Origin of the sequence: Pseudolabrys sp. FHR47 (genome assembly GCF_005153485.1) — a bacterium.
In the GTDB taxonomy this organism is placed as follows: domain Bacteria; phylum Pseudomonadota; class Alphaproteobacteria; order Rhizobiales; family Xanthobacteraceae; genus Pseudolabrys.
Genome location: NZ_CP039740.1, coordinates 1730075 through 1783857, shown reverse-complemented (window position 1 = coordinate 1783857; position 53783 = coordinate 1730075). Strand labels below are relative to the sequence as shown.

At 62.9% G+C, this 53783-nt stretch carries 58 protein-coding genes (2 of these 58 running past the window's edge); 27 read left to right on the top strand and 31 right to left on the bottom strand.

All coding sequences use genetic code 11. The features are described 5' to 3' along the window. Positions 1 to 562, top strand: partial view of a P1 family peptidase gene (locus E8Q40_RS08760; protein ID WP_137044019.1) — the 3' portion only. It extends 440 nt beyond the left edge of the window; only the last 562 of its 1002 coding nucleotides appear in the window; its start codon lies beyond the left edge, outside the window; it ends in the stop codon at positions 560 to 562. Between the two features lie 38 nt (positions 563 to 600). Beyond that, entirely contained in the window at positions 601 to 807 is a 207-nt protein-coding gene (locus E8Q40_RS08755; protein WP_137046645.1) for a KTSC domain-containing protein, read from the top strand. On the opposite strand, the gene E8Q40_RS08750 is transcribed toward E8Q40_RS08755, so the two are convergent. Further along, positions 804 to 2048: an FAD-binding oxidoreductase gene (locus E8Q40_RS08750; protein ID WP_137044018.1), complete on the bottom strand. Its 1245-nt coding sequence runs from the start codon at positions 2046 to 2048 to the stop codon at positions 804 to 806. The genes E8Q40_RS08755 and E8Q40_RS08750 overlap by 4 nt on opposite strands. 145 nt (positions 2049 to 2193) lie before the next feature. Here E8Q40_RS08750 and E8Q40_RS08745 point away from each other — a divergent pair, with 145 nt between their 5' ends. The 3 genes from E8Q40_RS08745 (at position 2194) to purB (ending at position 5363) form a co-directional block, all read left to right on the top strand. Continuing rightward, positions 2194 to 3147 carry a Na+-dependent transporter gene (locus E8Q40_RS08745; protein WP_137044017.1) on the top strand — a complete coding sequence of 318 codons (954 nt, stop codon included), beginning with the start codon at positions 2194 to 2196 and terminating at the stop codon, positions 3145 to 3147. 79 nt (positions 3148 to 3226) lie between these two features. After that, a complete protein-coding gene (gene rpe / locus E8Q40_RS08740; protein ID WP_137044016.1) occupies positions 3227 to 3904 on the top strand; it encodes a ribulose-phosphate 3-epimerase in 678 nt (225 codons plus the stop codon). A 148-nt stretch (positions 3905 to 4052) separates the two neighbouring features. Beyond that, on the top strand, positions 4053 to 5363 hold the full coding sequence (gene purB, locus E8Q40_RS08735) for an adenylosuccinate lyase (protein WP_137044015.1): 1311 nt from the start codon (positions 4053 to 4055) through the stop codon (positions 5361 to 5363). Between the two features lie 33 nt (positions 5364 to 5396). Here purB and E8Q40_RS08730 read toward each other — a convergent pair whose 3' ends face one another. Beyond that, positions 5397 to 5783, bottom strand: coding sequence for an SH3 domain-containing protein (locus tag E8Q40_RS08730; RefSeq protein WP_137044014.1), 387 nt, complete (start codon positions 5781 to 5783; stop codon positions 5397 to 5399). Positions 5784 to 5905: 122 nt separating this feature from the next. Here E8Q40_RS08730 and murI point away from each other — a divergent pair, with 122 nt between their 5' ends. Beyond that, positions 5906 to 6712: a glutamate racemase gene (murI, locus tag E8Q40_RS08725; protein ID WP_137044013.1), complete on the top strand. Its 807-nt coding sequence runs from the start codon at positions 5906 to 5908 to the stop codon at positions 6710 to 6712. Here murI and E8Q40_RS08720 read toward each other — a convergent pair. Together E8Q40_RS08720 and E8Q40_RS08715 are read right to left on the bottom strand one after the other, a co-directional pair. Then, positions 6705 to 7313, bottom strand: a complete 609-nt coding sequence (locus E8Q40_RS08720) for a TerC family protein (RefSeq protein ID WP_137046644.1) — start codon at positions 7311 to 7313, stop codon at positions 6705 to 6707. The two genes, murI and E8Q40_RS08720, sit on opposite strands and share 8 nt — an antisense overlap. A gap of 52 nt (positions 7314 to 7365) precedes the next feature. After that, positions 7366 to 7719, bottom strand: coding sequence for a hypothetical protein (locus E8Q40_RS08715; RefSeq protein ID WP_137044012.1), 354 nt, complete (start codon positions 7717 to 7719; stop codon positions 7366 to 7368). Between the two features lie 354 nt (positions 7720 to 8073). On the opposite strand from E8Q40_RS08715, the gene rpsD reads away from it, so the two are divergent. Continuing rightward, on the top strand, positions 8074 to 8691 hold the full coding sequence (gene rpsD, locus E8Q40_RS08710; RefSeq protein WP_137044011.1) for a 30S ribosomal protein S4: 618 nt from the start codon (positions 8074 to 8076) through the stop codon (positions 8689 to 8691). Between the two features lie 95 nt (positions 8692 to 8786). Beyond that, positions 8787 to 9701 (top strand): MBL fold metallo-hydrolase, encoded by a 915-nt coding sequence (locus E8Q40_RS08705; protein ID WP_246663044.1) that lies wholly within the window; start codon positions 8787 to 8789, stop codon positions 9699 to 9701. 62 nt (positions 9702 to 9763) lie between these two features. On the opposite strand, the gene grxD is transcribed toward E8Q40_RS08705, so the two are convergent. Continuing rightward, positions 9764 to 10096, bottom strand: a complete 333-nt coding sequence (gene grxD / locus E8Q40_RS08700; protein ID WP_137044009.1) for a Grx4 family monothiol glutaredoxin — start codon at positions 10094 to 10096, stop codon at positions 9764 to 9766. A 187-nt stretch (positions 10097 to 10283) separates the two neighbouring features. Beyond that, complete coding sequence (locus tag E8Q40_RS08695; protein ID WP_137044008.1) at positions 10284 to 10514, bottom strand: BolA family protein; 231 nt, start codon at positions 10512 to 10514, stop codon at positions 10284 to 10286. A 147-nt stretch (positions 10515 to 10661) separates the two neighbouring features. Here E8Q40_RS08695 and E8Q40_RS08690 point away from each other — a divergent pair, with 147 nt between their 5' ends. Further along, positions 10662 to 11561: a hypothetical protein gene (locus tag E8Q40_RS08690; RefSeq protein ID WP_137044007.1), complete on the top strand. Its 900-nt coding sequence runs from the start codon at positions 10662 to 10664 to the stop codon at positions 11559 to 11561. Between the two features lie 15 nt (positions 11562 to 11576). Here E8Q40_RS08690 and E8Q40_RS08685 read toward each other — a convergent pair whose 3' ends face one another. From E8Q40_RS08685 to purC, 5 genes are all read right to left on the bottom strand, one after another. Further along, positions 11577 to 13079 carry a methyl-accepting chemotaxis protein gene (locus tag E8Q40_RS08685; RefSeq protein ID WP_137044006.1) on the bottom strand — a complete coding sequence of 501 codons (1503 nt, stop codon included), beginning with the start codon at positions 13077 to 13079 and terminating at the stop codon, positions 11577 to 11579. Between the two features lie 211 nt (positions 13080 to 13290). Beyond that, positions 13291 to 15501, bottom strand: coding sequence for a phosphoribosylformylglycinamidine synthase subunit PurL (purL, locus tag E8Q40_RS08680; RefSeq protein ID WP_137044005.1), 2211 nt, complete (start codon positions 15499 to 15501; stop codon positions 13291 to 13293). 153 nt (positions 15502 to 15654) lie between these two features. After that, positions 15655 to 16356: a phosphoribosylformylglycinamidine synthase subunit PurQ gene (gene purQ, locus E8Q40_RS08675; RefSeq protein WP_137044004.1), complete on the bottom strand. Its 702-nt coding sequence runs from the start codon at positions 16354 to 16356 to the stop codon at positions 15655 to 15657. 15 nt (positions 16357 to 16371) lie between these two features. Continuing rightward, a complete protein-coding gene (gene purS / locus E8Q40_RS08670; RefSeq protein WP_137044003.1) occupies positions 16372 to 16614 on the bottom strand; it encodes a phosphoribosylformylglycinamidine synthase subunit PurS in 243 nt (80 codons plus the stop codon). Between the two features lie 98 nt (positions 16615 to 16712). Continuing rightward, on the bottom strand, positions 16713 to 17510 hold the full coding sequence (purC, locus tag E8Q40_RS08665; protein WP_137044002.1) for a phosphoribosylaminoimidazolesuccinocarboxamide synthase: 798 nt from the start codon (positions 17508 to 17510) through the stop codon (positions 16713 to 16715). A gap of 258 nt (positions 17511 to 17768) precedes the next feature. Between purC and E8Q40_RS08660 the strand changes: the two genes are divergently transcribed. Both E8Q40_RS08660 and E8Q40_RS08655 read left to right on the top strand, forming a co-directional pair. Beyond that, positions 17769 to 18083 (top strand): DUF1476 domain-containing protein, encoded by a 315-nt coding sequence (locus E8Q40_RS08660; protein ID WP_137044001.1) that lies wholly within the window; start codon positions 17769 to 17771, stop codon positions 18081 to 18083. Between the two features lie 16 nt (positions 18084 to 18099). Next, a complete protein-coding gene (locus E8Q40_RS08655) occupies positions 18100 to 18897 on the top strand; it encodes an HpcH/HpaI aldolase/citrate lyase family protein (RefSeq protein ID WP_137044000.1) in 798 nt (265 codons plus the stop codon). A gap of 162 nt (positions 18898 to 19059) precedes the next feature. Here E8Q40_RS08655 and E8Q40_RS08650 read toward each other — a convergent pair whose 3' ends face one another. Beyond that, complete coding sequence (locus E8Q40_RS08650) at positions 19060 to 20265, bottom strand: TrmJ/YjtD family RNA methyltransferase (protein ID WP_137043999.1); 1206 nt, start codon at positions 20263 to 20265, stop codon at positions 19060 to 19062. Between the two features lie 136 nt (positions 20266 to 20401). Here E8Q40_RS08650 and E8Q40_RS08645 point away from each other — a divergent pair, with 136 nt between their 5' ends. Then, positions 20402 to 22624 (top strand): NADP-dependent isocitrate dehydrogenase, encoded by a 2223-nt coding sequence (locus E8Q40_RS08645; RefSeq protein ID WP_137043998.1) that lies wholly within the window; start codon positions 20402 to 20404, stop codon positions 22622 to 22624. Between the two features lie 12 nt (positions 22625 to 22636). On the opposite strand, the gene E8Q40_RS08640 is transcribed toward E8Q40_RS08645, so the two are convergent. After that, complete coding sequence (locus E8Q40_RS08640) at positions 22637 to 23263, bottom strand: ferric reductase-like transmembrane domain-containing protein (protein WP_137043997.1); 627 nt, start codon at positions 23261 to 23263, stop codon at positions 22637 to 22639. A gap of 16 nt (positions 23264 to 23279) precedes the next feature. Continuing rightward, on the bottom strand, positions 23280 to 23768 hold the full coding sequence (locus E8Q40_RS08635; protein ID WP_137043996.1) for a Twin-arginine translocation pathway signal: 489 nt from the start codon (positions 23766 to 23768) through the stop codon (positions 23280 to 23282). Positions 23769 to 23991: 223 nt separating this feature from the next. Here E8Q40_RS08635 and E8Q40_RS08630 point away from each other — a divergent pair, with 223 nt between their 5' ends. Next, on the top strand, positions 23992 to 25206 hold the full coding sequence (locus tag E8Q40_RS08630; protein ID WP_137043995.1) for an NADP-dependent isocitrate dehydrogenase: 1215 nt from the start codon (positions 23992 to 23994) through the stop codon (positions 25204 to 25206). Between the two features lie 43 nt (positions 25207 to 25249). Here the strand turns inward: E8Q40_RS08630 and E8Q40_RS08625 are convergent, their stop codons facing one another. The 6 genes from E8Q40_RS08625 to recA form a co-directional block, all read right to left on the bottom strand. Beyond that, positions 25250 to 26971: a monovalent cation:proton antiporter-2 (CPA2) family protein gene (locus E8Q40_RS08625; RefSeq protein ID WP_137043994.1), complete on the bottom strand. Its 1722-nt coding sequence runs from the start codon at positions 26969 to 26971 to the stop codon at positions 25250 to 25252. 145 nt (positions 26972 to 27116) lie between these two features. Beyond that, the gene (locus tag E8Q40_RS08620) at positions 27117 to 27740 is read right to left on the bottom strand and encodes a LysE family translocator (protein WP_137043993.1); all 624 of its coding nucleotides are present in this window, start codon (positions 27738 to 27740) and stop codon (positions 27117 to 27119) included. A 2-nt stretch (positions 27741 to 27742) separates the two neighbouring features. Beyond that, a complete protein-coding gene (alaS, locus tag E8Q40_RS08615; RefSeq protein ID WP_137043992.1) occupies positions 27743 to 30400 on the bottom strand; it encodes an alanine--tRNA ligase in 2658 nt (885 codons plus the stop codon). Positions 30401 to 30632: 232 nt separating this feature from the next. Next, entirely contained in the window at positions 30633 to 31616 is a 984-nt protein-coding gene (gene htpX, locus E8Q40_RS08610) for a zinc metalloprotease HtpX (protein WP_137043991.1), read from the bottom strand. A gap of 329 nt (positions 31617 to 31945) precedes the next feature. Next, positions 31946 to 32323: a hypothetical protein gene (locus tag E8Q40_RS08605; RefSeq protein WP_137043990.1), complete on the bottom strand. Its 378-nt coding sequence runs from the start codon at positions 32321 to 32323 to the stop codon at positions 31946 to 31948. A gap of 183 nt (positions 32324 to 32506) precedes the next feature. Then, complete coding sequence (recA, locus tag E8Q40_RS08600) at positions 32507 to 33589, bottom strand: recombinase RecA (protein ID WP_137043989.1); 1083 nt, start codon at positions 33587 to 33589, stop codon at positions 32507 to 32509. Between the two features lie 226 nt (positions 33590 to 33815). Between recA and E8Q40_RS08595 the strand changes: the two genes are divergently transcribed. After that, a complete protein-coding gene (locus E8Q40_RS08595) occupies positions 33816 to 35324 on the top strand; it encodes a hypothetical protein (protein WP_137043988.1) in 1509 nt (502 codons plus the stop codon). 45 nt (positions 35325 to 35369) lie between these two features. On the opposite strand, the gene E8Q40_RS08590 is transcribed toward E8Q40_RS08595, so the two are convergent. After that, entirely contained in the window at positions 35370 to 36251 is an 882-nt protein-coding gene (locus E8Q40_RS08590; protein ID WP_137043987.1) for an IS1595 family transposase, read from the bottom strand. 260 nt (positions 36252 to 36511) lie between these two features. On the opposite strand from E8Q40_RS08590, the gene E8Q40_RS21940 reads away from it, so the two are divergent. The 6 genes from E8Q40_RS21940 to E8Q40_RS08565 all read left to right on the top strand — a co-directional run bounded on the left by E8Q40_RS21940 (position 36512) and on the right by E8Q40_RS08565 (position 39621). After that, on the top strand, positions 36512 to 36652 hold the full coding sequence (locus E8Q40_RS21940; RefSeq protein WP_168197778.1) for a hypothetical protein: 141 nt from the start codon (positions 36512 to 36514) through the stop codon (positions 36650 to 36652). Between the two features lie 278 nt (positions 36653 to 36930). Then, on the top strand, positions 36931 to 37254 hold the full coding sequence (locus E8Q40_RS08585; RefSeq protein WP_137043986.1) for a hypothetical protein: 324 nt from the start codon (positions 36931 to 36933) through the stop codon (positions 37252 to 37254). A 166-nt stretch (positions 37255 to 37420) separates the two neighbouring features. Beyond that, the gene (locus E8Q40_RS08580) at positions 37421 to 37660 is read left to right on the top strand and encodes a DUF2798 domain-containing protein (RefSeq protein ID WP_137043985.1); all 240 of its coding nucleotides are present in this window, start codon (positions 37421 to 37423) and stop codon (positions 37658 to 37660) included. Positions 37661 to 37905: 245 nt separating this feature from the next. After that, complete coding sequence (locus E8Q40_RS08575; RefSeq protein ID WP_246663043.1) at positions 37906 to 38589, top strand: outer membrane protein; 684 nt, start codon at positions 37906 to 37908, stop codon at positions 38587 to 38589. Between the two features lie 157 nt (positions 38590 to 38746). Then, positions 38747 to 39175, top strand: coding sequence for a PaaI family thioesterase (locus E8Q40_RS08570; RefSeq protein ID WP_137043984.1), 429 nt, complete (start codon positions 38747 to 38749; stop codon positions 39173 to 39175). Between the two features lie 257 nt (positions 39176 to 39432). After that, positions 39433 to 39621 (top strand): hypothetical protein, encoded by a 189-nt coding sequence (locus E8Q40_RS08565; protein WP_137043983.1) that lies wholly within the window; start codon positions 39433 to 39435, stop codon positions 39619 to 39621. A 22-nt stretch (positions 39622 to 39643) separates the two neighbouring features. Here the strand turns inward: E8Q40_RS08565 and E8Q40_RS08560 are convergent, their stop codons facing one another. The 4 genes from E8Q40_RS08560 to E8Q40_RS08545 form a co-directional block, all read right to left on the bottom strand. Continuing rightward, the gene (locus E8Q40_RS08560; RefSeq protein WP_137043982.1) at positions 39644 to 40693 is read right to left on the bottom strand and encodes an HlyD family secretion protein; all 1050 of its coding nucleotides are present in this window, start codon (positions 40691 to 40693) and stop codon (positions 39644 to 39646) included. A gap of 47 nt (positions 40694 to 40740) precedes the next feature. After that, positions 40741 to 41895 carry a non-hydrolyzing UDP-N-acetylglucosamine 2-epimerase gene (gene wecB / locus E8Q40_RS08555; RefSeq protein ID WP_137043981.1) on the bottom strand — a complete coding sequence of 385 codons (1155 nt, stop codon included), beginning with the start codon at positions 41893 to 41895 and terminating at the stop codon, positions 40741 to 40743. 17 nt (positions 41896 to 41912) lie between these two features. Then, positions 41913 to 43265 (bottom strand): glycosyl transferase family protein, encoded by a 1353-nt coding sequence (locus tag E8Q40_RS08550; RefSeq protein ID WP_246663042.1) that lies wholly within the window; start codon positions 43263 to 43265, stop codon positions 41913 to 41915. A 304-nt stretch (positions 43266 to 43569) separates the two neighbouring features. Next, positions 43570 to 43836 (bottom strand): SemiSWEET transporter, encoded by a 267-nt coding sequence (locus E8Q40_RS08545; RefSeq protein ID WP_137043980.1) that lies wholly within the window; start codon positions 43834 to 43836, stop codon positions 43570 to 43572. 262 nt (positions 43837 to 44098) lie between these two features. Between E8Q40_RS08545 and E8Q40_RS21935 the strand changes: the two genes are divergently transcribed. From E8Q40_RS21935 to E8Q40_RS08540, 3 genes are all read left to right on the top strand, one after another. Beyond that, entirely contained in the window at positions 44099 to 44242 is a 144-nt protein-coding gene (locus E8Q40_RS21935; protein ID WP_168197777.1) for a hypothetical protein, read from the top strand. A 173-nt stretch (positions 44243 to 44415) separates the two neighbouring features. Continuing rightward, a complete protein-coding gene (locus tag E8Q40_RS22345) occupies positions 44416 to 44538 on the top strand; it encodes a hypothetical protein (RefSeq protein WP_255473885.1) in 123 nt (40 codons plus the stop codon). A gap of 134 nt (positions 44539 to 44672) precedes the next feature. After that, positions 44673 to 45008 (top strand): ribbon-helix-helix domain-containing protein, encoded by a 336-nt coding sequence (locus E8Q40_RS08540; RefSeq protein WP_137043979.1) that lies wholly within the window; start codon positions 44673 to 44675, stop codon positions 45006 to 45008. 62 nt (positions 45009 to 45070) lie between these two features. Here the strand turns inward: E8Q40_RS08540 and E8Q40_RS08535 are convergent, their stop codons facing one another. Next, positions 45071 to 45448 carry a hypothetical protein gene (locus E8Q40_RS08535; RefSeq protein ID WP_137043978.1) on the bottom strand — a complete coding sequence of 126 codons (378 nt, stop codon included), beginning with the start codon at positions 45446 to 45448 and terminating at the stop codon, positions 45071 to 45073. A gap of 327 nt (positions 45449 to 45775) precedes the next feature. After that, positions 45776 to 47419 (bottom strand): fumarate hydratase, encoded by a 1644-nt coding sequence (locus E8Q40_RS08530; protein ID WP_137043977.1) that lies wholly within the window; start codon positions 47417 to 47419, stop codon positions 45776 to 45778. A gap of 136 nt (positions 47420 to 47555) precedes the next feature. Here E8Q40_RS08530 and E8Q40_RS08525 point away from each other — a divergent pair, with 136 nt between their 5' ends. After that, a complete protein-coding gene (locus E8Q40_RS08525; RefSeq protein ID WP_137043976.1) occupies positions 47556 to 48596 on the top strand; it encodes a hypothetical protein in 1041 nt (346 codons plus the stop codon). Between the two features lie 7 nt (positions 48597 to 48603). On the opposite strand, the gene E8Q40_RS08520 is transcribed toward E8Q40_RS08525, so the two are convergent. Both E8Q40_RS08520 and E8Q40_RS08515 read right to left on the bottom strand, forming a co-directional pair. Further along, positions 48604 to 49182, bottom strand: coding sequence for a hypothetical protein (locus tag E8Q40_RS08520; RefSeq protein ID WP_137043975.1), 579 nt, complete (start codon positions 49180 to 49182; stop codon positions 48604 to 48606). 195 nt (positions 49183 to 49377) lie between these two features. Further along, positions 49378 to 50502 (bottom strand): hypothetical protein, encoded by a 1125-nt coding sequence (locus E8Q40_RS08515; RefSeq protein WP_137043974.1) that lies wholly within the window; start codon positions 50500 to 50502, stop codon positions 49378 to 49380. A gap of 901 nt (positions 50503 to 51403) precedes the next feature. Between E8Q40_RS08515 and E8Q40_RS08510 the strand changes: the two genes are divergently transcribed. The 3 genes from E8Q40_RS08510 to E8Q40_RS08500 are packed head-to-tail and all read left to right on the top strand — an operon-like array spanning position 51404 to position 52895. Then, positions 51404 to 51928, top strand: a complete 525-nt coding sequence (locus E8Q40_RS08510) for an SET domain-containing protein (RefSeq protein ID WP_168197776.1) — start codon at positions 51404 to 51406, stop codon at positions 51926 to 51928. Between the two features lie 5 nt (positions 51929 to 51933). Beyond that, on the top strand, positions 51934 to 52401 hold the full coding sequence (locus E8Q40_RS08505) for an SET domain-containing protein (protein ID WP_137043972.1): 468 nt from the start codon (positions 51934 to 51936) through the stop codon (positions 52399 to 52401). Between the two features lie 14 nt (positions 52402 to 52415). Then, positions 52416 to 52895 carry a cupin domain-containing protein gene (locus tag E8Q40_RS08500; RefSeq protein WP_137043971.1) on the top strand — a complete coding sequence of 160 codons (480 nt, stop codon included), beginning with the start codon at positions 52416 to 52418 and terminating at the stop codon, positions 52893 to 52895. Between the two features lie 3 nt (positions 52896 to 52898). Here the strand turns inward: E8Q40_RS08500 and E8Q40_RS08495 are convergent, their stop codons facing one another. Further along, a complete protein-coding gene (locus tag E8Q40_RS08495) occupies positions 52899 to 53615 on the bottom strand; it encodes a glutathione S-transferase (RefSeq protein ID WP_137043970.1) in 717 nt (238 codons plus the stop codon). 57 nt (positions 53616 to 53672) lie between these two features. Continuing rightward, positions 53673 to 53783, bottom strand: partial view of a diguanylate cyclase gene (locus E8Q40_RS08490; RefSeq protein WP_137043969.1) — the 3' portion only. The gene runs 1149 nt beyond the window's last position; 111 of the gene's 1260 nt are visible here — the last part of the coding sequence; the start codon falls outside the window, past its right edge — the gene reads right to left on this strand; it ends in the stop codon at positions 53673 to 53675.

The window sequence follows — 53783 nt, the reverse complement described above, 5'->3', positions numbered from 1 at the left end:
GCTCGGCGCCACCACCGTCAACTTCAAGGGCGGCGTCGGCTCCGCGTCGGCGAAGACGCCCGGCGGGGTCACCGTCGGCGCCATCGTCGTCATCAATGCCGTGGGCACCGCGGTGGTCGGCGACGGACCGCATTTCTGGGCCGCGCCCTTCGAGCAGGATGCCGAGTTCGGCGGCCGCGGCATGCCGGCGCGCTTTTCGAAGAGCGACCTTGCCATCCGCGCCAAAGGCGGCCCGCAGAAAAGCGGGCCAAACCAGAACACCACGATCGCGATGATCGCGACCGATGCCAAGCTCAGCAAGGCGCAATGCAACCGGCTCGCTGTGATGGCGCAGGATGGACTGGCGCGCGCCATCTATCCGGTGCACTCGCCGCTCGACGGCGATGTCGTGTTTTCGGCCGCGACCGGAGACAAGGAACTGGCCGATCCGTATTACGCACTTGCCGAGCTCGGCATGGTGGCCGCCAATGTGATGGCCCGTGCCGCAGCGCGCGGTGTCTACGAGGCCACGGCCCTGCCCTTCAAGGGCGCGCTGCCGGCCTGGCGCGATCGCTTCGGCTGACACTGAAACCAATTCGCCGGCGTCGGCGTTTGGCTGTCATGCCATCGAGCGTCGTCGAAAACATCGCATACGAGAACGAGCACAGCCGGCTGACCGTGACCTTCGTCAGCGGCCGCGTGTACGAGTATTATCTGGTGCCACCATCGGTCGCCCAGGCCTTCCGTGCTGCGCGCTCGAAGGGCACGTACTTCAATCGGCACATTCGCGATCGTTATATCTGCCGCGAGATAACCTCGGCGGCTTAAAGAAACCGCTCCGCGGCGAAACCCTTCGGATCGAGGAACGGTGTTTCGCCGCGCATCATCTCCGCCAGCAGACGCCCGGTGACGGGACCCAAAGTCAGGCCCCAATGCGCATGGCCGATCGCAAGCCACATACCCTTCTGCCCCGGAGCGCGGCCGATGACCGGCCGTGAATCGGGGAAGCACGGCCGGGCGCCGAGCCAGGTCTGATCGTCGGCGCGCGGGCCGATCTTGTAGAGGTCCTTCAGCTTCGGCATGAAGCGGTCGAATTGCACCGGTGTCGGTGCCGCATCGCGCGCGGCGAACTCTGCGCCTGTCGTGACGCGAATGCCCTGCCGCATCGGGGTGACGAGATAGCCGTACTGAACGTCAACCACCGGCCGCGACAAAGGCGCACTGGCTTCGGTCTTGAAGTGGCGGTGATAGCCGCGCTTGAAACCCATTGGCAGCCGGATTCCGAAGCTCTTCAGGAGATCGGGCGCCCAGGGCCCGAGCGCGACGACTACTTCGGGCGCATCGATCGGGCCCTCGTCGGTCTCGACCCGCCAGTTGCTGCCGGAACGGTGCAGGCTGAGCGCATCGCCCTTGAGGGTGAAGCCGCCCAGCGCCGTGAACCGCGCCGCATAGGCTTTGGTCAGGGCCAGCGGATCGCTGAGGCTCACCGCGCTCGGCCAATAGACCGCATGCTTGAAGACCGGATTGAGCGACGGCTCCAGCTTGCGCGCGCCGTCCGGATCGAGAACCTCAATCGCCATGCCGAATTCGCGGGCCAGTTCAAGCTCCCGCGCCATCCCGCGGAACGCCGCGTCGCTGCGGTAGAGCTTGATCCAGCCATTGCGGCGCATGAGCTGCGTCGCGCCGGATTCGAGCATCAGTTCTTCGTGCTCGGGAATGGCGCGGGCGAACAGCGGACGGTTGATGCGCGCCGTCTGCTCGATGACTTTCGGGGCCGAAGCGGCGCGGAAAGCCAGCAGCCACGGCGCCACCCAGGGCAGAAAACTCAGGTGATAATTGGCGTCGCTGGCCTGTTTCAGCGCGATCCGCAGCAGCGCGCCGAAATCGTTCGGGAAGGCTGGCGGCAGGATGGTCGAGCTTTCGAGGACGCCCGAATTGCCGTAGGAGGTCTGTTCGCCCGGCCCGGCGCGCTCGATCAGCGCCACGCTCATGTTGCGCTTCGCGAACTGCAATGCGATCGAGGTGCCGACAATGCCGGCCCCGAGAACGATGACGTCGGTACGTGCCATGGAGTTTAGCCCGCCTTTTGTTCCTTTTGGCGCGTTACCGGACGGGGTTCAACCCTGTCTTTCGCAGAGGCGATCGCCGCTACCAATATGGATCGGGGCGCCCGGGCGCGCTATCAGAGCCGGGTACGCCGGGAGTTCGGGACACATGTCGCTTTCACGCTGGCCGCTGGCCGCGCTCGCCTGGCTTGGCCGGCAGGGAACGACCGCGCTTGCCCTGTCCATTTTTCTCGGCATCGCGGTGCCGCAGCTCGCCGCCTATGTGAAACCGTATCTCGGCGCGACGGTGTTCGTGCTGCTGCTGTTTTCCTACCTGCGCACCGACCCGGAAGCGCTGCGGCCTGTGCTGCGCTCGCCGCGCCTCGTCATCCTCGCGGCGCTCTGGGTCATGATCGCCGTACCGCTCCTGCTCGGATCGCTTTATGCGCTGGTTGGCCTGAGCGAGATGGCACCCGACCTCTTCCCGATCATGATCCTGCAGTCGGCCATCGCGCCGATCACCTCGACGGTCGCCTTCGCCGCGCTGATGGGGCTCAATATCGGCTTCTCGCTGGTAGCGCTGATCGCATGCTGCGCGTTGTCGCCGATCACCACGGTGGCCTTCAGTTATCTGTTTCTCGGCACCTCGCTGTTCACGCCGTTCGAACTCGGCAGCAAGCTGTTCGTATTCTTCTTCGCCTCGGGAATTCTCGCCTTCATCATCCGCCGAGCCGTCGGCCAGAGGCGAATCGAGGAGCAGACGCAGGTTCTCGACGGCCTCAACGTCATCGCCGTTTTCGTATTCGCCATCGCAGCCATGGAGCCGGTGACGCGCCATGTCGCCGCAGACCCGCTATTTGCGCTGAAGCTGCTGGGGATCATCGTCGCGATCGCCGTCGCGGTGATCGGCCTCACCGCGATCCTGTTCGCGCGCGCCGGCCTCGATCGCGCCATCGTAGTCGGCTTTCTCGCCGGCTTCCGCAATCTCGGCGCCGTGATCGGTGCGCTCGGTTCGGCCCTGCCCGACCTCGCCTGGTTCTATTTCGCGCTAGTCCAGTTTCCGATCTATATCTTCCCGGCGCTGCTCAAACCCCTGGCGAAACGGCTGCGGAAAAACCGTTAACAGCCGGGTTTTCCGGCATTTCCGAGCGTTGCCGCGGCCATTTCGCCGTGTTACGCGGACCGTGATCCGGAGACCCCGCATGACCCGTCCGCTCCTCATCGCGCCGTCGATCCTGGCCGCCGATTTCGCCAAGCTCGGCGACGAGGTGTGCGCCATCGACGCCGCCGGCGCCGACTGGATTCACGTCGACATCATGGACGGCCATTTCGTGCCGAACATCTCCTTCGGCCCCGACGTTATGAAGTCCGTGCGCGGCGCCTCGAAGAAGCCTTTCGACGTCCACCTGATGATTTCGCCGGCCGATCCCTATCTCGAGGCCTTCGCCAAGGCCGGGGCCGATGTCATCACCGTCCATGTCGAGGCCGGCCCGCATCTGCACCGGTCGCTGCAGGCGATCCGCGCGCTCGGCAAGAAGGCCGGCGTGGTGATGAATCCCGGCACACCCGCATCCTCCATCGAGAATGTCATCGACATGGTCGATCTCGTTCTCGTCATGTCGGTCAATCCCGGCTTCGGCGGCCAGGCTTTCATCCCCTCGCAGCTCGACAAGATCCGCGCCATCCGCGCCATGATCGGCGGCCGGCCGATCGATCTCGAGGTCGACGGCGGCGTCACTGCCGCCAATGCCGCCGACGTCGTGCGCGCCGGCGCCAATGTGCTGGTCGCCGGTTCGGCCGTGTTCAAGGGCGGCGCGTACAAGGAAAACATCGCCGCGATCCGTCAGGCCGGCAGCCTGCCCCGCGGCGAGGCGGCGTAGCTTCTTTCTTATCCCTCCCCTGAAAGGGGAGGGTCGAACTGCCGAAAGGCGGTTCAGGGTGGGGTCAAGCAGCCCCGCCAATGACCCCCACCCGCCGAGCGACGCTCGGCGACCTCCCCCTTGCAGGGGGAGGTAAGGAGACCGCGACATGATCCCCCGTTACTCCCGCCCCGAGATGACCGCGATCTGGTCGCCGGAAACCAAATTCCGCATCTGGTTCGAGATCGAGGCGCATGCCGCCTCTGCCATGGCCGAACTCGGCGTCATTCCGAAGGAAGCGGCCAAGATCATCTGGGATAAAGGCGGCAAAGCCACGTTCGACGTCGCCCGCATCGACGCCATCGAGGCGGAGGTCAAGCACGACGTCATCGCCTTCCTCACCCATGTCGCCGAGATCGTCGGCCCGGAAGCGCGCTACATGCATTCCGGCATGACGTCGTCGGACGTGCTCGACACCTGCCTCAACGTACAGCTCGTGCGCGCCGCTGACCTGCTGCTGAAAGATCTCGACGCCCTGCTCGCCGCGCTCAAGCGTCGCGCCTTCGAGCACAAGCTGACGCCGACCGTCGGCCGCTCGCACGGCATCCATGCCGAGCCGACGACCTTCGGCCTCAAGATGGCGCAGGCCTATGCCGAATTTGCGCGCGGCCGCGAGCGCCTCGTCGCCGCGCGTAAAGAGGTCGCCACATGCGCCATTTCCGGTGCCGTCGGCACCTTCGCGCAGGTCGATCCGCGCGTCGAAGCCTATGTCGCCAAGGCCATGGGCCTCGCGGTCGAACCGGTGTCGACGCAGGTCATCCCGCGTGACCGCCACGCCATGTTCTTTGCAACGCTCGGCGTCATCGCCTCGTCGATGGAGCGCCTCGCCATCGAAGTCCGCCACCTGCAACGCACCGAGGTGCTGGAAGCGGAAGAGTTTTTTTCCGAGAAGCAGAAGGGCTCCTCGGCGATGCCGCACAAGCGCAATCCCGTGCTGTCGGAAAACATCACCGGCCTTGCCCGCATGGTGCGCGCCTATGCGCTGCCGGCGATGGAGAATGTGGCGCTGTGGCACGAGCGCGATATCTCGCACTCCTCGGTCGAACGCATGATCGGCCCCGACGCCACCGTCACGCTCGACTTCGCGCTCGCCCGCCTGACCGGCCTGATCGACAAGCTCTTGGTCTATCCGGCCAACATGGAAAAGAACCTCAACAAGCTTGGCGGCCTCATCCACTCGCAGCGCATCCTGATCGCGCTGACCAAGGCCGGCGTCGCCCGCGAAGACGCCTATCGCCTCGTGCAGCGCAATGCGATGAAAGTGTGGGGCGGCGAGAGCAACGACTTCCTCGCGCTGCTCAAGGCCGATCCGGACGTGAAGAAGGCGTTGAGCGACAAGGAACTCGAGGCCAACTTCAACCTCGATTATCACCTCGCCCAGGTCGATACGATCTTCAAGCGCGTGTTCGGCGAAGCCTGACCGGGCGCGCCGACGAGCGCCGGCGCGCCTATCTTAGCGGCGCCAATGAGGCCCGCGCCATCCGCCACGGTGGCCGTGCCACTGATGTCGTTGCCAGCGCGGGGCGTTACCGAAGCTAAAGCCGAAGCTGACCGCCGGCGGCGGTGCGACATAGACCGGCGCGGCTGCATAGTAGCCACCGCCACCGGCGAGATAGCTGGCGCTGGCATAACCGACCGCGCCGCCCCAGTTCACGCGGCACCAGCTGCCGCTGCAGCCGATCACGTCCACATAGGCGCCGGCCGGCATGGTGCCGATGACGCGATAGCCCGTGCCGGGGCCGGCGCGGAGGTTGAGATCGTTGGTCACGGTGGCCGCGGCGGCAAGGCCGCCCGAGAGCAGAAAAGCGCCGGCGGCGATGGCGAGTGTCCTGATTTTCATGGCTGCATCCAATCCTTGATATCGAATCCTAAACTCTCGCCCCCTAGTCTCCTCAGGTAATGAACGGCCGCCGCGGCCGTTCCCTGCGCCGTCACCTTGCGAGCCCGTCGCCGATTGCCTCCATGCCGAACCTTAAAAAACGTCCAGAAAACGCTGCCCCGGTGGTGCTGATCTTCGATTCCGGTGTCGGTGGCCTCACCGTGTTCCGCGAAGTCGCGTCCGCGCGCCCCGACGCGCGCTATGTCTACGTCGCCGACGACGCCGGCTTTCCTTACGGCAATCAGCCCCCTGACGCGCTGATCAAGCGGATCGTCCAGGTCATTGGCGACGCGATCGCAGCGCACAATCCCGATCTCATTGTCATCGCCTGCAACACGGCCTCGACCCTGGCGCTGGCCGAACTACGGAAGAATTTCAGCGTACCCTTTGTCGGCACCGTGCCGGCCATCAAACCGGCCTGCGCCCGGTCGCAGACCAAACGCATCGCGGTGTTGGGCACGCGCGCAACGGTGTCGCTGGAATATACCCACGCCCTGATCCGAGAATTTGCATCCGGCTGCGATGTCATTCTCGTCGGATCGCCCCATCTGGCGAGCCTCGCCGAGCGTGAGCTGTCCGGCCTGCCGGTCGCGGACGCCGAGATCGCGGCCGAGATCGCGCCCTGCTTTGTCGATAACGACGGCCGCCGCACCGACACCGTGGTCCTCGCCTGCACCCACTACCCGCTGCTGACGGCGCGCTTCCGCAAGCTGGCTCCGTGGCCGGTCGAATGGATCGATCCGGCGCCGGCCATCGCGCGCCGCGTCGCCGACCTGCTGCACGAATGGAAAACGGCGGCGCAATCCGCGCCGCCGCAAATTTTCTTCACATCGGGTCGTGCGCCCCCGGCGCCGCTCGCGGCGGCGCTCAGAAGCTTTGGCTTCAACTGATCATCGCCACCGCGGCCTGCACGTCGACCGCGCCGCGCCAGATCATGTCCAGCGCCACATAGAGAATGATGGCGAGACCGACATAGGCGATCCAGCGGTGCTTGCTGAGCAGCCCGGCGATGAAGTTCGCCGCCAGGCCCATCAGCAGGATCGACAGCACGAGACCGAAGGCCAACGCGATGGGATGGTCGCGCGCAGCGCCCGCGACCGCGAGAACGTTGTCGAGCGACATCGACACGTCGGCGATGAGAATCTGCCAGGCGGCCTGGGCAAAGGTCTTGCGCGGCGCCACGCCGGAGATGGTGCCGTCGGCGTTGAGGTCGGCTTCTTCCAGAGCCTCTCTCGCATCCTCCTCTTCCTTGTGCGACGTCCGCAATTCGCGCCACATCTTCCAGCACACCCAGAGCAGCAGAATGCCGCCGGCGAGCAGCAAGCCGACAATCTGCAGAAGCTGGATGGCGACGCCGGCAAAGGCGATGCGCAGCACGGTGGCGGCGATAATGCCGACGATGATGGCCTTGCGCCGCTGATCGGCCGGCAGGCCCGCCGCGGCAAGGCCGATGATGACCGCATTGTCGCCCGCGAGCACCAGGTCGATCATGATGACCTGGGCAAATGCGCTTAAGGACTCAGGTGAAAACAATTGAGCGAAATCAACCACGCGATGGGCTCCGTTCCGGTAGCGGTTTCAGGTATTCGACGACAGGTTCGATTTCGCCGAGAATGGCCGCGGCGCAGCCGATCAGCGTCAACGCGCCGGCGATGTCCCAGCCATTGATCGGCTTGAGCGATGCGAACCGAGGCGACAGGTAGGCGGTGATGCCGATGGCCGCCGCCCCCGCCAGAGCGAGCAGGCTGAGTGCCGGCAGCACCAGCTCCGGCGGCAACAGCACAACCACGAGGGCAAAAGCGATCAGGAAGGCAATCGCCAGCGTCGGCACGAAATAGGGCTCGGCCTCGCTTGGCGTACCAGAATCGATTTGGCGATATGACTTATCCTGGCGCATCGGACCCACGTGGAGTTTTCAGTCCGACATCACAGTCTTGACGACTGCCAGAGGGGCCCGGCCTGACCGCGACAAAATGGTGCGGATACCGTGTGCGGGCAAGCGAAAATGGGCGAGTTCCGCTCGGGTTTTGCTATGAATCCCTGCGGCGGACCGACGCAGCCGGCGTTTGACATCGCCTCCGGCGGCGCTTAAAAGGCGGCCACCTCACGGGCCGATTGCGGCCCGTTTGGCGTTTCGCGACCCGCGACAAGCCCTTACGCTTTAAAGGACTTGCCTGTCGGTTCCGGGGTGACCCGGGACAAAGGAGGGCGCGTTTCCTCAACCCTTAATCACTGTCTTTATGAGGACGCGATGACCAAGCGTTTGGAATCCAAGTACAAAATCGACCGCCGCATGGGCGAGAACATCTGGGGCCGTCCGAAGTCCCCGGTGAACCGCCGCGAATACGGTCCCGGCCAGCACGGCCAGCGCCGCAAGGGCAAGCTCTCCGACTTCGGCGTGCAGCTCAAGGCCAAGCAGAAACTGCGCGGCTATTACGGCAACATTTCCGAGAAACAGTTCCGCGGCATCTACGACGAAGCCATCCGCATGAAGGGCGACTCGGGCGCCAACATGATCGGCCTGCTCGAGCGCCGCCTCGATGCGGTCATCTACCGCGCCAAGTTCGTTCCGACCGTGTTCGCCGCCCGCCAGTTCATCAACCACGGCCACGTCAAGGTGAACGGCAAGAAGGTCAACATCGCCAGCTACCGTCTCAAGGTCGGCGACGTCGTCGAGATCCGCGAGAAGTCGAAGCAGATGAACCTGGTCCTCGAAGCGCAGGCTTTGGCCGAGCGCGACGTGCCGGACTACATCGCCGTCGATACCGGCAAGATGACCGCGCAGATCGCGCGCGTGCCCTCGCCGTCGGACGTGCCGTTCCCGGTTCAGATGCAGCCGCATCTGGTGGTGGAATACTATTCGCGCTAAGCGACACGTCGCCTAGCACCAAGGCTGCCAAATCCCCTGCCCAAAAGGCGGGGGATTTGTTATTCATGGTCCTGAATATATCCGGGACCTTGGCCATGACCTCTCTGACCCGTCGCACGCTGCTTGCTGGCACTGCCGCCGCAGCGGCATGGCGTGCCCTGCCCGCTCTGGCCGCCGCACCGCATAGTTTCAAACACGGCGCGTTCGACGTCATGGTCGTCAGCGACGGCCATCTGGTTCTGCCAACCAGCTTCCTCGCGCCCGACGCCAAGGCGGACGAGCGTGCCGCCCTGCTCAAAGCCGCGGGCCAGACCGGCGACAGCTACAATTCGCCGACCAACGTCACCCTTCTCAAGCACGGCAACGATCTCATCCTCATCGACATGGGCTCGGGCGACCGCTTCATGCCGTCCGCCGGCAAGCTGTGGGAGAATCTGAAAGTCGCCGGCATCGACAAGGCCAAGATCACCAAGGTGATCTTCACCCACGGCCATCCCGATCATCTGTGGGGCGCCGTCGACGAACTTGACGAGTTGATGTTGCCCGATGCGGCGTTTTATGTCGGTGCGGCGGAATGGGACTTCTGGCACGGCGACAACGCGACGCGCGGACTGCCGGCCGAACGCGCCGGCTTCGTCACCGGCGCGCGGCGCAATTACGCTGCGATCAAGGACCGCGTCGTCATGATGAAGGACGGCGACGAGATCGTGCCCGGCCTGCAGATCGTGTCAACGCCCGGCCACACCCAGGGCCATGTCTCGATCGCGCTCAAGGGCAGCGAGGATCTGATCATCACCGGCGATGCCGTGGCGCATCCGACGATTTCGTTCGCCCATCCGGAATGGCGAACCACGGCCGATCACATTCCCGATCTCGGCGCGGCGACACGCGCCAAATTGCTCGATCGCCTCGCCACCGACAAGGCAAAGCTCATCGGCTTCCACCTGCCCTATCCGGGCACAGGCCATGTCGAAAAGAAAGACAACGCCTATCGCTTCGTCGCGACATGACAAAGCCGCTCACGACCGCAACGGGTCCTGAGCGGCTCTGACGAAAGGCGATAACGCGGCGATCAGGCCTGCGCGGTGGTAGCGACGCCGGCGTCTTTCAGCGCCTGCTGCAATTCACCAGCCTGGAACATCTCGCGGATGATGTCGCAGCCGCCGACGAACTCGCCCTTGATGTAGAGCTGCGGAATGGTCGGCCAGTTCGAATAGGCCTTGATGCCTTCGCGCAGGTCCATCGACTCCAGCACGTTCAGGCCTTTGTAGGGCACGCCGAGGTGGTCGAGGATCTGCACCACCTGGCCGGAGAAGCCGCACTGCGGAAACTGCGGCGTGCCCTTCATGAACAGCACCACGTCGTTGGACTTCACTTCGTTGTCGATGAACTGCTCGATGCCCATGGCGGCACGATCCCTTCGTTGCTTTGTCTGGCTCTCGTCTCCAGGGCGTCCTGGGCGCGCTCGGTGCGGTCGCGGGAGCCGGTCCCTGACCGCCGATATATGTAGCCCAGGTCGCCCTGCCACCCCAAGGGGGTCGGCGAAATGGGACTGAAACGATTGTTAATTCTGGCTTTTTGGAAGATTTGGCTCACGGCGTGCCGGTCTGTAGCGCCAGCGCGTGCAGGACCCCGCCCATATTGCCTTTGAGGGCGTTGTAGACCAGCTGGTGCTGCTGGACCCGGGTCTTGCCGGCGAAGGAAGGCGCCAGCACGGTGGCAGCATAGTGATTGCCGTCGCCGGCGAGGTCACGAATCGTGACCTGTGCGTCCGGAATCCCCTCCTTGATCAACCGCTCGATTTCACCCGCATTCATCGCCATTGCCAGAACTCCTTCACCGCCACACTACGCGACACCCGCGCCTGCGGCAGCCCTTACGGGGCTGTTTGCACGCAAAAAATGTCGAACTCGCGTCGCCGGACGTGGATGTTATAGTCGCGCAAATTGTCGCGCAGGGAGGGTCGGCCAATGGTGTTCGCGAGCAGCAGCAAGGTGTTTCGTTCGGCCGCTTTGGGCGGCCTGCTCGCACTGGCGCTGAGCCAGGATGCGGCGGCGCAAGTCACCGCCGAGCAGCAATCGGCCATCAAGGCGTCCTGCCGCTCCGATTTCATGTCGAAATGCTCGGGCGTGCGTCCAGGCGGCGCCGAGGCGCTGCAGTGCCTGCAGAAGAACGTGGCCTCGCTGTCGCCCGCCTGTCAGAGCGCCGTCAGCGCCACCTTGCCGAAGCCCGCGCCCGCCGCGGCAGCTGCGCCACCCCCAGCCGCGCCGGCGCCAGCCGCAGCCACGCCTGCGGCGCCACCGCCACCCGCCGCGGCAACCCCAACCATCCAGATGGCCAAGCCACCGGCCGCCACCATGCCCGCCGCTAGACCTGCCGCGGCGATGCCAGCGGCACGAGCCGCCACGCCGCCGGCTCCGGCCAAGCCCGCTCCGGCGCCTCAGCAGGCCGCCATGCCGCCCGCGGCTGACGCGCCTCCGCCACCGACCCCCGCGCAGATGAGCGCTATCAAAAACACCTGCCGCGGCGACTTCTCCCGCAACTGCAAGGGTGTGCCGCTCGGTGGGCCGGAAGCCATTGCCTGCCTGCAGGCCAATGCCGCCAAACTATCGCCGAATTGCAAAACGTCGCTGGCGGATATTGCGGATACCGCGGCACCGGCCGCACCCACGGCACCGGTTACACAGCGCCCCAACGCGCCGGTGGTGATGACGGCCGTGATCGGCCGCGCCTGCATGCGCGACCTGATCCGCCGCTGCCGCGACACCGGGGTCGGCGACGGCCAGAAGATCGCCTGCCTGCAGGCTAATGAGGCCAGCCTCGCGCCGCTATGCAAGGCGGCACTCAAGGGCACCGCGCCGATCCGTTGATCGCCGGATGGCCGCTCAGGCGGCCATCGCCTCCTCGTCGCCGTCCAGCTCGATAGTGCCCGACGCCTCGTCGAGCTGGGTCAGCGTACGGTTGATCTGTTCGAGGCCGGCGGCCTGCTCGTTATTGGCCACCGCGATGCCGGAGACGATACTCGCCACCTTGCGGATCTGATCGACGATCTCGGCGAGCGAGGAGCCGGCGCTGTTGACCAGCCCGACGCCTTCCTTGACGCGGTCGGACGACGACACGATGAGCTGCTTGATGTCCTTGGCGGCCTGCGACGAACGCTGCGCCAGGCTGCGCACCTCGGTCGCGACAACGGCGAAGCCGCGGCCCGCCTCGCCGGCCCGCGCGGCTTCGACGGCGGCGTTGAGCGCCAGGAGGTTGGTCTGGCGCGCGATCTCGTCGATCACCGAGATGATGTCGGAAATCTTGTGCGAGGATTCCTCGATGCGCGACATCGCCTCGATCGCCTGGGAGACAATCTGGCCGCTGCGGTCGGCAACGTCACAGGTCGACGTCGCGACACGATCGGCTTCGGCCGCTTCGCCGGCGTTCTTCTTCACCGTGGACGAAATCTCGTCCATGGCGCGCACGCGTTCCTGCACGGCGCGCGAACGCTCCTCCGAAGCGAGCGCGACCTGCTCGGCGCGCCGGCGGCGCTGAGCGTCGACACGCTCGCGCAAGGCGGCCGCCTCGGCTTCGGCCGCCTGCTTGGCGCGTGTCGCCTCGCCAAGGACGACCACGGCGTCGTGCATCTCCTCAATTTCGCTGCGACGCTTCGCATCGAGCGCGTGACCCGAGGCTTCTGTCGCCATCGCCACGAGCTCGCGGCGGATCGTGCCGACCGGCGCGAAGATGCGCCGCACCAGCAAGAACATGGCGGCGCCGGCGAGCACGATCACGGTGAGACCGCCGATCAGGCTGGTCCACATCAGCTGTTCGAGCACAGTGAAAAACTCGGCCTTCTTGACGCCGACATAGGCGATGCCGAGCACCTCGTTGCCGCTGACGATCGGCTGATAGACGGTGAGATAGGTCTCGCCGAGAATGTTGGCTTCGCCGCGATAGGTCTGGCGCTTGGTGAACACGGTCTCGTAAGCCGGGCCCTGCGCCAGCTTGGTGCCGACCGCGCGCGAGCCGTCGGGCTTGGCGACATTCGTCGAAACGCGCGTATCTCCCATGAACACCGTGGCGGTGCCGCCGGCAATCGATTTGACGCGGTCGACGGCCTCGAAATTGTTGTTGATCAGCGTGTTGCCGAAATAGAACTTGTCGCCGTCGCGGCGCGCCGGCCCATAGGCCGTCAGCGCGCTGTCGAGCAGCTTGATATTGATATCGAGCGCATTCTGGGCACGGCGGTACATCTCGCCGCTGGTGATCGACATTGACGTCCAAAGCGAGATGCCGACCGCGATCGCCATGGTCAGAATGGCCATCAGCGTCAGGCGGGAGGTCAGATTCATGCGGCTGAGAATGCGAAATGTGCGACGGGGCACGATGCCGGTCGAGGCCATGCTTGTTTATTCCGGAGCGTAAAAACGGCGATTCGGAATGGACCAACCGGGGTCCGGCGGAAAATGCGACGCCGCCAGACCGCAAAAGGCGGAGCGGCAAAGCGTCACAATCAAAATAAATAACCCGTCCTGCGAAATGGTTGAGCGGGACGATAAACTACATGAAGATTCAGAAAATGACGGCCGCCGGCGGCGCCTACTTCCTAGGCAATCAATTCCGATCGGCCATATAGCCGGGCAGCCAGCCTTCGGTGCGCTCGTTCAGGTCAGACACTGCCAGCGCCCGCTGGCCCTCGACCGCGATCGCGTCGCCGCCGGTCGTGCCGATGCGTGACACCAGCACACTGGCCTTGCGCGCCCGCGCCATCACGAGATCGACGGCCTGGGCGGGCACCGTCACGATGTAACGGGCCTGATCCTCGCCGAACCAGTAGGCGTGCGCCGGCACGTCGTCCGGCGCGGCGTCGAGTTTCGCGCCGATGCCGGAGGCCATCGCCATTTCGGCCAGCGCCACCAGCAACCCGCCATCGGACAGATCGTGCGCGGCAGTGGCCGCGCCATCCAGAATAAGCGCGCGCACGAAGTCGCCGTTCTCGCGCTCCTCGAGCAAATCGACCGGCGGCGGCGCGCCCTCTTCCCGCGCGCAGATTTCGCGCAGCCAGATCGACTGGCCGAGCCAGCCCGTCGTCTCGCCGACGACGAGGATCGCCTCGCCTTCCTTCTTGAAGGCGAGGCTCGCGCTCTTCCTGAAATCGGCGATGACGCCGACGCCGCCGATCGACGGCGTCGGCAAAATCGCCTTGCCGTTGGTCTCGTTGTAGAGCGACACATTGCCGGACACGACCGGGAAGTCGAGCGCCTTGCAGGCTTCGGCAATGCCGCGCACGCAGCCGACGAACTGGCCCATGATTTCGGGCCGTTCCGGATTGCCGAAATTGAGATTGTCGGTGATGGCGAGCGGCGTCGCGCCGACCGCGGTCAAGTTGCGCCAAGTCTCGGCCACCGCCTGCTTGCCGCCTTCGAACGGATTGGCCTCGCAATAGCGCGGCGTCACGTCGGTAGTCAGCGCCAGGCCCTTGGGGCCGTCGAGCACACGCACCACGGCGGCATCGCCGCCCGGCCGCTGCACGGTGTTGCCGCCGATGATGTGATCGTACTGCTCCCAGACCCAGCGCTTCGAGCACAGATCGGGGGTCGCGACGAGACGCTCCAGTGCGTCCGCAATCGTCCCCGGCGGTTCGATGGCGCCGGCATCGATGGCGGCCGGTTTCTCGAGGCTGACGAAGGGCCGCTTGTACTCGGGCGCTGAGTCACCGAGCTCCTTGATCGGCAAATCGGCCATCACCTGGCCGTGGTGCCTGACGATGAAGCGCATCGACGGCGTCGTTTCGCCGACCACCGCGAAGTCGAGGCCCCATTTGCGGAAGATGGCTTCGGCTTCTTTCTCTTTCTCCGGCTTGAGCACCATGAGCATGCGCTCCTGGCTCTCCGACAACATCATCTCGTAAGCCGTCATGCCCTCTTCGCGGCACGGCACCTTGTCGAGGTCGAGCGTGACGCCGAGATTGCCCTTGGCGCCCATCTCGGTGGCCGACGATGTCAGGCCGGCCGCGCCCATGTCCTGGATGGCTATGACGCAATCCTTGGCCATGATTTCAAGGCAAGCCTCGAGCAGCAGCTTTTCCGAAAAGGGATCGCCGACCTGCACGGTCGGGCGCTTCTCTTCCGAATTGTCGTCGAACTCGGCCGACGCCATCGAGGCGCCGTGAATGCCGTCGCGACCGGTTTTGGAGCCGAGATAGACGATCGGCATGCCGACGCCGGACGCCGCGGCGTAGAAAATCTTGTCCTTCTCGGCGAGACCGACGGCCATCGCGTTGACCAGGATGTTGCCGTCATAGCGCTTGTGGAAGCGCACCGAGCCGGCGACCGTCGGCACACCGAAGGAATTGCCGTAGCCGCCGATGCCCGCGACGACGCCGGAGACGAGGTGCCGCGTCTTGGGATGTTCCGGCGCGCCGAAGGACAAAGCGTTGAGGCACGCGATCGGCCGCGCGCCCATGGTGAACACGTCGCGCAGGATGCCGCCGACGCCGGTTGCCGCGCCCTGATAAGGCTCGATGTAGCTTGGGTGGTTGTGGCTCTCCATCTTGAAGACGCAAGCGAGCCCATCGCCGATGTCGATGACGCCGGCATTCTCGCCCGGCCCCTGAATCACCCACGGCGCCTTGGTCGGCAGGCCACGCAGATGGACCTTGGAGGATTTGTACGAGCAGTGCTCGTTCCACATCGCCGAGAAGATGCCGAGCTCGGTGAGCGTCGGCTCGCGGCCGATCAGGTCCAGAATCCGCTGGTATTCGTCCTGCTTGAGGCCGTGTTCGGCGACCAGTTCAGGCGTGATTTTGACGTCGTTGGAAAGCATGGGATTCCTGGGAGCGGCGGGCGCAATTTTGCCTAGCACGGACCTCCCCGGACTTAGACACCCTTGTGCGAGGCTTCCAGAGGAAAATCGGGCCTCGGCCGCGATCACACCGCCAAAATTGCGGTTTTTCGCTACTCCTCCGAAGGAGCGGCGTCAGGCCGCCTTTTTGAGCGCCTCGGCGAGCCCGGCGAACAGGCCGCGGCCGTCGGTCGAGCCGATCTCGGCTTCGACGTGGTTTTCCGGGTGCGGCATCATGCCGAGCACGTTGCCGCCTTCGTTGACGATACCGGCGATGGCGTTGATGGCGCCGTTGTGGTTCCAGTCCGGGTCGATCATGCCGTCCGGGCTCGCATAGCGGAAAATCACCCGGCCCTCGCCTTCCAGGCGCGCGATGGTTTCGCCGTCGGCGATGTAATTGCCCTCGCCGTGCGCCACCGGCACACGGATCACCTGCCCGGCGTTGTAACCGCGCGTGAACGGCGTGTCGGAGCGCTCCACTTTCAGGAACACGTCGCGGCAGATGAAGCGCAAATTCTCGTTGCGCATCAGGACGCCCGGCAGCAGGCCGGTTTCGCACAGGATCTGGAAGCCGTTGCAGACGCCGAGCACCAGCCCGCCCTTGTCGGCGAATTTGCGCACCGCGTCCATGATCGGCGAGCGTGCGGCGATGGCGCCGCAGCGCAGGTAGTCGCCGTAGGAGAAACCGCCCGGCACGACGACAAGGTCGGTGCCCGTCGGCAGTTCATGCTCGGTGTGCCAGACCATCGCCGGCGCCTGGCCGGAAACGAGCCTGAGCGTGCGCGCCATGTCGCGCTCGCGGTTGATTCCGGGGAAGACGAGGACGGCGGATTTCATGGTGCGCTCGCGTTCCTACCCAAGAACCTCGACGTGATAGTTCTCGATCACCGTATTCGCCAGAAGCTTGTCGGCGGCCTGCTTGAGCAGCGCCTCGGCCTTGGCGCGGTCGCCGCTTTCCAGCTCGATGTCGAACACCTTGCCCTGGCGCACCGAGGCGACGCCGTCGACGCCCAGCGAGCGCAACGCGCCCTCGATCGCCTTGCCTTGCGGGTCGAGAACGCCGGATTTCAGGGTGACGGTGACGCGAGCTTTCATCGGTGTTTCCAACGCAGATTTAGAAGCAAAACGGGGGCCATCAAGGCCCCCGGTTAGCACCCTTGCGGATTCGGCTCAATGACGGCGAATCGCCGTCCTCAGCCCTTCACCAGCACCGGGCCGGTGCCCTGCGGGCGCTCGCCCTCGGCGACGATGCCGAGGCGCTTGGCGACCTCGGTATAGGCCTCGACCAGCCCGCCCATGTCGCGGCGGAAACGGTCCTTGTCCATCTTGTCGTTGGTCTTGATGTCCCACAGCCGGCACGAATCCGGGGAGATCTCGTCGGCGACGACGATGCGCATCACGTCGTTTTCCCAGAGCCGGCCGGTCTCCATCTTGAAGTCGACGAGACGGATGCCGACGCCGAGGAAGAGCCCGGACAAGAAATCGTTGACGCGAATGGCGAGCGCCATGATGTCGTCAATCTCCTGGGGCGAGGCCCAGCCGAACGCGGTGATGTGCTCTTCCGACACCATCGGGTCGTTGAGCTTGTCGTTCTTGTAGTAGAACTCGATGATCGAGCGCGGCAGCTGCGTACCTTCCTCGATACCGAGGCGGGTCGACAGCGAGCCGGCGGCGACGTTGCGCACCACCACCTCGAGCGGAATGATTTCCACTTCGCGAATCAGCTGCTCGCGCATGTTGAGCCGGCGGATGAAATGCGTCGGCACGCCGATATCGTTGAGGTGCTGGAAGACGTACTCGGAGATGCGGTTGTTGAGTACGCCCTTGCCTTCGATCACCTCGTGTTTCTTGGCGTTGAAAGCGGTCGCGTCATCCTTGAAATGCTGAATCAGCGTCCCTGGCTCCGGGCCCTCATAGAGGACCTTCGCCTTGCCTTCGTAAATGCGGCGGCGTCGGCTCATCGGGATGTACCGTGGTTTGTGAATGTCCATGGGATGCCGTGGTTCCTTGTTGAAGCGCCTAAAGACCCTCGGCTGTGGTTCTTTTCGATCCAGCGCAAGCTCATGTGGGCATGCGCTAAAACGTCTCGGCCACCGGGTCAACCTAGCCCAATGCCCGGTGCGACACAATCGACGGGACGGGGCGTTTTCCACCTCGCATTTTTGCCGTAATAAGAGGCTGGTAGGTTGCCTTGACCCGGGTCGGGCGATATGCAAACGCGGTAAAATCCTGTCAATCATGAGGGCGGCATGACCACTTTCGACAAGCGCGAAGAAGGCTTCGAAAAGAAATTCGCGCATGACGAGGAATTGCAGTTCAAGGCGATGGCCCGGCGCAACAAGCTGCTCGGCCTGTGGGCCGCGGAGATGCTCGGCAAATCGGGCGACGACGCCAATGCCTATGCCAAGGAAGTGGTGCTGGCGGATTTCGAGGAAGCCGGCGACAACGACGTTTTGAAGAAAGTCGTCAAGGATCTCGAGGGCAAGGGCATCACCGAGCAGCAAGTTCGTGCGAAAATGAACGAACTGCTCACCACCGCCATCGCTCAGATCCAGGCCGGCTGAGGCACCCGGCGCCGCCATGCCGGCCTTCACCCTCGCCAAACGCCTGCGCGCCGGAGAAACCGTCTTCTCCGGCTGGTGCATGATGGGCGCGCCGATCGTCGCCGAGACGATCGCGCGCGAAGGGTTTCCCGCCGTCGTTCTCGACGCCCAACACGGGCTCTGGAATACCGACACGCTCCGTGAGGGTATCGGCGCCGTGCATCATGCCGGTGCCGCGCCATTCGTGCGCGTGCCGCTCGCCGACTTCGGCATGGTGAGTCGCGCGCTCGATTTCGGCGCCGAGGGCATCGTGGCGCCGATGATCAACACCGCCGACGATGCGCGGCAGTTCGCCGCCGCCGCGAAGTATCCGCCGCTCGGCGAGCGCTCCTTCGGCCCGCCCCGCGCGATGATGCTGCAGGGACAAATGGCGGCGACCGATTACCTTGCCGCCGCCAATGCCGGCACGCTGACATTCGCCATGATCGAGACGCCTGAGGCGCTCAAGAACGTCGAGGCGATCGCCGCTACGCCCGGCATCGATGCGCTGTTCATCGGGCCTTACGACCTGTCGACCTCGCTGTCGGCCGGCAAGGCACAGGACATCGAGGCGCCGGAAGTGAATGCCGCCATCGACCGGATTTGCGCCGCCGCCATCAAGGCCGGCAAGATTCCCGGAATCTACTGCCGCGATGCCCAGCGCGCGCTCGAAATGGCCAAGCGCGGCTTCCGCTTCATGACCGTGGGCAGTGATTTTTCCCTGGTGCGCGAAGGCGCATCCGCCGCGCTCAAGCATCTGCCGGTCAAGGCCTCCGGTTCACGCGACGCATTTTAGCTTCAAAAACTGACACCAGGGCTCGAGGCGAACTCTGCCTTCTCCCTCTCCCCTGTGGGGAGAGGGCCGGGGTGAGGGGGAAAGTGAGTCCGATAGTTTGTAACCCCTCACTCGGCGCACTTCGTGCGCCGACCTCTCCCTATGGGAGAGGTGAAGCGAGTGCTAGTCAGGCGCCTGCACCCGCGGCGCCAGATCGTCCAGCACCTTGCCGACGTCGCTCTGCACATCCGCCGCCGCGACCGTAATGACGCGGTAGTTGCGCTCCTTGAGCCACTGATGCCGCGCCGGCCGTTGCTCCCGCGCGAGGTCGGGCTCGTTCGCCGGGATGATCTCGATCACACAGCGCAGCGGGATCGAGACGAGGTCGCCCATGTGCGGGCCGAGCGGCACCTGCCGCTTGAAGCCGTAGCCGGCAAAGCGCCGGTCGCCGGTGAGCGCTTTCCAGAACGTGCGCTCGGCCTCGGTCGGGTTGCGCCGCAAGAGCCGCGCCAGCCCCTTGATCGGCGCCCTCTCCTGCGCGATCTGGCCGGCGCTGTGATCGGCGATGAGACCACGCAGTTCCTCGGCGGCGGCCGGATCGAGGGTGCCGCCGCGCGCCGGGCCCTTGCGGCCATTGGCGATCGCCATCACGACGCCATACAGCGTGCGCACGTCCTGCTGCGTCAGCTCCATGCGCGTGAAGATGTTGCGCAGGTTGATGACCATGGTCTCGCGCTTCTCGGCCGGGCGAAAGAACTCGACCTTCTCCAGCTCGCGCTCCAGATCGCGGAAGAAGGCGCTCAGTTGCTGCTTGCCGACCGGCGGCGATCGGCGCGGCTCGTCCTCGCGCACGGCATCGCTGCCTGCGAGCTTGAACCACTCATAGGCGACGACGATGACCGCCTGCGCCAGGTTGAGCGAGGCGAAGGCCGGGTTCACTGGCAGCGTCACAATGCGGTCGGCCAGCCCGACCTCATGGTTTTCCAGCCCGTTGCGCTCGCGGCCGAACACCAGCGCGACGGTATCGCCGGCGGCAACGCGCGGCGCGACCTCGGCGGCGGCCTGCTGGGCGTCGATGATGGGCTTGAGCTGGTCATGGTGGCGCGCGGTGGTCGCCAGCACGAAAGAGCAGTCGGCGACCGCCTCCTCCAGCGTCTCGTAAAGCTGCGCGCCGTCGAGGACGCGATCCGCGCCGGCGGCCATGACTACCGCTTTTTCGTTCGGCCAGCCCTGCTTCGGCTTGACCAGCCGCAACCGGCCGAGGCCAAAATTGGCCATGGCGCGGGCCGCTGCGCCGATGTTCTCGCCCATCTGCGGCTCGACCAGCACCACCACCGGTCCCAGCCGCTCGATCCAGCGTTTGGTCTTGTCGGTCCCGGCTCCGGGCATTCAAAAGCGCTCCATGGCAGGGCTCTATAACGCCCCGCCCCACCCCGCGAAAGCGCGGCTTTCGCGCCCGAAAACGGGGTGCTATAGGGCCCGCAACCAGCACCACCACCACTCAGCGCTCAAATTGGGGTCATGCATGCCGAATCTCGAAATCATGTGGACAAAAGTCGATGAAGCCCCGGCGCTCGCGACCTATTCCCTGCTGCCGATCGTCCAGGCTTTCGTCGGCGCCGCCGGCGTGTCGGTGAAGCTCAAGGACATCTCGCTGGCCGGCCGCATCCTCGCCAACTTCCCCGAGAAGCTGAAACCAGAGCAGAAGATCAACGACGAACTGACCGAGCTCGGCAAACTGACGCTGAAGCCGGAAGCCAACATCATCAAGCTTCCCAACATCTCCGCCTCGATCCCCCAGCTCAAGGCCGCGATCAAGGAACTGCAGAGCAAAGGCTACGACGTCCCCGACTATCCCGACAGCGACGCGACCCCGGCCGATAAGGAAATCCGCGCCCGCTACAGCAAGGTGCTGGGCAGCGCCGTCAATCCGGTGCTGCGCGAAGGCAACTCCGACCGCCGCGCCGCCGGTGCCGTCAAGGCCTATGCGCGCAGCCACCCGCACAAGATGGGCGCCTGGAGCAAAGATTCGAAAACCCGCGTGGCGCATATGACGAGCGGCGACTTCTACGGTTCGGAAGTCGCGACCACCGTTGCAGCGCCAACCAATGCCAAAATTGAATTTGTCGGCAACGACGGCGCGGTCACCGTGCTGAAGGCGAAGACGCCGCTTCAGGCGGGCGAAGTTATCGATTGCTCGGTGATGAACGTGAAGGCGCTCGATGCGTTCTATGCCGACGCGATCGAGGCAGCGAAGAAGGACGGCATCCTGTTTTCGCTCCACGTCAAAACGACCATGATGAAGATCTCCGATCCCATCCTGTTCGGTCACTGTATCTCGGTGTTCTTCGCCGACGTGTTCAAGAAGCATGGCGCTACGCTGACCAAGCTCGGCGTCAATCCCGACCTGGGCGTCGGCGATATGATGACCAGGATCGAGACCCTGCCCGAAGCCGAAAAGGCGGCGATCAAGGCGGATATCCAGGCCGAATACGCCAAGCGGCCCGGCCTCGCCATGGTCAACTCCGACAAGGGCATCACCAACCTGCATGTGCCGAGCGACGTGATCGTCGACGCCTCGATGCCGGCGATGATCCGCGAGTCCGGCAAGATGTGGGGCGCCGACGGCAAGCTGCATGACTGCATCGCCACGATCCCCGATCGCTGCTACGCGACGCTCTTCCAGGCCGTCATCGACGACTGCAAGGCCAACGGCGCCTTCGATCCCAAGACCATGGGCTCGGTGCCGAATGTCGGCCTGATGGCGCAAGCGGCCGAAGAATACGGCTCGCACGACAAGACCTTCCGCATCCCCGCCGACGGCACCGTCAACGTAGTCGCAGAGGACGGCAAGGTCCTGATGACCCAGAAGGTCGAGGCCGGCGACATCTTCCGCATGTGCCAGGTCAAGGACGCGCCGATCCAGGATTGGGTCAAGCTCGCGGTGCGCCGCGCGCGGCTGACCAATACCCCGGCGGTGTTCTGGCTCGATGCCAAACGCGCGCACGACGCGCAGCTCATCGCCAAGGTCGAGAAATACCTGAAGAACGAGGACACCAAGGGCCTCGACATCCGCATCATGCCGCCGGTCGAGGCGACGAAATTCTCGCTCGAGCGCATCCGCAAGGGCCAGGACACCATCTCCGTCACCGGCAACGTGCTGCGCGACTACCTCACAGACCTGTTCCCGATCATGGAGCTCGGCACCTCGGCCAAGATGCTGTCGATCGTTCCGCTGCTGCAGGGCGGCGGGCTGTTCGAGACCGGCGCCGGCGGCTCGGCGCCCAAGCATGTCGAACAGTTCAAGGGCGAAGGCTATCTGCGTTGGGACTCGCTCGGCGAATTCCTCGCGCTCGGCGCCTCGCTGGAGCATCTGGCTCAAGTCAGCGGCAACGAGGACGTGAAAGTCCTGGCCGAAACGCTCGACGAGGCCAACAGCCAGGTCCTCGAGCACAATCGCTCGCCGGCGCGCAAAGTGGGCGAACTGGACAATCGCGGCAGCCATTTCTATCTGGCACTCTATTGGGCCAAGGCGCTGGCCCGGCGCGACAACAGCACGCCGCTGGCCGCGCGGTTCAAGCCGCTGGCGGAGACGCTCGCGGCCAACGAAGCCAAGATCGACGCCGAGTTGATTGCCGCTCAGGGCAAGCCGGTCGATACCGGCGGCTACTATCTGCCCGACACCGCCAAGACCACGGCGGCGATGCGGCCGAGCAAGACGCTCAACGACGCGCTCGCCAAGCTCTGAGATAATTCCATCTCACGGGGACCCGCTCGATGATGACCTCATCGGGCGGGTTTTCTGGTTGCGCGCCCAAACATCGACCATCACCTTGCCAGCTGCCGCAAGCACCAGCGCGCAGAGCGCCGCCTTCGACACCGTCTCCATCGTCCCTTCGATCAGCACGGCATGGACCACGCTGCCGATGACGATAACCGCTGCAAGCGACATGTGAACGAGCCGCCAGGTTTGCAGCCCCAGTCGCCGCCGGAATGCGGCGAGCAGTGCGACGGCGAAGATGGCCCACATCGCCACCACGCCGAAGGGCGAGAACGGCGTCGGCGAGCGAAAGAGCAATGCATCGGCCATGTCCGGCGGACTGGTGAACCAGAGCCCCGCGACGTGAACGACGATGGCGGCAACCATCACAGCGCCGATCCAGTGATGCACCCGCCGCGCGCGATAAGCCGAAAACCCCGGCAAATATCCGGCAATCAGCAGCGGCTGAACGAGCAACAGACCCAGCGCAAGAATCCCGGCAAAACCGGCGGCGATATAAATCGCATCGCGCCATTGCAGATAAGGGCTCGCGGCGGCCAACGCGATCGGCACGCCAATGGCGCCGATCAGAGCGGCCCAGATCAGGGTCCCCCGGACCCGTCTCATTCCCCTGTTCCCAATGTCAGGCCGGCTGGAGGACGAAATGCGCCTCGAGGCTGGTGTCCTTCGCGCTGCGCATAATGGGTCGCAGGAAGACGGTTTTAAATTCGCCGCTGTCATAAGCCAGGTGGCCATGCGGCTGGCCGAAGATGGGAATGATCTGCGGCATCTCCAGGCGGAACGCGCCGTTCTTGTCGGTCAACGTCGCGCCATGGCTGCGCTGGTCCTCCTCGCGACCTTCGACTGTGTGCGCCCAGATCTGGATGCGTTGCCCCGCCAGCGGAGCGCCGTCACCGGCGCGGCGCACGGTGCCGGACATGACGAAGCCGCCCTTGCCGATGCGATTCACGATCGGCGCGCCCTTCCGATAGTTGTTGGCGCCGCCCGGCATCGATAGCGTCGGTGCCACGCCTTGCGCGCGCGCCGGCAACAACAGCCCGGACACACCGGCCGCCAGAACGGACCCGCCAGCGGCGAGGAGGTTGCGGCGGCTGAATACGATGCTGGTCATGGCAGCGCCTCCTTCCGGTTTCTCGTTCAATGTACCGCGATTGCGGCCATTTTCCAGTTGGCGGGAGGCCCCGCGCGCCCTGACACGCTGACAGTTTCGTGAATGGCAGCGCCGCACCCATGCGACTTAAGTCCATGCGCCGCTGCGGCTTTCGTGGCGCAAAAGGCGATGTTATAGAGCCGCCACGTTGCTGATGCCGGTTCTCGAGAGGTGGGTGCCCGATATGGCGAAGATCAAGGTTGCGAACCCCGTCGTCGAAATGGACGGCGACGAGATGACCCGCATCATCTGGCAGCTCATCAAGGACAAGCTGATCCACCCCTATCTGGACATCGACCTGCTCTATTACGATCTCAGCGTCCAGAAGCGCGACGAAACGAACGATCAGATCACCATCGACGCATCGAACAAGACCAAGGAAGTCGGCGTCGCCATCAAGTGCGCCACCATCACGCCGGACGAAGCCCGCGTGAAGGAGTTCAATCTCAAGGAAATGTGGAAGAGCCCGAACGGCACTATCCGCAACATCCTCGGCGGCACCATTTTCCGCGAGCCGATCATCTGCAAGAACGTGCCGCGGCTGGTGCCCGGCTGGACGCAGCCGATCATCATCGGCCGCCATGCCTATGGCGACCAGTATCGCGCCACCGATTTCAAATTCCCGTCGGCCGGCACTTTGTCGATCAAATTCGTCGGCAATGACGGCCAGGTGATCGAGAAGGAAGTGTTCAAGGCGCCTGACGCCGGTGTCGCCATGGCGATGTACAATCTCGACGACTCGATCCGCAACTTCGCGCAGGCGTCGATGAACTATGCGCTCGACCGCGGCTACCCGCTCTATCTGTCGACCAAGAACACCATCCTCAAGCAGTATGACGGCCGCTTCAAGGACATCTTCCAGGAGGTGTTCGACGCCGAGTTCAAAGACAAGTTCGCGGCCAAGAAGCTCTGGTACGAGCACCGCCTGATCGACGACATGGTCGCCTCGTCGCTGAAGTGGTCCGGCGGTTATGTGTGGGCCTGCAAGAACTATGACGGCGACGTGCAGTCTGACACGGTGGCGCAAGGCTTCGGCTCGCTCGGCCTGATGACCTCGGTGCTGCTGACGCCGGACGGCAAGGTGGTTGAAGCCGAAGCCGCGCACGGCACCGTGACGCGGCACTACCGCCAGCATCAGAGGGGTGAGGCAACCTCGACCAACTCGATCGCCTCGATCTTCGCCTGGACGCGCGGCCTCGCGCACCGCGCCAAGCTCGACGGCAACGACGCGCTGATGAAGTTCTCGCTGACGCTCGAAAGAGTCTGCGTCGACACGGTTGAGTCAGGCTTCATGACCAAGGACCTGGCATTGCTTGTCGGCCCCGATCAGAAATGGCTCTCGACCACCGGCTTCCTCGACAAGATCGACGAGAACCTGAAGAAGGCGATGGCAGCCTGAGCCGCCGTTAAAAAAGAGCCGGCGCAAGCGGCCTTTTCATCCGCTACTTCAACTCCGTCGCCATCTTCTCCCGCGCCTCGGCGAGCCGCATCGAGACCGCGTCGTCCGGAATCTCGAGCCCTTCCAGCACGCGGGCGCCAAGCTGAAGGCTCGCTTCCACGGCTTCCGGAATGACGCCGACGACACCCATGCGTGTCAGCTTGCTGGCGTGCTCGATATCCTTGGCACGGGCGAAGACGCGTGCCTTCGGCTGCAAATGCATGACGGCCTGTACCATGCGTTCCGCCGCGCGCGGCGCGTCGAGGGTGATGACGAAGGCGCGCGCCTTCCGGGCGCCTGCGCGTTCCAGCATCTGCGTGCGGCTCGCGTCGCCGAAGAACACCATGCGCCCGCGGCGGCGTTCCTCGTCCACGGTCATTTCGTTCATGTCGAGGGCGACGTAAGGCACCTGCTCCTTGTCGAGCAGATCGGCGACCATGCGTCCGACGCGGCCGAAGCCGCCGATCACGACATGATCGCGCAATTCCGTCACTTCCTCCTCCGGCGCGTGCCGCTCGTGATCGAAGGGCGCCAGCCGGCGACCCGCGATCCGCGCGCCATGCGCGAGCACCGGCGTGAGCATCATGCTCAGGCCGACCACCGCCACGGTGGCGGTCGCCATTTCCGACGGCAGCAGATTGCCCTGCCGCGCCAGCGCGATCACGACAAAGGCGAACTCGCCGGCTTGCGACAGCAACAGGCCGACTTCCACAGCCTGCGACCGCGGCACGCCGAACAGGCGGGCGCCGGCATAGAGCACGATGGCCTTGACGGCGATCAGGCCGGCGAGCGCGAGGACGATCGGCCCGGCATAGGCCAGCACGACGGCGGGGTCGATGGTCGTTCCGACCGTGACAAAGAAGATGCCGAGCAGCAGCCCCTTGAAGGGCTCGAGATCGACTTCGATGTGATGGCGATATTCGCTTTCGCTGAGCAGCAGGCCGGCGAGGAAGGCGCCGAGCGCGACCGACAGTCCGGCCGCGCCGGTCGCCGCCGCGATGCCGACCACGATCAGCAAGGTGATCGCCATGATCAGGTCGCGGCTGCCGGTATGCGCGGCCGAGCGCAACAGCGGCCGCACCAGATAACGGCCGAGCAGCATAATCACGGCAATGGCCGCAATCGCCTGCGCGAAAGCCAAAAACAATGCCCACCACCGATCCGCACCGCCGCTGCCGCCGAGCATGCCGACGATAAACAAGATCGGCACCACCATGAGATCCTGAAACAACAGGACGGAGAGCGCAACGCGCCCGACGGGCGACGCCGAACGATGCTGCTCGACAAGAAGCTGCATCACGATCGCCGTCGAAGACAGCGCGATACACATGCCAAGCACAATCCCGGACGGCGGCGGCGCGCCGGCGAGGCGCAGCGCGAATCCGATCGCCAGAGACGACACCGCCACCTGGAACAGGCCGACGCCGAGCACGTAGCGCCGCAGTTGCCACAGCCGCTGTACCGACAATTCGAGCCCGAGGATGAACAAGAGGAAGATGATGCCAAGTTCAGCCAGCGGCTCCGCGGTCCGCGGATTGTCGAAGGTGACATAGCTGACCCATGGCACCTCCGCCGCCAGCCGGCCAAGGCCGAAGGGACCGAGGATCACGCCGACCAGCAGGAAGCCGAGCACGGTGCTGATGCGGGCGCGGTGGAACAGCGGCACAATCACGCCCGCCGCGATCAGAAAGATGATCAGCCCTTTGAAGCCTTCGGCGTGCAGCAATTCGATCGCCCTCTAAAGGTCCGCCCGCGCCGCAGTCTATCACGCGGCGTCGACGCAATTGCGGTCATGGAGTGCCACCGAATCGACCCCTTGAAGATACACGAGGGCATGGCCACCGGCGCGCGTGCTTCGCTCGCGCCAGGGCTTAGAGCTTGGCCGACAGTATTTTGTAGCCGGCATAGCCGAAGGCGAATGCGAAAACGCCCTCGAACCAGCGCCGCAGCTTGAGATATCCGCGCACAACGGCCGCGCTCGAGAATAGGATGGCGTAGCCGAAAAATATCACGGTGCTTTGCAGGGCGATGGCGACAACGACCAGCGCAAGATCGGACAGCGTGGCATCGAGCGGAATGCCGAAAGCATAGAGCGAGCCGAAGAACAGGATCGCCTTCGGATTGGTCAGATGCAGCGCCAGCCCGCGACCAAAGGCACCCTTCAGCGAGGCGACGGAAAGCCCCGGCAGTTCGGCCCCGCCCGGGGTCAATGCCGAGCGCGCCGACTTGAAGGCGAGAAACAGTAGATAGGCCGCGCCGCAATAGCGGACCACCTCGAGCAGCCAGACATTGGCCAACATCACGGCGGAGAGTCCCGCGGCGGCGCTGATCGACCAGATGAGCGAGCCGCTCAGGATGCCTGCGGCCAGCGCCAGACCGACGCGGCGTCCACCGCGCATCGACGTGCCGGCGATGGCCAAAGTCGCGGGTCCCGGACTGGCCGCGGCAATCAGCGCGGCGACCAGGATAAGCGAGAGGTGGATGTGGCCGACCATGTTCAGCCCGCCAGGGCCGCCTCGACGGCTTTCAACGCCGCGTCGGCCTTGGCGCCATCCGGGCCGCCGGCCTGCGCCATGTCGGGACGGCCGCCGCCGCCCTTGCCGCCGAGCGCCTCGGAGGCCTTCTTGACGAGATCGACGGCATTGAAACGCGAGGTCAGGTCGGCGGTGACGCCGACGACGATGCCGGCCTTGCCGTCCTCGCTGGTGGCGACCAGCGCGACAACGCCGGAGCCGATCTGCTTCTTGCCTTCATCGGCGAGCGACTTGAGGTCCTTGATGTCGATGCCGGTGACAGCGCGCGCCATCAGCTTGATGTCGCCGACGGTACGGATATCGCTCGGCGCGCCGCTCGCGGCGCCACCGCCGCCCATCGCCAGCTTCTTGCGGGCGTCGGTGAGTTCGCGTTCCAGCTTCTTGCGCTCGTCGAGCAAGGCCGCGATGCGCGCCGGCAATTCTTCGAACGGCGCCTTCAGCTCCGCCGCCGCGGCACGCGCGGTGTGGAGCTCCTTGTTGACGTAATGGCGCGCGACATTGCCGGTCATCGCCTCGAGACGGCGCACGCCGGCGGCGACGCCACTGTCGGTCAGGCCGGTGATGAAGCCGATATCGCCGGTGCGTTTCACATGGGTGCCGCCGCACAGTTCGACCGACCAGCCGAGCGTGTTGCCACTCCCCTCGCCCATCGCCACGACGCGCACTTCGTCGCCATACTTTTCGCCGAACAGCGCGCGGGCGCCGGAGGACCGCGCATCGTCGAGCGCCATCAGCCGCGTCGTCACCGGTGCGTTCTGCAGCACGATGTCGTTGGCGATGTCCTCGACGCGCGCCAGTTCCTCGGCCGTCACTGGCTTGGGATGCGAGAAGTCGAAGCGCAGACGATCGGGCGCGACCATCGAGCCCTTCTGCGCGACGTGATCCCCTAACACCAGGCGCAGCGCCTCGTGCAGCAAATGCGTCGCCGAATGGTTCTGGCGGATCGCGGCGCGGCGCGCGTGATCCACTTCCAGGAGCAGCGGATCGCCGATCTTGACCGTACCCTCGATCACCCTGACCGCATGGGTGAACAAATCGCCCTGCTTCTTCTGCGTATCGGTAACGGCGACCTTGACGCCGGTCGCGCGCATTTCGCCGGTGTCGCCAACCTGGCCGCCGGACTCGCCATAGAACGGCGTCTGGTTGAGCACGATCTGGCCGATATCGCCGGCCTTGAGTTCAGTGACTTCCTTGCCGTCCTTGACCAAAGCCGCGACGACGCCCTCGGCGCTTTCGGTCTCGTAGCCGAGGAATTCGGTGGAGCCGAGCTTCTCGCGCAGCGCGAACCAGATGGCTTCGGTCGCGGTCTCGCCCGACGAGAAGCGCGACTCGCGCGCCTTGGCGCGCTGGCGCTCCATCGCGTCGGTGAACGAAGCGATATCGACCGAGATGCCGCGCGACTTCAGCGCGTCCTGCGTCAGGTCCAAAGGAAAACCATAAGTGTCGTACAGCGTGAACGCAGTCTCGCCGTCGAACATGTCGCCCTTCTTGAGCGACTTCGAGGCGTCGTCGAGAATGGTCAGGCCCTTGGCGAGCGTGTTGCGGAATCGCGTTTCTTCCAGCTTGAGCGTCTCGGTGATCAGCGCTTCGGCGCGCGTCAGTTCCGGATAGGCCTGGCCCATTTCGCGGGTCAGCGCCGGCACCAGCTTCCACATCAGCGGCTCGCGCGCACCCAGCAGTTCGGCATGACGCATGGCGCGGCGCATGATGCGGCGGAGCACATAGCCGCGGCCTTCGTTCGACGGCAGCACGCCATCGGCGACGAGGAACGAGGCGGCGCGCAGGTGATCGGCAATGACACGGTACGAGGCGCGGGTCTCCTCGGTCGGCCCGCGCGAGAGGCCATGCGCCACGGCGTCGATCAGCGCGCGGAACAGGTCGGTGTCGTAATTGGAATGCACGCCCTGCATAATGGCGGCGATGCGCTCCAGCCCCATGCCGGTGTCGATCGACGGGCGCGGCAGCGGCACGCGGTTGCCGGGCGCGATCTGCTCGTACTGCATGAAGACGAGGTTCCAGAATTCCAGAAACCTGTCGCCGTCCTCGTCGGGCGAGCCCGGCGGGCCGCCCTGCAGCTTGTCGCCCTGGTCGATGAAGATTTCCGAACACGGCCCGCAGGGCCCGGTGTCGCCCATCTGCCAGAAATTGTCCGAGGTGCCGATGCGGATGATGCGATCGTCGGAGAAGCCGGCGATCTTCTTCCACAGGCCGTGGGCCTCGTCGTCGTCGGCATAGACAGTGACGAGCAGCTTGTCCTTGGGCAGCCCGAAGTCCTTTGTGATCAGGTTCCAGGCGAGCTCGATGGCGTTGTCCTTGAAATAGTCGCCGAACGAGAAGTTGCCGAGCATCTCGAAGAAGGTGTGATGCCGCGCGGTGTAGCCGACATTGTCGAGGTCGTTGTGCTTGCCGCCGGCGCGCACGCATTTCTGCGCGGTGACGGCGCGCACGTAATCGCGCTTCTCGACGCCGGTGAAGACGTTCTTGAACTGCACCATGCCGGCATTGGTGAACATCAGGGTCGGGTCGTTGCGCGGCACCAGCGCCGAGGACGACACCACGCGGTGCTCGTGCTTGGCGAAGTAGTCGAGGAAGGTCTTTCTGATGTCGTTGACGCCACTCATGTCCGAACGCCGCTATCCCGATTGTTGAACGGGCACGCGAAAGGCCCCCCGGCCGCGTGCCCGGCCGGGGGCGTAAAGGCCCGTCCGGCTTTGATTTTTCCGGGGTTCTATTTAGCGAGGGGGCCGGGAGAGTCGAGGGAGGGCGGGAAACTGTCATGCCCCGCGCAGGCGGGGCATCCAGCGATTGAGCCCCACAGTGCTGGGTCGCCCGCCTTCGCGGGCGACGACAGGCTCACCCCCAGGGACTGCGGCGCTGGCCCCAGGGACTGTTGCCGGACGGCCCCCGGGCCGAACCGGTCCGCGGCACGCTGCCGCCCCCACTCCACGGGCCGTGCCCGACAGGCGCAGCCGCCCCCGGCCGCTGGCCGACGGAGGCCGCGAGCTGATGCAACGCGGCGATGCGGTTCTCGGTCGCCGGGTGGGTGGAAAACAGGTTGTCCATGCGCTGGCCCGACAACGGATTGATGATGAACATGTGCGCGGTCGCGGGCGATTGCTCGGCGCTCTCGTTCGGCACCATGTGGGCGATGTCGGCGATCTTGCCGAGCGCGGAAGCGAGCGCCAGCGGCTCGCCCGAAATCTGCGCGCCGAGATTGTCGGCCGCGTATTCGCGGGTGCGGCTGATCGCCATTTGAACGAGCATGGCGGCGAGCGGCGCCAGGATCACCATCGCCATGGTGCCGATGAGGCCGAGGCCGTTATTGTTGTCGCGGTTGCCGCCCATGCCGGAGAACATCGCAAAATTGCCGAGCATGGAGATGGCGCCGGCAATGGTCGCGGTAATGGTCATGATCAGGGTGTCGCGGTTGGCGATATGCGCGAGTTCATGCGCGACGACGCCGGCGACCTCGTCACGGTTCAGCGAGCGCAAGAGGCCGGTCGTGACCGCGACTGCGGCGTTCTGCGGGTTGCGGCCGGTGGCAAAGGCATTGGGTTGCGGATTGTCCATGATGTAGACGCGCGGCATCGGCAGGTTCGCGCGCTGCGACAGCTCCGCCACCATGCGGTAGAGATCGGGCGCGGAATTGGGGTCTACTTCCTGCGCGCCGTGCATCGACAAGACCATCTTGTCGGAATTCCAGTAGGCGAACAGATTCATGCCGCCCGCCACGACAAGCGCGATCATGGCGCCGCTGGAACCGCCGATGAGAAAGCCCACGCCCATGAACAGCGCGGTGAGACCCGCCAGCAGAAGCGCAGTCCGGAAATAGTTCATCATTCCCTCGTCACGGGGCGCCACGGCCCACACCTCGGCGCCGGACCCCATTGTCGGGGAAAAATGTCGTGATGGCGGGGCTTTAGTGCAAGAGCGCACGCTGACGCGGCGCAATGACAGGATGCCGCAGGCGTTCGGCCGGGCGGTATCCGCCGCGCACGCCGACGCCCCCGTCCTCGGTGGCGGCCGCTTTACGCAGCCGGGTGCCGACGGGGGCGACAAACGTTTACGCACAACCTGAACTTCACGGGCCGCAAAGCCCGTAACTCAGTGCTCTTTTTGACGCGTTTTCTTCACGCGAACCGGTTTCCACTTCGCTCGAAAACGCTTTAGCGGGCCTTCTTTGTTTTCGGCCCACCTGCCCTGGCTTTGGCCGAAGTTTTTGCCTTGGCCTTCTCCGCCGCCTTGCGCTCCTTGCGCGCTTCATTGGCGGCCAGCACCTCGGCCGATTTGGCGCCTGAACCGGCGCCTGTTTTGACACCCGCGTCGGACTTCGCCGTTGCCGTCATCGGCGTGGTCCCGTCCTCGGCGGGCTTGGTCTTCAGTTTTGCACGACCCTTCGTTCGCTTCTCCGGCTTGGCCAACGGTGTCACCTGGTCCTCGGCTTTCGCCGGAGTCGCGGGCTTGTGCTGCGCCAGCACGATGATCTCGCCGGTGGACGGCTCGATCATCTCGATCATGGTCGGCGTTTCTTCGTCCGCGATCACTGCGTCGGAAGGCTCTTCAGTCGGTTGATTGGTCGGCTTGGGCGCTGCAAGCGAAGACAGAGTCTTCGCCTGTGCCGGATTCGCGGCGGCTGCCGCCTCTCCCGCTACGGAGAGACTTTCACCGCCGGTGCCGGCGCCGGAGCGTGGCGCAAAGCCACGATCATCCGGCGTGCCCGGAGCTTTTCAAGCCTCCAGCGCGTCGTCGTCCTTGTCGCCGGCTTCGCCCGCATCGATGACGTCGGCGATGACGCCGGAATTGGCGCGGACGGCGGCTTCGATCTTCGCCGCGACATCCGGATTCTGCTTGAGGAATACCTTGGCGTTCTCGCGGCCCTGGCCGATGCGCTGGCTATCGAACGAGTACCAGGCGCCGGACTTCTCCACGACATTGGCCTTGACGCCGAGGTCGATGAGTTCGCCGGTCTTGGACACGCCCTCGCCATACATGATGTCGAATTCGACCTGCTTGAACGGCGGCGCCAGCTTGTTCTTGACCACCTTGACGCGGGTCTGGTTGCCGATCACCTCGTCGCGGTCCTTGATGGCGCCGATGCGACGGATGTCGAGGCGCACCGAGGCGTAGAACTTGAGCGCATTGCCGCCCGAGGTCGTCTCCGGCGAGCCGTACATGACGCCGATCTTCATGCGGATCTGGTTGATGAAGATCACCATGGTCTTCGACTTGCTGATCGAAGCGGTGAGCTTGCGCAGCGCCTGGCTCATCAGGCGCGCCTGCGAGCCCGGCTGCACGTCGCCCATTTCGCCTTCGAGTTCGGAGCGCGGCACCAAAGCGGCGACCGAATCGACCACCAGCACGTCGACCGCGCCGGAGCGCACCAAAGTATCGGCGATCTCGAGTGCCTGTTCGCCGGCATCCGGCTGCGAGATCAGCAGCTCATCGACATTGACGCCGAGCTTGCGCGCATAGACCGGGTCGAGCGCGTGTTCGACGTCGACGAAGGCGCATATGCCGCCCTTCTTCTGGGCTTCGGCAATGGTGTGCAGCGACAGGGTCGTCTTGCCGGACGATTCCGGCCCGTAAATCTCGACAATGCGGCCGCGCGGCAGGCCACCGACGCCGAGCGCGATGTCCAGCCCGAGCGACCCGGTCGAGACCACCTCGATGTCCATCGACTTGTCGGACTTGCCGAGCTTCATCACCGAGCCCTTGCCAAACTGACGCTCGATCTGGCTGAGCGCGGCAGAGAGGGCTTTCGACTTGTCCATGGACGATCCTTCGACGACACGCAGGGCAGGTTGGCTCATGTGGCGCTCCTATATGGGCTCAGATTCGGACCCCGACAACGCGAGGGACGGGCCCTCCCCGGCGGTCTGATCAATTGTCGAGATACCGTACACTATTTGTTCTCTGTTCGCAATATGTTCTTTTGCGAGATACCGCAAGTATATCCCCTTGGAACATGTACCGAGACTCGGTATGTTCCAACGCAGCCCCTACTAGGCCTAGGATCGGCCGAAGGGAAATGGATCGATGCTCAAAAAGGCCTATGAGGCGTTCAAGAAGGTGGACCCTCTCCTCAGTCTTGGCGGGTATATCTGGATGCTGTTCGGCGCGGTTGGCCTCACCGGGGCGGTCGCGATGGGGTGGCTAACTTCACAACTCACATGGTTTTGGGCGACCTTTCAGTGGGCGGGCGTTCTGTTCATCAGCCTGCTCACTTGGTTGCTTATTGGGATAGGGCTTAACCTGTACCGACACACAGGCGGTACGGAGAAGCGTCCCTTGGACCCATGGCTCATAGTCGCCGCGGTTGCGACCATTGTGGTGATTGCGTCACTCGTCGCCTATGCGGTGCAGCGCAATCCATCTCGGGTAATACAGGAACCAATTGCGGCAGGTACCGCTTCCGCCAAGAAGCAAGGCGACGGCCCAATTATGTTATCGGAGTTCGAATGGGGCTTCGAGCGCCATCCTGGCTATCCATACATCGGAATGATGGGGGGCGCGTCGCACAACCCTGCGGTAGTCTTTCAATTTCGGGCCCAGGGCCACAACAGAACAAAAGACCCGATTAGCAACGCGAAAGCGTACATACGCTCGGACAGAAGCGGGGCCATCTATCCCGGCTTCTTCAACATCAAGGGCAACCTTTTTAGTGGCGATGAGATCAATCCGATACCGGTCGATGCAATCATTGATATTCACGCCTATTTCGATCCCGATAAAAAGCCAATCTCAATCGAAACACTGCTGAACGAGATTGCACCTATCACTTTCTTTTTTGACTATGACGGCAAACAGTACCGTAGATCATTTTCGCATCAAGAAATTGAAGTTTTAGTTCGTCGGTCTGAGCAAGAGATGAAGCCTCAAGTCACGCCGCCTCAAATGTCTCCGAAAAAAGAGAGCGGCGGTGTTTCAAAAAACGATCAGAGAAGCACTCAACCGAAGGGCCAGACGAATTCAGAGGGGCCAAAACCTCATGTGCAGCAGGTTAAACCCGAGACGCCTTCAAAGCCGCACCCGCCGATCGCGATAGAGCCTCAACTTCGTGAGATGTACAACATTATGGTCAAAAACCCGGTCAACTTATCGACGGTGTCGCACAAACTCAGGATGTGGCGGGAAGAATATAACCAAAGGTTCAGGATGGCGGTCAGGACCGGGAGGTCTGCTCCGTCATCATCAGACGGTTTGGACGAAATTCGGAAGCTAGTGTCGCAAATGACCGCATCTTATGCGGATCAAGAGCAATCACTTAGAGAAATCGCGCGGCGCGACCCGTCTTACAGCAGCGACCTCGGTCCTTTTGTCATGAACGCTGTTATCTCTGCTCAAGCCAGAGAAGAGCTGGGTAATGTTTTGGCGCAATGGAAATATTTCTCGACGGACGCCCCGCTCAATGGCGAGGCTATTAATATAGTTCAGAAGCAGAATGAGCGCGCTCTGAAATATATTGACGAAATCAATCAGCAGCAGACAGCGGCCATAAATTCAATCAAACAGGCCATCGAGTCCATTCAAGCGAGGACGCAATGAAAGATCAAGCATCAAAGCGCTTCGATAAGCTTCTCCAGATGATGGCTAGCCAACCCGAACCTTCGGAAAGGCCTGCAAAAGCAACTCGAACATCAAAGCAGGCTGCTGGCGCAGGTTATGGCGATACTCGAACTCGTGAAGGTAAGTCTGCAAGTGCTTCTTCGAAACCCAAACGTAAGTCCCGTTGATCCCGCGCTTCACGTTGGCCCAGAAGCCCTCGATTGAGTTGGTATGCACATCGCCGCGAACGTATTCTTTCGCGGAGTGATTGACAGTCTCGACCTCGTAGCCGTGGCGCTCGGTCAGGACCTGATAGCCCTTCCAGTCATCGGTATGAATGCGGGTGCCGGGCTTCACGAACTTGGTGACGTTCGGCGCGATGTTGCGGGCGCTGCGGTCCTGAATGTGTCGGGTCACAACGTCGCCGCCACGCTCGACCATGCCAAGCACCACGGACTTGTCGTCGCCTTCCTCTTGGGTGTCCTTGCCGCCGATGAAAGTTTCGTCCGCTTCAACGATCTTGCCGGGGCCGCCAATCGGGAAATCGCCGTCCACATAGCCCATGTACTTTCGAATCAGATTGCACATGCGCCACGCGGTTTTGTAGGTCACCCCAAGCTGGCGCTGCACCTCTTTCGCCGCCACGCCGTTCCGCGACGAGCAGAATAGGAACATGACATAGAACCAGTCCCGCAGGCTGGTCCGGGTCTTTTCGAAGGGCGTCCCGGCGGTCGGATAGACCTGATAGCCGCAGTGCTCACAGGTGAAGCAGCGGCGGGTTTTGACCCGGTAATAGGTCGCCTCTTTGTGGCAGCCCATGCAGGTCAGGCGCTCGCCGTAGCGGGTCCGCATCAGATGATTAAGGCAGCTATCCTCATCCGGGAAACGAGCCTGAAATTCTCGGATTTTCGAGGTTTTCTGAGCCATTTGCCGCCTCCATACCCCTAGTTCCCTAGGATGCATGTACTATGGCACGGTCTGTTCTAAATGTCTAGAGGGGATATATGCGAGATACCGGGGCTGGCATGTTTCGCCCCTAGTGGCTCTATTCGAATTTGGAGATAACCTGTTTTGATTATTTGACGATCGGAAATAATTCAAAATAAAATTCTAGTATTTGCGCGAAATGCGTATAGACTATATTTGTGCCTGGAAATATTTCAGACATTTTTACAAAAGGAATTACTATGACCAATACTCAAAATAATGGCAATGAAACCAACAAGACCCCCGGCCAGACTCAGTCTCCCGCTCCCGCTCAGCAGACTCAGGGCGGTGGCGCGACCCACAATCAGCCGAAGCCGGCCGAAAAGCCGCAGCAGAAATAAAACCCCACGCTTTGGGGAGGAGAAGCCCGGCATGCTGCCGGGCTTTTTTCATGAGCCTGTTCCTTGGCGGCATTCGCTTGGCGTAATTTTCAAGGCCTTGTTGTCTGCCTTGGTCGCCGCGGCGGCCGTCACGAAAAAGGTACCGGCGGTTCCGACCCCAGCCGACCTCATGCATCCAGACATAACCCATCTGGAATCCGAACAAACTTGTTCCGCAGGCGTTCATCTTCGCTGCCGTTTAATGTCCCGAACTGGGCGGCGGACGGAGGTGAACGACCATGAAGAAGACAGTGCTTGCCGGCATGCTGGGACTGGCCGCGATGCCGGCTCCGAGCCAGGCGGCCGATGGCTGCGGCCGCGGCTGGTACCACAATGGCTACCGCTGCGTCCCGATGCGGGGCCCAGGTTACGGCTACGATCAGGGGCCACGCTACGGCTACTATGATGAGGGGCCGCGCGTTTATTACCGGGAGCGCCATCGCCCGCGTTATGCCGACCCGGGTCACCCATACGGGTACAATTTCAATTACGGCGACCCGCGCTGCGGCCGGCCCAATTACACAATTCAGGACGGCGTGTGTAAGCCGTACACGGGCCGCTGACCGACCGAGGCAGACGAATCGAGAGGCCGCCTTCGCCGGCGGCCTCTTTTATTTTTCGTGGCATTCAGGAAAGACGGGCCGAGCGCAACAGGGACTGGTCCTCGCCCCCCTCCTCGTGAACAATGGCGCGGCCGGGCGCATGCCAAAGGGGGCCACTGCTCACGCCATGTTCGGAATTCCACGCCGCTACAGTCACTTCGTCTTCGGGGTGATTCAATCCGGGCTGACCACGGTGGTCGCCACCGGCATCGCCAGTTTCCCGGAGCCCACCATCGCCCAGTTCGTCGCGCACTGGATGCTGTCGTGGCTCGTCGCCTGGGCCGCGATGATGCCGGTCGTGATCCTGGCGGCGCCCGGGATTCGCGCCCTCACCTTCGCCATCACCCGGGAAGAAGCCGGGCATTAAGCGTTTTCGAGCGAAGTGGAAACCGGTTCGCGTGAAGAAAACGCGTCAAAACAGCGAGGCGGCCGCCCTTCGTGCGGTTGTCGTGATGGCGGTGTAGGCCGTGGCCTAAGCAACGGCCGGGCGGCTTCATTCTTTGTCCATCATGCCGCGCTGGCGCTGTGGGCACCTACTCTGGTACCATCGTCTCGGCAACCGCCAGTGTACAAGGCGGCCGGTCAATACGTTTAGGTGTTAAGGGGTCTCTCTTGAAACGACTTGTTCTGTCCGTTCTTGCCGCCACCGCGGCGTTGTCGCCGACCTTCGCGGCCGATCTTCCTTCCCGCATGCCGGTCAAGGCTCCGGCGCTGTTCGCGCCCACGCCGGTTGTGAACTGGGGTGGCTTCTATGCTGGTCTCAGCGGCGGCTACGGCTGGGGCAAGTCGACCTGGAATCAGTCCGCGACCGGTCTGTCGGCGGACATGAAGCCGAAGGGCGGTCTGCTCGGCGGTCAGCTCGGCTACAACATGCATGTCCAGAATTTCGTGCTCGGCGTCGAAACCGACATCGCCTGGAGCGGAATGAAGGGTAGCTCCACCGGCGCCGGCTGCGCCACAAGCTGCGAAACCAAGAATCCCTGGCTCGGCACCACGCGCGGCCGCGTCGGCATGCCGATGGGGACGGACGGGGCCTGGCTGCCCTATCTGACCGGCGGTGTCGCCTATGGCGATGTGACCGTCTCGGACGGCGGCATCTCGCGCAAGTCGACGCGCGTCGGCTGGACGCTCGGCGCCGGCGTCGAATATATGTTCGCACCCGCCTGGTCGGCCAAGCTCGAATATCTCTATGTCGATCTCGGCAAGTTCACCACCATCGGCGATGGCACCGCACCGCCGTTCGATGTGAAGTATCGCAACAGCATCGTGCGCGTCGGCGCGAATTATCACTTCTAGCGGCCCGCGCCGTTCGCCTCTTTGAAGACGCCCCGTCGCGGGCGTCTTCTTTTTTGCCGGCCGCCGATTGTCCGCATCGCCGACGGTTACAGGCCCTGCCGCTTTGCGCTTTAATCGCTGGTCCCGGCCAAACGGGCTATTATCAGTGAGACTCCCCATGCCCCTCGCCCGCATCCAGCAGAGCTTTTCCAGGCAAGGCCTGATGACGACGCTCGGCGCCAGGCTCGAAAAGGTCGAGCTCGGATTCGTCGAGATCGCGCTGGTGCCCACGCCGGCGGTGTCGCAGCAGCATGGCTTCGTCCACGCCGGCGCGGTCGCGGCGGTCGCCGACAGTGCCGCCGGCTATGCGGCGCTCACCGTCATGCCGGAGGGTACCGGCGTTCTCACCGCCGAATTCAAGATCAACCTACTGGCGCCCGCCGCCGGCGAGCGCATCGTCGCGCGTGGCCGCGTCGTCAAGGCCGGCCGCACATTGACCCTGTCGCAGGCCGACGTCTTTGCAGTGAAAGGCGGCGAAGAAAAGCTCATCGCGCATCTGACCGCGACGCTAATGAACATTGTCGGCCGCGACGGCGTCGTCGACTGACACGGCCTCACCGCAGCGCACACCGCTTTGTGATGCGATGCCGCAATGTTGCCGCCGCGTCGGCAAGAAAAATCGTAAATTGCCGGTCATCTAGTTTCTCGATAGAATCTTTACCGGCCCCGGTTAGATTGCATGCGTCAATGCTGCGCCGATGCGGAAGATTACCGCAGCAAAGCAGGTGGAACGGCGGTGCACCCGGTTGCGTTAATACTTCGACGCCACCGAACGGGTCGGATGAAAACCGGAAGGAGCCGGCGATGATGCAGCGAATGGATAACAGGCCGCGCGAAGCACAGGTCGTTCTGCCCTATGAGCCGAATTTCACGGGCCATTGGGAAGCGGCGAGGCGCCGCCAGGAAACGCGCGAGTGGCTTCGCCGCCGCGAGCAGGCCATCAGCGCCGGCGAGCCGAAGCGGGATGACGACCAGCCTCACAAGGCTGCCTGATCCGGCGTTGCGAGCAACCCGCTTACTGCGTTATCGGTGAAGCGCGCTGCGCGTCGTCACCTGAACCCGGCAGCAGCTCCCGCACCCGCCCGGCAACGCGCTGCAGGACCTTGGATGGCCGGATTTTGTCCATGAGATCCTCGCAGCTGTCGAAGTGGCAAACCGACAGCTTCACCTGTTCGCCGATCGGGAAACCCGCCGTGTCGGGAATCGAAACCCGCATCAACTGGCCGCGCACCCGCGGCCGCGCCGGCATCTGGAATTCCGGCGGCACCGCAGACGTCACAGGCAAAAGTTCTGTCACGACGCCCATCGCGAAGCGCGAGCGCAATTCCACCTTGACGCGCTGTCCCGGCTCGACACCGACGAGATAACCGTCGTGGACGTAGGCCAGAACGTAGCTGGCACCTGTGTAGACATCGGTAACCGTTGGCGATGACGCGTTCAGCACCTCGCCGACAACGCCGACGCGCGTACCGACATAACCCGACACCGGCGTGGTCAGCACGCCGCCGCCGTAAGACTGCTGCAACCCATTATACGATGACATCACGTCGGCCAGCGCGGTCAGATACGGCGCGCGCTCCTTCTCCAGCGCCTGCTTCTCCGCCTGCAACCCCGCGAGCTTCTCCTTCGCCGTAAAGTGCGCGGCGACGATATCGGTTACGTTCTTATCGGTCACAAAACCGGCCACGCTGGAACCCGAGACGCGGTCGAGAAAAGACTTGAATTGCTTCACGGTGGCTTCCGCTTCGGGCAGCAAGACACCGACCGCCGCCTCACGGGCATCGATCTCGGCCAGCTTGCCGCGCAACCGCGCGGCCTCGACCGACATATCCGCGATCGAACGCGACACCGCGCCGGACTCCACGGCGGCGATCTTCTGCCCGGCTTCGACATGTTCGCCAGGACGCACGAACAATTCGCGAATACGCGTGTTCTCGTAGGGCGACGATATCGCAACCCGCTCTCGGGTCACGATGCCGTCGGCGCGAAAGAACAGCGTTGTGCCGCCAACGATATCGGCGACGGCGAGCCCGCCGGCAATCAGCAGGAATGCGACTATCAGCAAACGGCGTAACCTCCGCCAGCGCAAACGGCTGACTTTCAGAGGCTCGCTCACAGCCGCGCTTCGGGGCTCTTTACGGGGGACATAGAGCATTCGAATGACTTTACGTTGACGGTGGACAGGCGATCGGCGATTCGCTGCGCGGCAGCGCCGTCGCCGAACGGATTGATGGCCGGCAGCAGCTGGCGTGTATTGCCCGCGGTGAGCCGGCGTACGCCTTCGACGATCTTGGCACGGTCGCTGCCGACCAGAGTGCCGAAGCCAGCTTCGATCACCTCAGGTCTTTCCGTGCTTTCGCGCGCGATCAGGATCTGAAGCCCGAATGTCGGCGCCTCCTCCTGAACGCCGCCTGAATCGGTGACCACCGTCCAGGCCCTGCTTAAGAGATAAACGAAATCCGCATAACGCAGCGGCGCGAGAAGCCGCACATTAGGCGCATCGCCCAGAACGGCTTTCACCTCGGCGCGCACTCCGGGATTGAGATGCACCGGCAGCGCGATCAGTTTGTCGCCATCCTCGCCAAGATCGCGCAACGCACGCAGGATGTCGCGTATCGGCTCGCCGATATTCTCGCGACGATGCAGCGTGACGAGCACCAGCTTTTTGTCGGCGGGCAAGTCCGCCAATTCGGGATCGTGCGGCACATAAGCTTGCCCGATCTTGCTGCGCACGTAGAGCAACGCATCGACGACAGTATTGCCGACAATCGCGATCTGCTTGGCGGCAATCCCTTCCTTGAGCAGATTGTCGCGCGCCAGCGTCGTCGGCACAAAATGGAGCGCCGCCGCCTGGGCGATGACCCGGCGATTGAACTCCTCGGGCCACGGCGACATGATCGTGCCGGTGCGAAGACCGGCCTCGATATGGGCGACCGGAACGCGGCACATGAAGGCGGCCGTCGCCGCCGCGACGGCGGTCGTGGTATCGCCTTGCACCACGACCCAGTCGTAGCGAACCTGCCGCAACACACTCTCGACCCGCTGCATGACGACGCCGTACTTGCCGGCCACATCCGCCTGCAGGACCGCATCCGCCTCCTGATAGGTTGGCGTCATACCGAACAGATCGAGCAGCCCCTCGGCGAGTTCGACATGTTGACCGGATGAGAACACGTCGACATCCACGCCCGCCTCGCGCAATGCGAGGTAGACCGGGCCGAGCTTGATTATTTCCGGACGTGTGCCCAAGACGAGAAGGATACGCATGGTGAGATCCGATCGCCCTATCGCGTTGCCGTTGAAAAATCGTCGGGCAGATCATGGGCCGTCTTCGACCAGACGATCGGCCTGGTGGCGAAGTCGGATTCACCGAGGTAAATCTTCCACGCGCGATAGGTCGAAACCATGTTGATGTACATCGCGACGGGCCAGCGAAGCGCAATGCCAATCCAGTCGGTCGTGCCGTACACCTGGTAATTGGCGACAACGCGCGTGACGTAACGAACGATCGACATGGCGACATTGAAGAGCATCGACACGGCGAAGGTCGTCGCCATGCCTTCCGTCATCGTGTCGACTTCGACAACGTCGATGAACACCAGCGTCCACAGGATAAGCGACGCCGCCGGCAGAAAGTTCGCGATCGCACCCTTGCGATCGCGAAACAGAAAGTAGATGTCCCAGGCCGATGCCTGCCATCCAAGCTTGGCCGCCCCCTCGAAGGAATTGCCGTAAATCCAGCGCGTGCGCTGCTTGATCGCCGCCACGAGCTTTTGCGGGAAGAACTCGCGTGTCGCGATGTAATCGTAGCCCTCGTCGGCATCCGCCAACACCGCGGCGAAGATGGAGCGAAAGCCTGCGCGCTTGACTTCAACACCGAGGATATAATCTTCCGTCACCGTGGACGGCATCAGCACGCGGCCGTAGGTATCCAGAAAGTACCGCACCAACTCGCGCGTCAGGCAGGTGCCGACACCGGCCGACGGAATAGCGGCGCCGAGCGCATTTCGAACGATCATTTCCCGGGTATGCCGCTCGGCAAATTCATCCATGTAGGTCGAAGCAACCAGGTCATGGCGGCCCCGGTGCAGCGAAAATACCGGCACCTGGATGAAATCGTAGCGGATCGCGAAGCGCGCATAGATTGCAAAGGAGCGCGGATCGATGACGTCTTCACTGTCGTGCAGCACGGCCAGTTCGGGCGCGTCGTGGCGCGAGAACACCTGCTCGAACATCTCATTGAGCATCTGCCCTTTCGATGTCGGGCCGTTCAGGCTGTTGACGATCACCTTGACGCGGTCGGGATATTTCGCGGCGACCTCTTGGGCGACGCGCAGAGTTCCCTCGTCGTTCGGGTAGACGCCGAGATAGATGACAACGTCCGGATTATCGATGCGCGACAGATTACCTTCGACCATGCGGCCGATGATTTCCGCCTCGTCCCAGTTGGCGATGAATACCGCCGTTTTCGGAACCGTGACGGAACCATGGCTCTTCGTGCGGTACGAATCCTGGCCGATGCTCAGAGAGAGCAGATCGATAAAGGCGTCGTCGAGCGAGCAGAGGCTCACGAGCAGGCTGATCGTGAGAACGCCCACGAGGAAATAGTCGTGCATGATGACCGTGTGTTTAGACACCAGCGGCGCATCGCACGGCACCGCTCGCATTTGATAGAAGTTATAAATATGTCGAAAAAGGTATTTACAAGTGTAGCGTGCAGAATTTTTTCTGACGACCGCTTGTTGTTTATATCATGACACCACCACCGCATCTCTTTGCGGCGATTTATTGCTGGCACGTAACACGCGTCACTGCGTCTCGACCGAGGCGCAGCGCAAGAAAGGTGGTAATGACGTAAATGCCTATCGCCGCGTGAGCCAGCGCCGTTTCACGCGCGCTGGTATCGGCGCCTCATCATGACAAACGGGCAGCGCCGGCGCTTCAACCGTGACGCAGCTTCAACGCGAGGATCGTGCCGGCCAGGCACAAGGTAATGCCGTTGGCGACGATGAGAGGCATGTCGCCGATCAGCACGCCATAAGCGAGCCACAGCACGATTCCCGTCACCATCAACAGGAACATGCTCAGCGATATGTCAGCCGTGGAGCGCGAGCGCCATGCCTTCAGCGCCTGCGGCGCATAGGCGGTGGTCGTGCAGAAGGCGGCGGCAAGGCCGAGCGCCGTGATCGCAAAAGACCCTTCGGTCATGGATGGTCCAAATGAAAATACCGCCCCAACCGGGCGGCGGCGTCATCCATACATCAGCCGGGCGATTCCCGCCTGCGGTATCTCATGCGCCCCCCATTAACGCGGCCTTCACCTCTGCCCCTCTATTGCCGCATGGCCGCCGAACAGCGGCCCGGTTTTAACGATAGCCGTTGACCTTAATCGGAACCGGCAATAGCCCGCCCGGACGCTCGGGGACTAGATTGGCGTCTGGAAGCGGCTCATGCGGAACAGGGGACTTCTCATGCAGGCCAGCGTCATGGACCAGTGCGTCCGTCTTGCATTTGCAATCATTCTAATCGGGCTCGTGTCGGTGACGCTCTATCAGTTCGCCGGACGCGCCAGCGCCTATATTCCGACAAATCCGGTGGTCGGCATCGCAAAATAGCCGGGCGTACCGCGCCGGACCGGGATCGCAATCGCGATTCTTTGACATTTATCAAACCGAGAGCGGCATACCGCCCGAAGATGCGCGACCCCACGTTCCGGTCTCGTCGCATCCGCATGCCCCACCGTCCGCCCCGTCCTCCCTTACGTCATTGCCCGATCTGCGGCATCGCCATGCAGGCGACGAAAACGCGCGATCATCTCGACCATTTCGATCGCTTCGAATGTCAGAATTGCCAGACCACCATCAATGTGCCGCCGCCGCGGCCGGGCCGGCCGCCGCGCGAGGGCTCCTGACGGAGCCATGGCAAAATGTGTCGCGGATTTGACATCGCTCAATAACCACACCTCACCTGCGCCTAATAGTTCCGTACTCGCCGGAGTCGCGCGCGACACGCGTTAGGCTGGCGAAATACGGAGGGCAAGAAGCGATGATGGACGACACCATGACCGGACCGGATGTCACGGCCGGTACCAAACGCAGCAGAACCGAGGGACCGCTCGGCCGCAAATCGGCGATCGTCAAGCGCTCGATCGAATTGCACGGCCACAAGACCAGCGTGTCGCTCGAAGACCAGTTCTGGGACGGGCTGCGCGACATCGCCGAACGCACCCGCACGCCCCTGCCGATGCTGCTGCAGACCATCGACGCGCAGCGCGGCTATGCCAATCTGTCGTCCGCAATCCGCGTTTACGTGCTTGAGCATCACCGCGCCGCGGCCGCGCAGGCGGACCCGCATTACCTGGCGCGCGCCGCGCAACTATAAGCGCATAAGCGTGAGCGCTTAAGCGTGAGCGTTTAAGTCCGAACGCTCCAGCGTCTGGCGCCTCAGCGCTTGTCGCGTTCGACGAACAGCCACAACCCGCCGTTGCGCGCCGTTACGATACGCATGCGCAGTTCGCGATTGGGATTTTTGGCATCGCCCTTGAGCGCGAGGTCGATATCGGCCGGCGGATTCTCCAGCGCCCGCATCATCCGCTCGCGCAGGCCCTTCTTGTCGGAGCAGTGCGACGCCTCAAACAGGTCGCGGCCGAGCGGCTCCATGCCGGAACCGCTCTCGCGCGCCTCGGTCGCCGAATAGAACCGCACGACGAAATGGCGGTCGAGCAGGATGACGCCGAACGGCAGCTGGTCGAGTTCATGCTGGCTCAGCGCCTCGACCCGCCGGGCGATATCCGGCGCGTCGAAATCGATAGCCTCCGCCATGGAGCGGTCTCCTTTCTTCCCAAAGTCTGTCAGGCGCGTTTCTTATGTGTGCGTACGATACGGTAAGATACCACCTCAAGCCTTGCATGCCGAAATTGAATCGACAAGGCTTGATGTGATGACGATGCGCACTTGATGTGAATCGATGGCGCGCATGTGTTTCAATGCGCAACGGCTTCACGCCATGCGCGCTGTGCCATTATCGGACAGCAGCGATCGCCTTACGTCGCACATTCATAACAGCGGATATGACAACGGCGCCGGATGGATTGCATCCGGCGCCGCGCACAACGCGAAAGTATAAGACAGGCCTCAGCCGAGCAGGTCTTAACCTAGATTGAGTTCCTTGAAGAAATCGTTGCCCTTGTCGTCGATGACGATGAAGGCCGGGAAATCGACAACCTCGATCTTCCAGATCGCTTCCATGCCGAGCTCGGGGAACTCCTGCACTTCCACTTTCTTGATGCAGTGCTCGGCGAGGTTGGCGGCCGCGCCGCCGATCGAGGCGAGATAGAAGCCGCCGTGCTTCTTGCAGGCCTCGCGCACCGCCGACGAACGGTTGCCCTTGGCAACCGAAATCATCGAGCCGCCGGCCGCCTGGAAGGCATCGACGTAGCTATCCATGCGACCCGCCGTGGTCGGGCCGAAGGCGCCCGAGGCATAACCGTCCGGCGTCTTGGCGGGGCCGGCGTAATAAACAGGATGGTTCTTGAAATAATCCGGCAGCCCCTGCCCGGCTTCGAGCCGCTCGCGCAGCTTGGCGTGCGCGAGGTCACGCGCGACGATCATGGTGCCGGTGAGCGAGAGCCGCGTCTTCACCGGATACTTGGAGAGCTGCGCCAGGATCTCCTTCATCGGCTTCGACAGATCGACCTTCACCACTTCGCCGCCGAGCTTTTCCTGATCGACCTCGGGCAGATACTGCGCCGGATGATGCTCAAGCTCCTCCAGGAAGACGCCGTCCTTGGTGATCTTGCCGAGCGCCTGGCGGTCGGCCGAGCACGACACGCCAAGGCCAATGGGAAGCGACGCGCCATGGCGCGGCAGACGAATGACGCGCACGTCATGGCAGAAATACTTGCCGCCGAACTGCGCCCCCACCCCCAATGACTGCGTCAGCTTGAAAATCTCTTTCTCCATTTCGAGATCGCGGAAGGCATGGCCGTCCTCCGAGCCCGACGTCGGCAGGTTGTCGAGATACTTGGTCGAGGCGAGCTTCACCGTCTTCAAGGTCAGCTCGGCCGAGGTGCCGCCGATGACAATGGCGAGATGATAAGGCGGACACGCCGCGGTCCCTAACGTCAGGATCTTCTCTTTCAGGAACGCCACCATGCGGTCATGGGTCAGGATCGACGGCGTCGCCTGAAACAGGAAGGTCTTGTTGGCCGAGCCGCCGCCCTTGGCGACGAACAGGAACTTGTAGGCGTCCTCACCCTCGGCATAGATCTCGACCTGCGCCGGCATGTTCGACTTGGTGTTCTTCTCGTCGAACATGGAGATCGGCGCGAGCTGCGAATAGCGCAGGTTCTTCTTCAGGTACGCATCGCGCGCGCCCTCGGCGAGCGCCGCCTCGTCCGAGCCGTCGGTGAACACCAGCCGGCCCTTCTTGCCCATGATGATGGCGGTGCCGGTGTCCTGGCACATCGGCAGCACGCCGCCGGCGGCGATGTTGGCGTTCTTGAGAAGGTCATAGGCGACGAACTTGTCGTTCGCGGTCGATTCCGGATCGTCCAGCACGGCGCGAAGCTGCTTCAGGTGCGCGGGACGCAGGAGGTGGTTGATGTCGGTGAACGCCGCCTCGGACAGAGCCTTGATGGCGGACGGCTCCACCACCAGCATGTCCTTGCCCATCACCTTCTCGACCCGCACGCCCTCGGACGTGATCTTGCGGTACTTGGTGGTGTCGGGGCCGAGGGGGAAAAGCGGGGAATGGGAGTATGGGGGCAGCGGGGGTGTGACGGGGGCGTTCATCTGAGGTGGCTCCGAAGGCTAATTCGGGCACCTTTTAGACGGTCTGAAGTGCGCCGTCATTAGAGACGACCACAGAAACTTAGGATAACATTCTCTGACGACACCACCAAATATTTGGCGAGAGTTGAGCACAAACATGCGCCCAGAATCTCCCCCTTCGTTTGTCGACGTACTTTGGAGTCAACTACAACAAGCATTTTCTCCGGTCGCAGAAAAACGCTTCGCGAGATTTATCCGACAAAGAGGCGCGGACAAATGGATCATAGCAACTGACTTTTGTACGGGCGATTCGACGCGCCCCAACGATAGTTTTGCATTCGTCATCATTCCGGCCGGCGATCGCTTCACTGAAATTCAAGAAGACCTTAAACGCATACCCCCTCGCGATCTAAAGGACGTAAAACGAATTCCAAAATCAGTCGTTAGACTTCTGAGAAAAGGGCGGGTCTTTTCCATCTGCTTTGTTGCCGACAGACTTAGGAAATTATTTCCCGACGCCGAAACCGCACGACGCAGTATAGATGACACCATCACCATGATGAAAAACTGGGAGAACGCATCTGAAGCAGATGAACTAATACAACAATTCATAAGAATGCGAACAGAGGCCGAAAAGAAAACCGTTAATTTAAAATTGCTAGAGAACATTATTCTGACTGCTGCACTCACAGCATTTATCGCATCGCTTATCACCAAACATGGGCCAGCAAAATTAATTGGATGGGCCCCAGACAGAGATAACATTACAGAGGCTTACGATAGAATCGCACCCACAATGTGTTCGACAAACTTCTCAGCTCTATGCGAGAGGCAATCCATCCCAACCCCCAATCTTGGAATTTTTACGCAGACAAAAGCTGACCTTTGGTGCGATCAATATATACGTCTAGCGGATTATGTAGCAGGCGCCGCCGCTGCTGGCTGGGACGATCCCCACGGAAGAGTCTCACCGAAAATCGGCTATCTTCTGAAAGAGGTTTTCGCCGACAATCGCTATTTATTTGTATTCCCCATTGCATTCGCAAGAATTGACGGTCTTTTCCAGTGCGTTGTTTATTACACCCACATCGGTGCGCGACCGAACGGGCCACATCAACAAGGAAAACGAAATTTACAAAAATTGAAGCCGATACGAGGACGATCCCGCGAGAAATTACCTGACCGGAGCGTCACCTAAAGCATAGTCAAAATCGATCCTTGGCGACCGCCTCCGCAATATCAGCATCGAGCTGCCTTTCAGCCACACGAATTTCAGATATCGCAAGCTCTAAAACAGTTTCGACTTCTTCCATCTGCTTCATGAGCTCGTGCAATATGACCGATCCTTGCTTTGGGAAATGCCGCTGCCCATCACGATCAACAGCATAGCGGAACGCGTCAGCACGCCGATCCACTTTATCAAATTCAGCTATCGGCGCATCGATACTTTCCAAGAAGTCCTTATCAACAAAATTGCCAAGAACCCGCTTTGCTTCCTTCCAAAGCCCGGCGAGATCGTGACCAAATTTCTTGTCGACTTGTTCGAGATCGAAAGCATTAGAAAGGTGAAGCGCATCCTTCAATGCAGACTCGACGTACTGCCTGTACAAGAAAAGTATAGGCATTGCAGACCGATTTTCGCCTTTAAGCTTTTGCAACGCGCTCGCGGCCTCGGAAGCGCACCTATAATAACCCAAACGGTAATAGTCCCGCGCGCCATTACCGTCGATAATCGGCGACGCAAGGTCCGCACTAACTTCTTCGAAGCTTATGAAATCTGCCATTCCCCCTCCAAACCGGCCAAGTCGATAGCTCGTAGGGCGGATTAGCGCAGCGCAATCCGCCATTCCCATCAACACGGCGCGATACGCCTTCGGCTAACGCGCCCTACGCACAGCCTCTCCCGGCCTCATCCTGAGGAGCATCGCGAAGCTATGCGTCTCGATGGATGAGGCCACTCTTGTGGCAGTTCGTTGCCTCTACCGAGACGGATCGAAATTGTTTGGGTACCGGGACGGCGACGGCTGCAAAACACTCATCTGGCGATCGAGGACCGCGCCACTTTCGTTGGCAATAACCGGATACTTCTGGGTTGGCCGAAAAGCCAAAAGATAATCGAAGGTTGCCGCTCCCCTTGACCATTGGTTTCGCGCAGCACTCTTCGCACTGAAGTCAATCGTGCCGGTCACCTGACATGCGTGTGACAGAGCATCGCATTGCACACTCAATGAATCTGGTCGAACCACATAAGAGCGATCGGGCCAACGCTCAACAAACTTGACGAGTTGCGCCACGACTTCTGAGCGCGGCAATTGCTTCCCGTAATAGACGACTTGATCGGCATAAATTCCATCAAGGAGCTTGACATACTGCTCGTTCGAACCAGAGAGCAACACATTCAGCGCGATTACGAAGTCCCTCGCACGCCCATCAAGCGTGGCGGAATATTGACCTGACGGCGGATGAGCTGAACCGGGGGCAAGAGAAAGCGGAGGCGCGGGAGCCGGCAAGGCTGCGATTGGCGGAGCAGCTGGGGGAGCCTTGGAGTCAAGGTCGAAAACTGACAGTTTTATGCCAATCGCCTCCGCATCCGCAGGCGTAAGCCAATTCATGGAGGTGGGTGCCGCATTGGATAAATACATTATGGCTGTATCGGGCAGCCCGAGCTGGGCAAGATATGCCCCATACATGGCGTTCCCCACCCCCGTCTCAACAGGCTCCCCACGCTCGACTTTATAGATAGCATGAAACCCAATGACGGCCGCTCGGCCCATAAGACGACGAACCCCACCCAGCCAAGCAATGGCGCAAGCAGACGAACATACGGTTCCGCTCTCGACCCAAGTGGTGAAGCCCCGCATCCTTATAGCCTTGCCGATTTCGATACCGGCATAAGCTGAGCCACCGGGGCTCTTGAGCACGACGATGCCACCCGAGAAAGGAGTCACTTTCGCTAGAAACGCCTCTTTGTCCTCGTACTTGATTTCACCTTCGATAAGAATGAGGCCATCTTGCCCCTTCAATGGGAGCGCAGTGATATTCGCGGCTCTAGCTACGCCGCTCGAAATCACGACCATCCAAAGAACGATAAAAAGAACCCGCATACTGACCCGTAGCCCCTACGTATTCCGCATTCTGGAAAAAACACTTTCAAAAATCCAGCTTTTTACGCGCGACCCACGACCTTTGCTCCGCATACAATCCGAAATTGCGTCTTGACCAGCCTATTATCCTATGCTTTTATCCCTTTTGCCGGGCTCATGAGAGGGCGTCGTCGCGAGACGTTCCGATGATGGAGCCGCCTCCCCGCAAGGGAGGGCCGTTGGCGGGGCGCTCTCGCAAGAGAGCAACCAGGCCAAAGGCGGTGCGGCGCCCGCGCGCAAGGCTCGTAACCTTGCTCCCGGGAGTCCGCGGGTCGCCGTCCGGGGCCAATACGGGCCCCTGCCTTCAATGGCTAGTCGGCGCACCGGTGAAGGCCGGCGAAAGCCGGCCGGAGGTCGTTCCGCGCTCCGGAAAAGTGCGGCCCGATCGTAGCCGGTGCGCTGGAAGCACGGCCCCGCGGACTTAAGGAAGAACGCCGCTTCGTGGCGCGCCGTCAGGCGCGGCGCATCCGGCAACGGGTGCGCACCCATAAGGAATGGCAGCGCCTTTCGGCGCGCCACACCCTCTCATGCGAGAGGTTCAGGAATTCAAAGGGCAAGGAAGGCGAACCCGGCGCCTCGACAAAGAACGCGGGCGATGATGCGCGGCTGCTCGCGCGGGCTGTTTGACAATTGAATATGGACGGACCTTTAGCCCGGATGAGCGCACGCGAAATCCGGAGCCTGCGTAACCACCTGCCCCGCATGCCGCTTGCGCTCCATGCGGGCTACGAACGGCGAACGCGCCTTCGCCGCCTGCCCCTCCACAGCGCAAGGCCGAAAGCCGCGCCCACCATTGACGCAAGGCTTGGCATCTGCAATCTCCGCTTACGCCGTCAATCCTCTGGAATCGTCAGCAAATCATATGGCTCCCCGTCCGTTCCGCCTTGGCCGCGCCCGCACGGGTCTGGGCATCTTCGCCACCCGCCCCATCAAGAAGCGCCAGACCATCGCCGAATATCGCGGCAAGATGCTCGGCGTCGACGCCGCCATCAAGGCCGAGAAGAGCGGCAACCGCTACCTGTACGAGGTCAACTCCAAGTGGACCATCGACGGGGCCAAGCGCGGCAACATCGCCCGCTACTTCAACCATTCCTGCAACCCGAATGCCGACACCTTCATCCGCGGCAAGCGGGTGTTCGTCCGGACCATCAAGAACATCGAGCCGGGCGACGAGATCACCTACGATTACGGCCGCGATTACCTCAAGAACGTCATCGGCCTGGAGAACTGCCAGTGCTCGCGCTGCCGCAAGCGGCGCGCCAAGCAGCGCGCGGAAGCCCGTGCGCGCAACCTGCGCAAGAAGAAGCGCCTCGCCGCCAAAAGCGTGAAGAAGGTCGCGGTCAAGAAGTCGAAGAAGACCGTCAAGTCGCGCAAGACGAAGCGCTAGGGCCGATGGCGAAGGCCAAAGTCCGCGCGATCAAGGACAAGCCGAAGCTCTATCGCGTCGGCCGGGCCCGCACCGGGCTGGGGCTGTTCGCCACCGCCGATATCCCGTCCGGCAAGCTGCTGATCGAATACACCGGCACCCGCATCCCCACCCGGGAGGCCCGCGAAATCGACAAGCGCCGCGCCAACAAATATTTGTTCGAGATCGACAACCGCTGGACCATCGACGGCTCGCCGCGCAGCAATCTGGCGCGCTACGTCAACCATTCCTGCGATCCGAACACCGAGGCGGAATCGAACCGCGGCCGCATGATGTTCCGCACCGTGCGCAAGATCGCCCAAGGCGAGGAAATCACGCTGGATTACGGCGAGGAACATATGGAGCTGTATTTCGGTCCCGCCGGCTGCCTGTGTGACGCCTGCAAGGCAGCCAAACGTAAAACTAGGAATGCGCGCCGTAAGCGCGCCAGTTGAAGGAAAGTTGACCGATGACCATCAAGCTTCGCCGCGTCGTGACCGGACATGACGAACAAGGCCGCGCCAAAGTCCTGATCGACGAGCAGGTCAAGAACACGTTCTCCCATCGCGCCGGCGCGGAATTCAGCGTCATCTGGTCCACCGAAGGTTTCCCGGTGAACAATGACGGCAACGAAGATCCGGCGGGCAAGAAGATCGGCACCGCGATCGAGAATGGCAGCGTGTTCCGCATCGTCAGTTTCGCGCCCGGCGTCGCGCCGCGCAATCACCGCACTTCGTCGATCGATTACGGCGTCGTCATGCAGGGCGAGATCGACATGATCCTGGACGATGGCGTCACCGTCACGCTGCGCGCCGGCGACCTCTTGGTTCAGCGCGGCACCATCCACGACTGGGTGAACAAGGGCACCGAGACTTGCGTCATCGCCTTTTCGCTGATCGCCGCCAAGCCCGTCACCGCGAACGGCAAGCCGCTGCTGCCGCAGGGCTGATCCTTAGCCGTCGAGTTCGGGATAGTGCCGGAAGATGCCGTCCTCGTTGAACGGCACGCGGCGCTCCGAGGCGCAATAGGCCTTGATGCCATCGCGGCCTGCCACGCGGTCGCGGACCTCGACGACGCGCGGCACTTTCGCCTCAAAGCGCTTGGCAGCCTTCGGGAAAGCGTAGCGTAACCCCTCGACCAGTTGGAACAGCGACAGATCGGTGTAACTGACACGGCGGCCGAGAACGTAGGGCCCGCCGCTGTTGGCGATCACGGTGTCGAAATAGCCGAGGAACTTCGGCACCCGGTCCTTGAGGAAGTGCGCGGTGTATTGCTTTGCTTCCTGCTTCTGGTCGTCGTAATAGAGCCCGGTGGCGATCGGGTGGTGGGTGCCGTGCACTTCCTGGACGAAGTCGGTCACGGTGAGCTGCAGCGCGTTGAGCCAGAGCCGGGCGCCGTCGTCCTTGGGCGCGAGGCCGTGACGCGGCCCGAGATAGAAAAGGATGTTCGCCACCTGCGCGATCACCAGCTTACCGGCTTTGAGGAATGGCGGCGCAAAGGGCGGCCGCTTCTCGCCGACGCCCTCGCCTTTCATGGCCACCATCATCTTCGCCATGCCGCCTGGCTCGCGCGCGACGTCGTCATAGCCGGCGCCGGCGTCTTCCAGCGCGAGGCGCACGAATTCACCGCGGCCCTGCAGGCCCGGCCAATAATAGAGCTGATAGCGCATGGCTCCCTCCTTCGCGCCGCCTCAACCTGACGCATGCGCCGCATCCAAGGTCCCAGTTCAACGCAGCGCGCCAACCACCTGGTTGCGGCCCAGCGCCTTGGCCTGCTCGAGCCGTCCGGCCGCGCTCATGAACAGCGCGTCATAGCTGGCACCGTCACCGGGCGAACT

What these genes read in the sequence shown, in the direction of transcription:
- recA (WP_137043989.1), bottom strand. Translation starts at nt 33,589, where the DNA reads ATGAGCCAACCTGCCCTGCGTGTCGTCGAAGGATCGTCCATGGACAAG.
- murI (WP_137044013.1), top strand. Translation starts at nt 5,906, where the DNA reads ATGCCGAACCTTAAAAAACGTCCAGAAAACGCTGCCCCGGTGGTGCTG.
- E8Q40_RS08640 (WP_137043997.1), bottom strand. Translation starts at nt 23,263, where the DNA reads ATGAGACGGGTCCGGGGGACCCTGATCTGGGCCGCTCTGATCGGCGCC.
- wecB (WP_137043981.1), bottom strand. Translation starts at nt 41,895, where the DNA reads ATGCGTATCCTTCTCGTCTTGGGCACACGTCCGGAAATAATCAAGCTC.
- E8Q40_RS08515 (WP_137043974.1), bottom strand. Translation starts at nt 50,502, where the DNA reads ATGCGGGTTCTTTTTATCGTTCTTTGGATGGTCGTGATTTCGAGCGGC.
- E8Q40_RS08510 (WP_168197776.1), top strand. Translation starts at nt 51,404, where the DNA reads ATGGCTCCCCGTCCGTTCCGCCTTGGCCGCGCCCGCACGGGTCTGGGC.
- purC (WP_137044002.1), bottom strand. Translation starts at nt 17,510, where the DNA reads ATGGACATTCACAAACCACGGTACATCCCGATGAGCCGACGCCGCCGC.
- E8Q40_RS08695 (WP_137044008.1), bottom strand. Translation starts at nt 10,514, where the DNA reads ATGGCGATGAATGCGGGTGAAATCGAGCGGTTGATCAAGGAGGGGATT.
- E8Q40_RS08715 (WP_137044012.1), bottom strand. Translation starts at nt 7,719, where the DNA reads ATGCGCCAGGATAAGTCATATCGCCAAATCGATTCTGGTACGCCAAGC.
- rpe (WP_137044016.1), top strand. Translation starts at nt 3,227, where the DNA reads ATGACCCGTCCGCTCCTCATCGCGCCGTCGATCCTGGCCGCCGATTTC.
- E8Q40_RS08750 (WP_137044018.1), bottom strand. Translation starts at nt 2,048, where the DNA reads ATGGCACGTACCGACGTCATCGTTCTCGGGGCCGGCATTGTCGGCACC.
- E8Q40_RS08565 (WP_137043983.1), top strand. Translation starts at nt 39,433, where the DNA reads ATGATGCAGCGAATGGATAACAGGCCGCGCGAAGCACAGGTCGTTCTG.
- E8Q40_RS08530 (WP_137043977.1), bottom strand. Translation starts at nt 47,419, where the DNA reads ATGAACGCCCCCGTCACACCCCCGCTGCCCCCATACTCCCATTCCCCG.
- E8Q40_RS08655 (WP_137044000.1), top strand. Translation starts at nt 18,100, where the DNA reads ATGCCGGCCTTCACCCTCGCCAAACGCCTGCGCGCCGGAGAAACCGTC.
- E8Q40_RS08730 (WP_137044014.1), bottom strand. Translation starts at nt 5,783, where the DNA reads ATGAAAATCAGGACACTCGCCATCGCCGCCGGCGCTTTTCTGCTCTCG.
- E8Q40_RS08520 (WP_137043975.1), bottom strand. Translation starts at nt 49,182, where the DNA reads ATGGCAGATTTCATAAGCTTCGAAGAAGTTAGTGCGGACCTTGCGTCG.
- E8Q40_RS08690 (WP_137044007.1), top strand. Translation starts at nt 10,662, where the DNA reads ATGGTGTTCGCGAGCAGCAGCAAGGTGTTTCGTTCGGCCGCTTTGGGC.
- E8Q40_RS21935 (WP_168197777.1), top strand. Translation starts at nt 44,099, where the DNA reads ATGCAGGCCAGCGTCATGGACCAGTGCGTCCGTCTTGCATTTGCAATC.
- E8Q40_RS08570 (WP_137043984.1), top strand. Translation starts at nt 38,747, where the DNA reads ATGCCCCTCGCCCGCATCCAGCAGAGCTTTTCCAGGCAAGGCCTGATG.
- purL (WP_137044005.1), bottom strand. Translation starts at nt 15,501, where the DNA reads ATGCTTTCCAACGACGTCAAAATCACGCCTGAACTGGTCGCCGAACAC.
- E8Q40_RS08635 (WP_137043996.1), bottom strand. Translation starts at nt 23,768, where the DNA reads ATGACCAGCATCGTATTCAGCCGCCGCAACCTCCTCGCCGCTGGCGGG.
- E8Q40_RS08685 (WP_137044006.1), bottom strand. Translation starts at nt 13,079, where the DNA reads ATGGCCTCGACCGGCATCGTGCCCCGTCGCACATTTCGCATTCTCAGC.
- E8Q40_RS08745 (WP_137044017.1), top strand. Translation starts at nt 2,194, where the DNA reads ATGTCGCTTTCACGCTGGCCGCTGGCCGCGCTCGCCTGGCTTGGCCGG.
- rpsD (WP_137044011.1), top strand. Translation starts at nt 8,074, where the DNA reads ATGACCAAGCGTTTGGAATCCAAGTACAAAATCGACCGCCGCATGGGC.
- E8Q40_RS08535 (WP_137043978.1), bottom strand. Translation starts at nt 45,448, where the DNA reads ATGGCGGAGGCTATCGATTTCGACGCGCCGGATATCGCCCGGCGGGTC.
- E8Q40_RS08505 (WP_137043972.1), top strand. Translation starts at nt 51,934, where the DNA reads ATGGCGAAGGCCAAAGTCCGCGCGATCAAGGACAAGCCGAAGCTCTAT.
- E8Q40_RS08645 (WP_137043998.1), top strand. Translation starts at nt 20,402, where the DNA reads ATGCCGAATCTCGAAATCATGTGGACAAAAGTCGATGAAGCCCCGGCG.
- htpX (WP_137043991.1), bottom strand. Translation starts at nt 31,616, where the DNA reads ATGAACTATTTCCGGACTGCGCTTCTGCTGGCGGGTCTCACCGCGCTG.
- E8Q40_RS08590 (WP_137043987.1), bottom strand. Translation starts at nt 36,251, where the DNA reads ATGGCTCAGAAAACCTCGAAAATCCGAGAATTTCAGGCTCGTTTCCCG.
- E8Q40_RS08495 (WP_137043970.1), bottom strand. Translation starts at nt 53,615, where the DNA reads ATGCGCTATCAGCTCTATTATTGGCCGGGCCTGCAGGGCCGCGGTGAA.
- E8Q40_RS08580 (WP_137043985.1), top strand. Translation starts at nt 37,421, where the DNA reads ATGTTCGGAATTCCACGCCGCTACAGTCACTTCGTCTTCGGGGTGATT.
- E8Q40_RS08705 (WP_246663044.1), top strand. Translation starts at nt 8,787, where the DNA reads ATGACCTCTCTGACCCGTCGCACGCTGCTTGCTGGCACTGCCGCCGCA.
- E8Q40_RS08500 (WP_137043971.1), top strand. Translation starts at nt 52,416, where the DNA reads ATGACCATCAAGCTTCGCCGCGTCGTGACCGGACATGACGAACAAGGC.
- E8Q40_RS08545 (WP_137043980.1), bottom strand. Translation starts at nt 43,836, where the DNA reads ATGACCGAAGGGTCTTTTGCGATCACGGCGCTCGGCCTTGCCGCCGCC.
- E8Q40_RS08540 (WP_137043979.1), top strand. Translation starts at nt 44,673, where the DNA reads ATGATGGACGACACCATGACCGGACCGGATGTCACGGCCGGTACCAAA.
- grxD (WP_137044009.1), bottom strand. Translation starts at nt 10,096, where the DNA reads ATGGGCATCGAGCAGTTCATCGACAACGAAGTGAAGTCCAACGACGTG.
- purQ (WP_137044004.1), bottom strand. Translation starts at nt 16,356, where the DNA reads ATGAAATCCGCCGTCCTCGTCTTCCCCGGAATCAACCGCGAGCGCGAC.
- E8Q40_RS08595 (WP_137043988.1), top strand. Translation starts at nt 33,816, where the DNA reads ATGCTCAAAAAGGCCTATGAGGCGTTCAAGAAGGTGGACCCTCTCCTC.
- E8Q40_RS08525 (WP_137043976.1), top strand. Translation starts at nt 47,556, where the DNA reads ATGCGCCCAGAATCTCCCCCTTCGTTTGTCGACGTACTTTGGAGTCAA.
- E8Q40_RS08755 (WP_137046645.1), top strand. Translation starts at nt 601, where the DNA reads ATGCCATCGAGCGTCGTCGAAAACATCGCATACGAGAACGAGCACAGC.
- purB (WP_137044015.1), top strand. Translation starts at nt 4,053, where the DNA reads ATGATCCCCCGTTACTCCCGCCCCGAGATGACCGCGATCTGGTCGCCG.
- E8Q40_RS08720 (WP_137046644.1), bottom strand. Translation starts at nt 7,313, where the DNA reads ATGATCGACCTGGTGCTCGCGGGCGACAATGCGGTCATCATCGGCCTT.
- E8Q40_RS08620 (WP_137043993.1), bottom strand. Translation starts at nt 27,740, where the DNA reads ATGGTCGGCCACATCCACCTCTCGCTTATCCTGGTCGCCGCGCTGATT.
- E8Q40_RS22345 (WP_255473885.1), top strand. Translation starts at nt 44,416, where the DNA reads ATGCAGGCGACGAAAACGCGCGATCATCTCGACCATTTCGATCGCTTC.
- E8Q40_RS08650 (WP_137043999.1), bottom strand. Translation starts at nt 20,265, where the DNA reads ATGCCCGGAGCCGGGACCGACAAGACCAAACGCTGGATCGAGCGGCTG.
- E8Q40_RS08585 (WP_137043986.1), top strand. Translation starts at nt 36,931, where the DNA reads ATGAAGAAGACAGTGCTTGCCGGCATGCTGGGACTGGCCGCGATGCCG.
- E8Q40_RS08630 (WP_137043995.1), top strand. Translation starts at nt 23,992, where the DNA reads ATGGCGAAGATCAAGGTTGCGAACCCCGTCGTCGAAATGGACGGCGAC.
- purS (WP_137044003.1), bottom strand. Translation starts at nt 16,614, where the DNA reads ATGAAAGCTCGCGTCACCGTCACCCTGAAATCCGGCGTTCTCGACCCG.
- E8Q40_RS21940 (WP_168197778.1), top strand. Translation starts at nt 36,512, where the DNA reads ATGACCAATACTCAAAATAATGGCAATGAAACCAACAAGACCCCCGGC.
- E8Q40_RS08660 (WP_137044001.1), top strand. Translation starts at nt 17,769, where the DNA reads ATGACCACTTTCGACAAGCGCGAAGAAGGCTTCGAAAAGAAATTCGCG.
- alaS (WP_137043992.1), bottom strand. Translation starts at nt 30,400, where the DNA reads ATGAGTGGCGTCAACGACATCAGAAAGACCTTCCTCGACTACTTCGCC.